At 72.2% G+C, this 57,248-nt stretch carries 53 protein-coding genes (1 of these 53 running past the window's edge); 30 read left to right on the forward strand and 23 right to left on the reverse strand.

Features of this window, described 5'->3' with window-relative positions; all coding sequences use genetic code 11:
• Positions 1–113 precede the first annotated feature (113 nt).
• The 6 genes from AB0J67_RS10830 to AB0J67_RS10855 form a co-directional block, all read right to left on the reverse strand.
• A complete protein-coding gene (locus AB0J67_RS10830; protein ID WP_363479436.1) occupies positions 114–1,592 on the reverse strand; it encodes an SPFH domain-containing protein in 1,479 nt (492 codons plus the stop codon).
• A gap of 21 nt (positions 1,593–1,613) precedes the next feature.
• A complete protein-coding gene (locus AB0J67_RS10835; protein ID WP_363479439.1) occupies positions 1,614–2,117 on the reverse strand; it encodes an NfeD family protein in 504 nt (167 codons plus the stop codon).
• Positions 2,118–2,162: 45 nt separating this feature from the next.
• On the reverse strand, positions 2,163–2,660 hold the full coding sequence (locus AB0J67_RS10840) for a DUF6584 family protein (protein WP_363479442.1): 498 nt from the start codon (positions 2,658–2,660) through the stop codon (positions 2,163–2,165).
• A gap of 81 nt (positions 2,661–2,741) precedes the next feature.
• Entirely contained in the window at positions 2,742–3,212 is a 471-nt protein-coding gene (locus tag AB0J67_RS10845) for a DUF6584 family protein (protein WP_363479444.1), read from the reverse strand.
• A gap of 188 nt (positions 3,213–3,400) precedes the next feature.
• Positions 3,401–4,480: an inositol-3-phosphate synthase gene (locus AB0J67_RS10850; protein WP_363479447.1), complete on the reverse strand. Its 1,080-nt coding sequence runs from the start codon at positions 4,478–4,480 to the stop codon at positions 3,401–3,403.
• 58 nt (positions 4,481–4,538) lie between these two features.
• Positions 4,539–5,195 (reverse strand): PadR family transcriptional regulator, encoded by a 657-nt coding sequence (locus AB0J67_RS10855; protein ID WP_363479450.1) that lies wholly within the window; start codon positions 5,193–5,195, stop codon positions 4,539–4,541.
• A gap of 248 nt (positions 5,196–5,443) precedes the next feature.
• On the opposite strand from AB0J67_RS10855, the gene AB0J67_RS10860 reads away from it, so the two are divergent.
• The 3 genes from AB0J67_RS10860 (at position 5,444) to AB0J67_RS10870 (ending at position 10,526) form a co-directional block, all read left to right on the forward strand.
• Positions 5,444–5,923 (forward strand): DUF5318 family protein, encoded by a 480-nt coding sequence (locus AB0J67_RS10860; RefSeq protein ID WP_363479453.1) that lies wholly within the window; start codon positions 5,444–5,446, stop codon positions 5,921–5,923.
• A 3-nt stretch (positions 5,924–5,926) separates the two neighbouring features.
• Positions 5,927–8,881 carry a transglycosylase domain-containing protein gene (locus tag AB0J67_RS10865; RefSeq protein WP_363479456.1) on the forward strand — a complete coding sequence of 985 codons (2,955 nt, stop codon included), beginning with the start codon at positions 5,927–5,929 and terminating at the stop codon, positions 8,879–8,881.
• A 160-nt stretch (positions 8,882–9,041) separates the two neighbouring features.
• Positions 9,042–10,526 (forward strand): glycosyltransferase 87 family protein, encoded by a 1,485-nt coding sequence (locus tag AB0J67_RS10870; protein WP_363479459.1) that lies wholly within the window; start codon positions 9,042–9,044, stop codon positions 10,524–10,526.
• Here AB0J67_RS10870 and AB0J67_RS10875 read toward each other — a convergent pair.
• Positions 10,513–12,393, reverse strand: coding sequence for a hypothetical protein (locus AB0J67_RS10875; RefSeq protein ID WP_363479462.1), 1,881 nt, complete (start codon positions 12,391–12,393; stop codon positions 10,513–10,515). The genes AB0J67_RS10870 and AB0J67_RS10875 overlap by 14 nt on opposite strands.
• 10 nt (positions 12,394–12,403) lie before the next feature.
• Positions 12,404–13,189, reverse strand: coding sequence for a deoxyribonuclease IV (locus tag AB0J67_RS10880; protein WP_363479465.1), 786 nt, complete (start codon positions 13,187–13,189; stop codon positions 12,404–12,406).
• 183 nt (positions 13,190–13,372) lie between these two features.
• Between AB0J67_RS10880 and AB0J67_RS10885 the strand changes: the two genes are divergently transcribed.
• From AB0J67_RS10885 to rplI, 5 genes are all read left to right on the forward strand, one after another.
• Positions 13,373–14,191, forward strand: coding sequence for a hypothetical protein (locus tag AB0J67_RS10885; protein WP_363479468.1), 819 nt, complete (start codon positions 13,373–13,375; stop codon positions 14,189–14,191).
• Between the two features lie 329 nt (positions 14,192–14,520).
• Positions 14,521–14,811 (forward strand): 30S ribosomal protein S6, encoded by a 291-nt coding sequence (rpsF, locus tag AB0J67_RS10890; RefSeq protein ID WP_120317645.1) that lies wholly within the window; start codon positions 14,521–14,523, stop codon positions 14,809–14,811.
• A 100-nt stretch (positions 14,812–14,911) separates the two neighbouring features.
• Positions 14,912–15,439, forward strand: coding sequence for a single-stranded DNA-binding protein (locus AB0J67_RS10895; RefSeq protein ID WP_363479472.1), 528 nt, complete (start codon positions 14,912–14,914; stop codon positions 15,437–15,439).
• Between the two features lie 59 nt (positions 15,440–15,498).
• Complete coding sequence (gene rpsR, locus AB0J67_RS10900) at positions 15,499–15,738, forward strand: 30S ribosomal protein S18 (protein WP_120317647.1); 240 nt, start codon at positions 15,499–15,501, stop codon at positions 15,736–15,738.
• A 14-nt stretch (positions 15,739–15,752) separates the two neighbouring features.
• Positions 15,753–16,202 (forward strand): 50S ribosomal protein L9, encoded by a 450-nt coding sequence (gene rplI, locus AB0J67_RS10905; protein ID WP_363479476.1) that lies wholly within the window; start codon positions 15,753–15,755, stop codon positions 16,200–16,202.
• Between the two features lie 150 nt (positions 16,203–16,352).
• On the opposite strand, the gene AB0J67_RS10910 is transcribed toward rplI, so the two are convergent.
• Together AB0J67_RS10910 and AB0J67_RS10915 are read right to left on the reverse strand one after the other, a co-directional pair.
• On the reverse strand, positions 16,353–17,801 hold the full coding sequence (locus AB0J67_RS10910) for a von Willebrand factor type A domain-containing protein (protein ID WP_363479479.1): 1,449 nt from the start codon (positions 17,799–17,801) through the stop codon (positions 16,353–16,355).
• A gap of 166 nt (positions 17,802–17,967) precedes the next feature.
• A complete protein-coding gene (locus AB0J67_RS10915; protein ID WP_363479482.1) occupies positions 17,968–18,603 on the reverse strand; it encodes a hypothetical protein in 636 nt (211 codons plus the stop codon).
• A 391-nt stretch (positions 18,604–18,994) separates the two neighbouring features.
• On the opposite strand from AB0J67_RS10915, the gene dnaB reads away from it, so the two are divergent.
• The 4 genes from dnaB to crcB (AB0J67_RS10935) are packed head-to-tail and all read left to right on the forward strand — an operon-like array spanning position 18,995 to position 21,433.
• Positions 18,995–20,326 (forward strand): replicative DNA helicase, encoded by a 1,332-nt coding sequence (dnaB, locus tag AB0J67_RS10920; RefSeq protein WP_363479585.1) that lies wholly within the window; start codon positions 18,995–18,997, stop codon positions 20,324–20,326.
• A gap of 41 nt (positions 20,327–20,367) precedes the next feature.
• The gene (gene crcB / locus AB0J67_RS10925) at positions 20,368–20,760 is read left to right on the forward strand and encodes a fluoride efflux transporter CrcB (RefSeq protein ID WP_363479485.1); all 393 of its coding nucleotides are present in this window, start codon (positions 20,368–20,370) and stop codon (positions 20,758–20,760) included.
• Positions 20,742–21,065 (forward strand): DUF190 domain-containing protein, encoded by a 324-nt coding sequence (locus tag AB0J67_RS10930; protein ID WP_363479488.1) that lies wholly within the window; start codon positions 20,742–20,744, stop codon positions 21,063–21,065. Before crcB (AB0J67_RS10925) ends, AB0J67_RS10930 begins: the two co-directional genes overlap by 19 nt.
• Positions 21,062–21,433, forward strand: a complete 372-nt coding sequence (gene crcB, locus AB0J67_RS10935) for a fluoride efflux transporter CrcB (RefSeq protein WP_363479491.1) — start codon at positions 21,062–21,064, stop codon at positions 21,431–21,433. Before AB0J67_RS10930 ends, crcB (AB0J67_RS10935) begins: the two co-directional genes overlap by 4 nt.
• 28 nt (positions 21,434–21,461) lie before the next feature.
• Here the strand turns inward: crcB (AB0J67_RS10935) and AB0J67_RS10940 are convergent, their stop codons facing one another.
• Both AB0J67_RS10940 and AB0J67_RS10945 read right to left on the reverse strand, forming a co-directional pair.
• Entirely contained in the window at positions 21,462–22,847 is a 1,386-nt protein-coding gene (locus AB0J67_RS10940; RefSeq protein WP_363479588.1) for a glycosyltransferase 87 family protein, read from the reverse strand.
• A 92-nt stretch (positions 22,848–22,939) separates the two neighbouring features.
• On the reverse strand, positions 22,940–25,417 hold the full coding sequence (locus tag AB0J67_RS10945) for a bifunctional diguanylate cyclase/phosphodiesterase (RefSeq protein WP_363479494.1): 2,478 nt from the start codon (positions 25,415–25,417) through the stop codon (positions 22,940–22,942).
• A 373-nt stretch (positions 25,418–25,790) separates the two neighbouring features.
• On the opposite strand from AB0J67_RS10945, the gene moaCB reads away from it, so the two are divergent.
• The 3 genes from moaCB to AB0J67_RS10960 all read left to right on the forward strand — a co-directional run bounded on the left by moaCB (position 25,791) and on the right by AB0J67_RS10960 (position 28,565).
• Positions 25,791–26,789, forward strand: a complete 999-nt coding sequence (gene moaCB / locus AB0J67_RS10950) for a bifunctional molybdenum cofactor biosynthesis protein MoaC/MoaB (protein WP_363479591.1) — start codon at positions 25,791–25,793, stop codon at positions 26,787–26,789.
• A 157-nt stretch (positions 26,790–26,946) separates the two neighbouring features.
• Positions 26,947–28,146 (forward strand): molybdopterin molybdotransferase MoeA, encoded by a 1,200-nt coding sequence (locus AB0J67_RS10955; RefSeq protein WP_363479497.1) that lies wholly within the window; start codon positions 26,947–26,949, stop codon positions 28,144–28,146.
• The gene (locus AB0J67_RS10960; protein ID WP_363479500.1) at positions 28,143–28,565 is read left to right on the forward strand and encodes a molybdenum cofactor biosynthesis protein MoaE; all 423 of its coding nucleotides are present in this window, start codon (positions 28,143–28,145) and stop codon (positions 28,563–28,565) included. Before AB0J67_RS10955 ends, AB0J67_RS10960 begins: the two co-directional genes overlap by 4 nt.
• A gap of 107 nt (positions 28,566–28,672) precedes the next feature.
• Here the strand turns inward: AB0J67_RS10960 and AB0J67_RS10965 are convergent, their stop codons facing one another.
• The 3 genes from AB0J67_RS10965 to AB0J67_RS10975 all read right to left on the reverse strand — a co-directional run bounded on the left by AB0J67_RS10965 (position 28,673) and on the right by AB0J67_RS10975 (position 31,448).
• Entirely contained in the window at positions 28,673–30,106 is a 1,434-nt protein-coding gene (locus AB0J67_RS10965) for a glycosyltransferase 87 family protein (protein ID WP_363479503.1), read from the reverse strand.
• A 330-nt stretch (positions 30,107–30,436) separates the two neighbouring features.
• A complete protein-coding gene (locus AB0J67_RS10970; protein ID WP_363479506.1) occupies positions 30,437–30,958 on the reverse strand; it encodes a DoxX family membrane protein in 522 nt (173 codons plus the stop codon).
• Positions 30,959–30,968: 10 nt separating this feature from the next.
• Positions 30,969–31,448, reverse strand: a complete 480-nt coding sequence (locus tag AB0J67_RS10975; protein ID WP_363479509.1) for a hypothetical protein — start codon at positions 31,446–31,448, stop codon at positions 30,969–30,971.
• Positions 31,449–31,502: 54 nt separating this feature from the next.
• On the opposite strand from AB0J67_RS10975, the gene AB0J67_RS10980 reads away from it, so the two are divergent.
• The 9 genes from AB0J67_RS10980 (at position 31,503) to AB0J67_RS11020 (ending at position 40,853) form a co-directional block, all read left to right on the forward strand.
• Positions 31,503–32,264 carry a prepilin peptidase gene (locus AB0J67_RS10980; protein ID WP_363479512.1) on the forward strand — a complete coding sequence of 254 codons (762 nt, stop codon included), beginning with the start codon at positions 31,503–31,505 and terminating at the stop codon, positions 32,262–32,264.
• Between the two features lie 394 nt (positions 32,265–32,658).
• Entirely contained in the window at positions 32,659–32,865 is a 207-nt protein-coding gene (locus AB0J67_RS10985; RefSeq protein ID WP_363479515.1) for a Flp family type IVb pilin, read from the forward strand.
• Positions 32,866–32,891: 26 nt separating this feature from the next.
• On the forward strand, positions 32,892–33,296 hold the full coding sequence (locus AB0J67_RS10990) for a TadE/TadG family type IV pilus assembly protein (RefSeq protein ID WP_363479518.1): 405 nt from the start codon (positions 32,892–32,894) through the stop codon (positions 33,294–33,296).
• Positions 33,293–34,588 carry a pilus assembly protein TadG-related protein gene (locus AB0J67_RS10995; protein ID WP_363479594.1) on the forward strand — a complete coding sequence of 432 codons (1,296 nt, stop codon included), beginning with the start codon at positions 33,293–33,295 and terminating at the stop codon, positions 34,586–34,588. The genes AB0J67_RS10990 and AB0J67_RS10995 overlap by 4 nt, the downstream gene beginning before the upstream one ends.
• A gap of 24 nt (positions 34,589–34,612) precedes the next feature.
• Positions 34,613–35,356, forward strand: coding sequence for a Flp pilus assembly protein CpaB (cpaB, locus tag AB0J67_RS11000; protein WP_363479521.1), 744 nt, complete (start codon positions 34,613–34,615; stop codon positions 35,354–35,356).
• 7 nt (positions 35,357–35,363) lie between these two features.
• The gene (locus AB0J67_RS11005) at positions 35,364–36,587 is read left to right on the forward strand and encodes a P-loop NTPase (protein WP_363479524.1); all 1,224 of its coding nucleotides are present in this window, start codon (positions 35,364–35,366) and stop codon (positions 36,585–36,587) included.
• 4 nt (positions 36,588–36,591) lie between these two features.
• Complete coding sequence (locus AB0J67_RS11010) at positions 36,592–38,037, forward strand: CpaF family protein (RefSeq protein WP_363479527.1); 1,446 nt, start codon at positions 36,592–36,594, stop codon at positions 38,035–38,037.
• Positions 38,037–39,920 (forward strand): type II secretion system F family protein, encoded by a 1,884-nt coding sequence (locus AB0J67_RS11015; RefSeq protein WP_363479530.1) that lies wholly within the window; start codon positions 38,037–38,039, stop codon positions 39,918–39,920. The genes AB0J67_RS11010 and AB0J67_RS11015 overlap by 1 nt, the downstream gene beginning before the upstream one ends.
• A 3-nt stretch (positions 39,921–39,923) precedes the next feature.
• Positions 39,924–40,853 carry a type II secretion system F family protein gene (locus tag AB0J67_RS11020; RefSeq protein ID WP_363479533.1) on the forward strand — a complete coding sequence of 310 codons (930 nt, stop codon included), beginning with the start codon at positions 39,924–39,926 and terminating at the stop codon, positions 40,851–40,853.
• 3 nt (positions 40,854–40,856) lie between these two features.
• On the opposite strand, the gene AB0J67_RS11025 is transcribed toward AB0J67_RS11020, so the two are convergent.
• The 4 genes from AB0J67_RS11025 to AB0J67_RS11040 all read right to left on the reverse strand — a co-directional run bounded on the left by AB0J67_RS11025 (position 40,857) and on the right by AB0J67_RS11040 (position 46,398).
• Positions 40,857–41,471, reverse strand: coding sequence for a response regulator transcription factor (locus AB0J67_RS11025; RefSeq protein WP_363479536.1), 615 nt, complete (start codon positions 41,469–41,471; stop codon positions 40,857–40,859).
• Between the two features lie 108 nt (positions 41,472–41,579).
• Positions 41,580–44,612, reverse strand: a complete 3,033-nt coding sequence (locus AB0J67_RS11030) for a UvrD-helicase domain-containing protein (RefSeq protein WP_363479539.1) — start codon at positions 44,610–44,612, stop codon at positions 41,580–41,582.
• Between the two features lie 65 nt (positions 44,613–44,677).
• Positions 44,678–46,144 (reverse strand): metallophosphoesterase, encoded by a 1,467-nt coding sequence (locus AB0J67_RS11035; protein WP_363479542.1) that lies wholly within the window; start codon positions 46,142–46,144, stop codon positions 44,678–44,680.
• An 11-nt stretch (positions 46,145–46,155) separates the two neighbouring features.
• Positions 46,156–46,398: a MoaD/ThiS family protein gene (locus tag AB0J67_RS11040; protein WP_363479545.1), complete on the reverse strand. Its 243-nt coding sequence runs from the start codon at positions 46,396–46,398 to the stop codon at positions 46,156–46,158.
• 130 nt (positions 46,399–46,528) lie between these two features.
• On the opposite strand from AB0J67_RS11040, the gene AB0J67_RS11045 reads away from it, so the two are divergent.
• A complete protein-coding gene (locus AB0J67_RS11045) occupies positions 46,529–47,521 on the forward strand; it encodes a Fic family protein (protein WP_363479548.1) in 993 nt (330 codons plus the stop codon).
• Between the two features lie 2 nt (positions 47,522–47,523).
• Here AB0J67_RS11045 and moaA read toward each other — a convergent pair whose 3' ends face one another.
• On the reverse strand, positions 47,524–48,528 hold the full coding sequence (gene moaA / locus AB0J67_RS11050) for a GTP 3',8-cyclase MoaA (RefSeq protein ID WP_363479551.1): 1,005 nt from the start codon (positions 48,526–48,528) through the stop codon (positions 47,524–47,526).
• Between the two features lie 64 nt (positions 48,529–48,592).
• On the opposite strand from moaA, the gene AB0J67_RS11055 reads away from it, so the two are divergent.
• On the forward strand, positions 48,593–50,005 hold the full coding sequence (locus AB0J67_RS11055) for a 3' terminal RNA ribose 2'-O-methyltransferase Hen1 (RefSeq protein WP_363479554.1): 1,413 nt from the start codon (positions 48,593–48,595) through the stop codon (positions 50,003–50,005).
• A gap of 116 nt (positions 50,006–50,121) precedes the next feature.
• Entirely contained in the window at positions 50,122–52,644 is a 2,523-nt protein-coding gene (locus AB0J67_RS11060) for a polynucleotide kinase-phosphatase (protein ID WP_363479597.1), read from the forward strand.
• A 101-nt stretch (positions 52,645–52,745) separates the two neighbouring features.
• On the opposite strand, the gene AB0J67_RS11065 is transcribed toward AB0J67_RS11060, so the two are convergent.
• Both AB0J67_RS11065 and AB0J67_RS11070 read right to left on the reverse strand, forming a co-directional pair.
• Positions 52,746–53,639, reverse strand: coding sequence for a fructosamine kinase family protein (locus AB0J67_RS11065; RefSeq protein ID WP_363479557.1), 894 nt, complete (start codon positions 53,637–53,639; stop codon positions 52,746–52,748).
• Positions 53,640–53,723: 84 nt separating this feature from the next.
• Positions 53,724–54,698, reverse strand: coding sequence for a DUF4192 domain-containing protein (locus AB0J67_RS11070; protein WP_363479560.1), 975 nt, complete (start codon positions 54,696–54,698; stop codon positions 53,724–53,726).
• A 113-nt stretch (positions 54,699–54,811) separates the two neighbouring features.
• Between AB0J67_RS11070 and AB0J67_RS11075 the strand changes: the two genes are divergently transcribed.
• From AB0J67_RS11075 to AB0J67_RS11085, 3 genes are all read left to right on the forward strand, one after another.
• Positions 54,812–55,570, forward strand: coding sequence for an NTP transferase domain-containing protein (locus tag AB0J67_RS11075; protein ID WP_363479600.1), 759 nt, complete (start codon positions 54,812–54,814; stop codon positions 55,568–55,570).
• Positions 55,567–55,812: a DUF6457 domain-containing protein gene (locus AB0J67_RS11080; RefSeq protein WP_363479562.1), complete on the forward strand. Its 246-nt coding sequence runs from the start codon at positions 55,567–55,569 to the stop codon at positions 55,810–55,812. The genes AB0J67_RS11075 and AB0J67_RS11080 overlap by 4 nt, the downstream gene beginning before the upstream one ends.
• Positions 55,813–55,987: 175 nt before the next feature.
• A complete protein-coding gene (locus AB0J67_RS11085; protein ID WP_363479565.1) occupies positions 55,988–57,019 on the forward strand; it encodes a hypothetical protein in 1,032 nt (343 codons plus the stop codon).
• A 68-nt stretch (positions 57,020–57,087) separates the two neighbouring features.
• Here AB0J67_RS11085 and AB0J67_RS11090 read toward each other — a convergent pair whose 3' ends face one another.
• On the reverse strand, positions 57,088–57,248 hold the 3' end of the coding sequence (locus tag AB0J67_RS11090) for a beta-propeller domain-containing protein (RefSeq protein WP_363479568.1). Its footprint extends 1,666 nt past the window's final position; 161 of the gene's 1,827 nt are visible here — the last part of the coding sequence; its start codon lies beyond the right edge, outside the window — the gene reads right to left on this strand; its stop codon occupies positions 57,088–57,090.

Below are 57,248 nucleotides of genomic sequence, written 5' to 3' on the forward strand. Positions count from 1 at the left end.
GGCTGGTGGCGCGGGCGGCGGCGGCGCGGAAGGCGGCCGCGGCGGCGGGGTGGTCGCCGGCCTGTTCGAGCAGGTGGGCACCGGTGTCCGGTGGGAACGTCCGCAGCGGCGGTTCACTCCTTCGGAGCGGAGGCTCCGGTCACCCGCGCCAGCAGCGCGGGCAGGTCGATGCCGGTCAGGTCGTTGCCGAGCTGCAGGCCCTGGGCCACGTTGCTGGCCACGCTCTTGGTCAGCGAGCTGGCGCCGTCCGTCGAGATCACCGTCATCTTGTCGATCGCGCCCAGCGGCGCGGACGCCGCCGCGACGACCTGCGGCAGCATCTTGACCAGCAGGTCGAGCACGGCCGCCTCGCCGTACTGGGCGAACGCCTCGGCCTTGAGGCGCATCGCCTCGGCCTCGGACTGGCCCCGGGCCAGGATCGCGGCCGCCTCGGCGGTGCCTTCGCGCTCGACCGCGTCCGCGATCGCGGTACGCCGCCGCTGCTCGGCCTCACCCTCCTTGGCACCCTCGATCGCGTTGGCCTCGGCCAGCGCGGCCCGGCGGGCCCGCTCGCCCTCACCGGTCAGCCGGGACTGCTCGGCGTTGGCCTGCGCGGCGGCGATGGTGGCCTGGCGGGCCGCGTCGGCGGCGAGCACCCGGGCGTTGCGGTCGGCCTCGGCCTCCTGCTCGACCTTGTACCGTGCCGCGTCGGCGGGCTTACGCACCTCGGTGTCGAGCTGGCGCTGCTTGAGCTCGGCGTTCTGCTCGGCGACCTTGCGCTGCTCGGCGATGATCACCTGCTGGCGCTCGGCCTCGGCCAGCGGGCCGGCCGCGGCGGACACGGCCTTGGCGGCGTCGATCTCGGCCTGGATGGCGGCCTGCTTGAGGGCCAGGTTCCGCTGGGCCTCGGCGATCGACTCCTCGGCCTTGAGCCGGGCCTGCTCGGCCTGCTGGCGGGCCAGCGCCTCGGCGATGGCGGCGTCCTTGAGCACCCGGGCGGCCTCGGGCCGGCCGAGGTCCTGCAGGTACGACCCTTCGGCGAGGATGTCCTGCAGCTGGAACGTGTCGAGCACCAGACCCTGGTTGGTCATGGAGTGCTCCGCCTCCTCCGCGACGGCGGAGGCGAACGCGGCACGGTCCCGGATGATCTCCTCGATGGTGAGCCGGCCGACGATGGAGCGCAGCGCACCGGCCAGCACCTCGCGGGTGAACTCCTCGATCTCGGCCTGCTGGTGCAGGAAGCGCTGGGCGGAGGCGCGGATGGCGTCCTCGGTGCCGCCCACCTTCACGATCGCGACACCCTGCAGGTTGGCGCGGATGCCCTGCTTGCTCACCGCGCCGGTGATCTCGACGTGGATGCGGCGGCTGGACAGGTCGAGGACCTGCAGCTTCTGGACGACGGGCAGCACGAACACGGACGCGCCCATGACGACCTTCTGGCCCGACAGGTCGGTGGACCGCACCCCGTCGGCGTTCTCGATCGAGCGGCCCTTGCGGCCGGTGACGATGAACGCCTCGTTGGGCCCGGCCACCTTGATCCGGGACAGCACGAACAGGACGAGCAGGAGCGCGAGGAGTGCGCCGCCGGCGATCGCAATGGTGAGGGCTGTCATTGCCTTCCTTCTTCCGGGGAGCTACTGCTCCGGGACTTCCTGGACGATCACGCTGGTGTCGCTGACCGCGGAGACCACGGCGACCTTGGTGCCCAGCGGCACGGGGCGCTCGGCGCGGGCGGACAGCTTGACCGGCTGCCCGCCGATGCGCACGCGGACCTCGCCGAAGCCGCCGGCCGGGATCGGGGTGACCACCACTCCCCTGGTGCCGACCAGGTCGGCGCGGGTCGGGGTGGCGTCGGTGCGCATGTTGGACATCCGGTCGACGAGCAGCCCGGACAGCAGCGCGAGGGGTATGGCGGTGATCACGCCGAGGGCCAGCACCGCGGCCAGCCCGACGTCGTCGCCGAAGAGCTCGTTGATGATGGCGGCGCTGAAGCCGAAGCCGCCGAGCAGGCCCGCCACGATCTCCGTGGAGACGAAGCCGTCGCCGAGGTCGAGCAGGTCGCCGCCGAGCACGGCGATGGCCGCGATGACGATGCCCAGTGCTCCGATGATCAGAAAGATCAGTGTCGCCGTACCCACGCCGCGAAAGGTAGCGACCTCGGGCAACAGCGGGCCGTCACGGCCTCATTCGACGACCCAGCCGAGCACCTTGAGCGCGCCGACGCCGGCGAAGAACAGCGCGACGCCGAGCACCAGGATCGTGAACAGACAGGGCAGGGCGACGCCGCGCTTGCGGCTGGGTGCCCGGTACGACCCGGACCAGGCCGTCGGGGGGCCGGAGCGCTCGGCCTCGTCGGCGAGCAGCACCAGCCGCTGCGCCGCGGTCTCGGAGAGGTGGACCGTGTCGCCCTGGAAGTGCAGCAGCCGCAGCCGCTGCCAGGGGTCCGGATTGGCCTTGGCGAACGCGGTGAGCTCCGCCTCGCGTACGTCATCGGTGAGGAAGCCCCACCGGCCCGCCTCGACCGGGTTGCCGGTCTGCCGGTAGATGGAGGAGAGCAGCTCGCGGATCTCGATGTCGTCCGGGAGGGCGGCCAGCAGCGTACGCAGGCGCTGCACCGCCATGTGGGTATGCCCGGCCGCGAGATCGGCGCGCACCCGGGCGAGTACGTCCGCCTTTGCCACGCACTGATCCTTATGGAGGAGTGGTCACCACGCCAGTGGCATTTATAACGGCCGGGTCACAGATCACCTGTCGTATCGGCGTCAGAAGATCCACTCAGCGACCGTGCGCACGCCGATGACGGCGAGTGCGGCGAGCACGCCGAGCACCGCGACGGCCGCCGCGGTCTGCAGTCGCCGGGATCGGCGGGCTGCCTGGGAGGCCGGTGCCTGCGCCGCCGTGGCGAGGGCGAGCAGCGGCGCGAGCCGCTCCCGGGATGCGTCGGTGGGGGCGGGGACGCCGACCGGCCAGCGGAGGGCTTCCAGGCGGCGGTGCGGGGGGAAGCTGGTCTCGAACGCGGCGAGCTCGTCGGGCTCGGCGGCCTCGTCCAGGTAGGACCAGCGGCCGGCTTCGACGGCGTTGCCGGTGGCCCGGTAGATCACGGCAAGCCTGCGCCGTAGATCCAGGTCGGTGGGGTGTGCGGCGACCAGGCTGTGCATACGCTGGATCGCCGGGTAGGTATGGCCACGGGACAGGTCCGTGGTCACCCGATCCATCAAATCAGACTTGGCCATGAGCCAACTATGCATAACTGTGCGCCAGTGGTCCATACACCGAGCGTGCCTTAAAGCTGCGCGTCAACGCCCTATTAGTACAGACGATGGCCTATCTACCGCGTGACGTACGTCGATTTCCGCAGTAGACAGGCCATCGATCAGTGAATGAGTTAGCCCGCTCACATTTTTCAGGCGGGCGCTCGAAATCAACGATTTACAGAGCCCTTGATGAAGTTCTCCACGGCCTCGTGGGCGTCGTGGTCGCTGTACTGCACCGGCGGCGACTTCATGAAGTAGCTCGAAGCGGACAGGATCGGGCCACCGATCTTGCGGTCCAGCGCGATCTTCGCGGCGCGCACCGCGTCGATGATCACACCGGCCGAGTTCGGGGAGTCCCACACCTCGAGCTTGAGCTCGGCGTTCAGCGGGGTGTCGCCGAACGAGCGGCCCTCCAGGCGGATGTAGGCCCACTTGCGGTCGTCGAGCCACGGCACGTGGTCCGACGGGCCGATGTGCACATCACCCTTGGTCATCTCGTGCGGGATCTGGGACGTCACCGACTGGGTCTTGGAGATCTTCTTCGAGACCAGCCGCTTGCGCTCCAGCATGTTCATGAAGTCCATGTTGCCGCCGAAGTTCAGCTGGTACGTGCGCAGCAGCTCGACGCCCCGGTCCTCGAACAGCTTCGCCAGTGCGCGGTGCACGATGGTGGCACCGACCTGGCTCTTGATGTCGTCGCCCACGATGGGCAGGCCCGCGTCCTCGAACTTCTTGGCCCACACCGGGTCAGAGGCGATGAAGACGGGCAGGGCGTTCACGAAGGCGCACCCGGCGTCGATCGCGGCCTGGGCGTAGAACTTGTCCGCCTCCTCCGAGCCGACCGGCAGGTACGCGACCACCACGTCGACCTTGGCGTCCTTGAGGACCTTGACCACGTCGGCCGGGGCGTCGTCGGACTCCTCGACCATCTCGCGGTAGTACTGGCCCAGGCCGTCCAGGGTCGGGCCACGGTGCACCGTGACGCCGGTCGGCGGCACGTCGCACAGCTTGATGGTGTTGTTCTCGCTGGCCACGATGGCCTCGGCGAGGTCCCGGCCTACCTTCTTGGCGTCGACGTCGAACGCGGCGACGAACTCGACGTCGCGGACGTGATACCCGCCGAAGTCGACGTGCATCAGGCCGGGGACACGCTCGGACGGGTCGGCGTCGCGGTAGTACTCCACGCCCTGGATCAGGGACGAGGCGCAGTTACCGACACCGACGATCGCAACGCGGACGGAGCCCATAGCTCCTGCCTCCTTCTTCATCTTCAGGCGTCCGGCCGGTCGGCCGGGGTCGCCCAACTCACTCGGCGGAGTCGTCAGGGCCCGGTCGGGCCGTGAGCGGTGGTGTGGAATCCGTGGCGCGCGGCGACGGAGGGCGCAGTTCGCCCTCGGCACCGCGCGGTGGTGGTGTGCGGCCGGAGCGCTCGTTGGCGATGAGCTCCTCCAGCCAACGGACCTCGCGGTCCGCGGCATCCAGGCCGTGTCGCTGCAGCTCCAGGGTGTACGCGTCGAGCCGCTCCGCGGCGCGCTGCAGCACCTCCCGGAAGCCCTCCCGGCGCTCCTCCACCTTGCGGCGGCGGCCCTCCAGGATGCGCAGGCGGATGTCGACGTCGATGCGGGAGAAGAAGGCGAAGTGCACGCCGAACGCGGCGTCCTCGTACGCCTCCGGCCCCACCTGCGCCAGCAGGTCCTGGAACCGCTCCTTGCCCTCGGCCGTGATCTTGTAGACCACCCTGCCCCGGCGACTGGTCAACGGCGGCACGTCGGCGTCGTCGGCCGGGGTCTCCCCGGCCTCGGTGATCCAGCCGGCCGTTTGCAGGCGCCGCAGTGTGGGGTAGAGAGAGCCGTAGCTGATCGCCGCGCGGATCGCGCCCAGCTTGGTGCTGAGTTGCTTGCGCAGCTCATACCCATGCATCGGGGATTCATGCAGCAGGCCGAGGATGGCCAGGTCGAGCACGTCGGCCACCCCCTTCGTTCGGTCTCGCTGTACGTCTGGCGGTCCGTGTCGGGCCGGTCGGGAGCCGCTCCGCTCCCCCGATGTATCGGCCCGATACATCGTTACGTTAGAACGCGGGGACACGTCGAGGCAATACAGCGGTGCGTACGGTCACGCCCGTACGTGATCTTTGAGCGCTAGGCTCATGCCCTGGTCACGCTGTGTGACGGCGGTCGCGGCTGGCCGAAGTAGGAGTTACCCTGCTTTTCATGCGCGCGCAGCAACGGATCACCGTGCCCTCAAACGGGGGGCGACCGGCGGGTAACACCCGCCGGGACGGGTTCGTTGACTACTCACTCCAGCGGCGGGCGCTGCTGCGAGACGTTTACGCGGGAAGGGTCGGCACGTCAGAGGTGTGCGACGCCTCTCCCTACCTGAAGAGCGCGGCCCGGTTCCACGGTGAGGCCACCGAGAAACGGTGCCCCATCTGCCGCCGCGAGTACGTGATGAACGTGCACTACATCTACGGCGATCAGCTCAAGCAGTCCGCCGGGCAGGCACGCTCGCGTGCCGAGCTCGCGGTGCTGGCCGATACGCTCGGTGAGTTTCAGGTTTACGTAGTCGAGGTCTGCCGCGGCTGCGATTGGAACCATCTGGTGGAGCAGTACCTTCTGGGACGCGCGCACCGGACGGCCCCCCAGCCGTCCTCCACTGCCGCCACCGCCACATCCCCGACCGGAACGGTGTGACAGATGACTTCGTACGGCGACCCTCACGCCGGCAACGGGTATGACGACGAGTATCACCGTCAGTCATACCAGCCCCCGGTGCAGAACTCGGGCCGCGCCTCGGTGCCATCCCCCGATGACTACGGCTACGACTACTCGTCGAGCGCCCAGTCCGACCACGGGCAGCAGTACCCCAACGGTGGCCAGGCCGGCAGCGGCGGCGGCTACGGCGACCAGGGTGGTTACGGCGGCCAGGGCGGCTACGGCGGCCAGAGCAGCGGCTACGGTGCCCAGGGCGGTTACGGCGGCGGCTACGGCGACCAGGGCTACGGCCAGGCGCCCGTGAGCCCGCCGGTCAGCCCCGCCGCGGGCCGCGCGGCGGTGGGCGCGGCAGCGGTGGGTGCGGCATCGGTGGGTGCGCCGGCCGGGCGCGCGGCCGTGGGCGCGGCGTCCGTGGGCGCGGCCGGGCGGGCGACCGTCGGCGGCGCCGCGGGCCGCGCGACCGTGGGCGGCCCGGCCGGCCGCGCCGTGGTGCGCCCGCCGGGCACCGACCTCGACGGCGACCCCGACGGCGACGGGCGCCCCGGCAAGGCCGGCGCGGGCAAGTCCGGCGCCGGCAAGAAGAACAACAAGAAGAAGGTCCGCAGCATCGTGCTGGCCTCGATCGCCGTCACCGTGCTGCTCGCCGGTGGCGGCCTGATCGGCGGCACCTACTTCTACGACACGGTGCCCGAGCCGAGCGACTTCAGCCAGAACGAGAACACGTTCGTCTACTCCGCCGACGGCAAGGAGATCGCCAAGCTCGGCGGCGAGAACCGCGAGATCGTGCCGATGGCCACCCTCTCCGACGAGGTGAAGGTCGCGCTGATCGCGGGCGAGGACAAGAACTTCTTCGAGCACGACGGCATCGACCTGTGGGGCATCGCCCGTGCCGCCTGGAACAACCTGACCGGCGGCGAGACCCAGGGCGCCTCGACGATCACCCAGCAGTACGCGCGTAACGCCGCCAAGGACCTCGAGGTGACCTACGCCCGCAAGCTGCGCGAGGCGGTCATGGCGCGGCGGCTGGAGCAGGACCACAGCAAGGACGAGATCCTCGGCTTCTACGTCAACACGGTGTGGTTCGGCCGGGGCTCCAACGGCGTCGGCGCGGCGGCGAAGGCCTACTTCGGCAAGCCGGCCGACAAGCTGACGGTCGAGGAGGCCGCGGTGCTGGGCGCGGTGCTCAAGCAGCCCGAGCCGAACGAGGCCGACGGCACCAAGGGCTTCGACCCGCACTTCAACCCGGACGCCAACAAAGAGCGCTGGAACTACGTCCTGAACAACATGGTCGAGATGGGCCGGCTGGACAAGACCAAGCGCGACGCCATGCAGTACCCGGCGGTCAAGAAGTACTCGGCGAAGTCCGGCGAGACCGGCGTCCAGGGCACCGGCACCGGTTTCGTGATCCAGAAGTACGTCGAGAAGGAGATGGCGGCCTGGGGCATCACGGACTGGCGCAACAAGGGCTACCGGATCACCACGTCGATCGACACCCGGGCGCAGAAGGCCCTGGAGGCGCAGCTCTTCCGCACGTTCGAGTGGGCGGAGGTCTGCACCGGCGAGGGCGAGAAGAAGAAGTGTGAGAACAACGTCGTCAAGGCGATCGACGTCAAGTACAACGGCAAGGACACCCTGCTCAAGGGGTACCCGAAGAACGTGACCGCCGCGGGTGTGGCGATCGACCCGAAGACCGGCCGGGTGATCGCCTACTACGGCGGCGCCGACGGCACGGGCATCGACTACGCGGGCAAGATCAATGAGGGCACCGAGTGGGAGGACGGCGGTCACCCCGCGGCCTCTTCGTTCAAGATCTACACGCTGGCCGCGGCGATCGAGAACGGGATCTCCATCAAGTCCAAGTGGGACCCGACGCCGCTGACCGCGAAGAACTGCAAGAAGTACGACACGTGCGGCCTGGCGCCGGTGCAGAACTCGGGTCGTGACCCGGGCGACCTCAAGTGCGGCACCAACTGCACGCTGGAGGAGGTCACCCGGCTCTCGCTGAACGTCCCGTTCTTCAAGATCGCGAAGAAGCTCGGTGCGGACAAGGTCCTCGAGATGGCCAGGGCCGCCGGCGTCCGCACCATGTGGTCGACGGATGACGGCAAGGCCCGCGACCTCACCAAGCCCGGCGTCATCAAGGGCAAGCGCGACCCGTTCGACTACCAGGTCGCCTTCGGGCAGTACCCGATCACCGTGCTGGACCACGCCTCGGGCATGGCGACCTTCGCCAACCACGGCGTCTACAACAAGCCGCACTTCGTGATCAAGGTGGAGCGGAAGAACAAGGACACCGGTAAGTACGAGATCGTGCCCGGCACCGGCGAGAAGCGCGAGCCCAAGCGGACGATCCGGCAGGAGGTGGCCGACGAGGTCACCGGCGTGCTCAAGCAGATGCCGCGCAGCTACGGTCACGCGCTGGACGACGGCCGCGAGGCGGCTGCCAAGACCGGCACCTGGGAGAGCCTCGTCAAGAAGGGCGCCAACTCCAACGTCTGGACGGTCGGCTACACCCCTCAGATCGCGGCGGCCATCTGGGTCGGCAACGTGAAGAACGCCTCGGACCCGATCTACAAGCCGGGTAAGGGCAAGGTGAACATCACCAGTTCCGGGCTGCCCGGTGACATCTGGGAACGGTTCATGAACACGGCCCACTCCAGCATGAAGCTCAAGAAGGAGCAGCTCGCCGACGGCACCGGTGGCAACATCGGCGACGAGGCGGCGGGTGACGGCGTCGAGCCGACCCCGTCGTTCGACCCGGCGGTCTGCATCTTCAACCCGAACCAGCCGGGCTGCCCGGGATACGACCCGAACAACCCCGGCCCGGGCAACCCCGGCAACCCGGGCGATCCGGGTAACAACAATCCGACCCCGACCCCGACCCCGAGCCGATCATGCGGCTTCGGCACAGGGAAGCCGTGCGGCGGCGGCAACTAGCCGACCGGTGACAGCGGTGCAGAAGGGCCTCCCCACCGGGGAGGCCCTTCTTCGCGCCGGGGCCGGTCCGCCGCTGCTGGGGGCGGACGGGCCGCCCGCTGCACGGACTACTGGCGGGTGCTGCTGCGTTACCCGGTTTTCTGAGGCAGGATGTCGTGCTATGAGTGATGTTCGTGAGCACGTGGTGTCGCCTGCCCGCGAGGACGGGTTCGTCCGCGGGCTGAGCGAGGCGATCGGCGGACCCCTGGGCGAGCACGCGGTGCCGGAGACGCCTTCGCGGGGCGGGCGCTTCTGGACGGCCGCCCGGATCGTGCTCGCGCTCACCTGCCTGATGCTGGCGCTGCACTGGGTGCAGAAGTCGCCCTGCCGGGACGGCGCCTGGGCGGACTACAAGCAGTACACCCACTTCTGCTACACCGACGTGCTCGCGCTGTACTACGCCGAGCACCTCAACGAGGGCGCGGTGCCCTACGTCGACTACCCGGTGGAGTACCCGGTGCTGACCGGCGCGTTCATGGGCGCGCTGGGCCTGCCGGTGCACGCGCTCGGGGAGAAGAACCCGGCGATCAACCAGGCGCAGTACTTCTACGACGCGAACGCGTTCGTGCTGAGCCTGTTCGCCCTGGCCACCGTCGCGATGATCATCTCGATGCGCCGGCGCAGACCCTGGGACGCGGCGCTGTTCGCCCTGTCCCCCGTGCTGCTGGTGACCGCGACGGTCAACTGGGACCTGCTGGCCATCGTGCTGGCGGTGGCCGGGCTGTGGCTGTGGGGCAGGCGCTATCCGGTGGCCGCGGGCGCGCTGCTGGGCCTGGGCATGGCGGCCAAACTCTGGCCGGGCTTCCTGTTCCTGCCGATCCTGATCCTCGGCCTGCGCTCGCGGAAGTACGGCCCGATGCTCACCTCCATCGCGGCGGGCGCGGTCGCCTGGCTGGTGGTCAACGTGCCGGTCATGTTGATCAACTTCCAGAACTGGCGGCGCTTCCTCGACCTCAACTCCGAGCGCATCATCGACTGGGGCACCTCCTGGTACGTCGCGCGGCACTTCGACCCGTTCGGGCTGCAGCTGTGGAACGACGTCCCGACGGTCACCAACCTGTCGCTGGGGATCTTCGCGCTCTGCTGCATCGGCCTGGTGGTCTTCAGCCTGTGGGTGAAGACCCCGCCGCGGGTGGCGCAGCTCGCCTTCCTGGTCGTGGCCGTCTTCCTGATCACCAACAAGGTGTGGTCGCAGCAGTTCACGCTGTGGCTGCTGCCGCTGCTGGTGCTGGCCCGGCCGAAGTGGCGCGCGTTCCTGGTCTGGCAGATCGCCGAGGTCTGCTACTTCGTCGCGTTCTACGGCGAGCTGATGGGCGCGTCGGGCAAGTCGGTGTTCCCCGAGGGCGTGTTCGTGTTCGCCTCGCTGCTGCGGCTCGGCACCGTCATCGCGCTGGTGGTGCTGGTCATCCGGGACATCCTGCGGCCGGAGGGCGACGTGGTGCGCCAGGCGTACCCGGAGTTCGGCGACCCCGACGGCGGCGTGTTCAACCGGGTGCTCCCGGACGGCCCGCTGCCCGTACACAAGACGGACGGCCCGCTCCCGGAGGGGAACGGGCCGTCCGCGGAGCTCTCCGAGGATCGTCCGCCGGCGGTCAGCTCAGTGTGAAGACGACGGCGTCCTGGGTCTCGTTGCGCTGGAGGCCCAGGCCGTCGCCCGGCGTCGTGAGCGCCGCCTCGTACGGCGTGCCCTTCACCTCTTCGCGCAGCACCAGCACGGTCTTCACGCCCAGCTCGCGCAGCCGGGCCACGCTCGCCTGATCCGGGAACGCCTTACACAGCTCCCGGATCTCGCCGAGCGTGGCCGGCGTGAAGCCGCTGTTGCCGTTGACGATCGGCGTCATCCGGTCCGTCGACCAGACCATGACCTTCATGTCCATCAGCGGGTCGCTCGGCAGCACCAGCAGCGGGCCCTGGGCCGTGGCCATCGAGGCGGGCTGCAGCGGCACCACCGGGTGCTCGGTCACGTTGAGGCCCTCGGCCAGCACCAGCGCGACCGGCAGGATGGTGGCCAGCCGCAGCAGCGGGTGCGGCCGCGACGGCACCCGGTCCACCGAGACCGTGCGCGCCTGCTCCACGAACGCGGTGATCGCGCCCGCGGCCAGGATCGCCAGCAGCAGCGTGGTCCAGATGATGAGCCGGCCCGGGGTCCGGATGCCGCTCCAGCCCGGCAGGATGTCGTAGAGCGTCATGTAGCCGGGGCGGCCGCCGAAGAACTTGGTGCCCATCGCGAGGATGATGGTCAGCACCACGCCGCCGAACAGCAGCCAGCGCTGGCGCAGCTTCCACACCGACATGACCAGGCCGGCGAAGGCCAGGCCGTAGAGCACGAACCCGGGCAGCAGGCTGCCCTCCCCCGCCGCCCAGCCCAGCGACTCGCGCGCACCGGTGTGCGCCTCGCCCCACGGCATCGACTGCGCCGGGGCGGTGAAGAAGCCCAGCAGGGTCGGCGAGTACCAGCCCACCTCGACGTCCGAGCGCTCCGCGTACGGGTGCAGCTCGATCACCTTGAAGTAGGCGAGCGCCAGCAGGCCGCCGGTCGCCGCGAAGATCAGGCCGCCGACCGCGTCGAAGGAGAACAGGCGCCAGCCGAACGGCTTCGGCTGGTCCTTCCAGATCCACTTCCGGTGCACCAGGTACGACACGGCGCACACGAGCACGATCGCGGCCAGCACGTACGCGAACGGCAGGCCGATGCCGAAGCCGAGGCTGATCTGCCACGCCGCGACGATCCAGCCGGCCAGCGCCCAGCCGGGCTTGCGCAGCTCGGGGCGGTAGCCGTGGCGCAGCGAGTACCCGTGGCCGCGGGCGAGCATGGCCAGCGCGAGCGCGATGCCGCCGACCGACATCACGTGCATGTGCCCGGCCTGCGCCAGCCGCCACGGCGCGTACGCGAACGCGGCTCCGGCCACGGCCGCGCCGGTCTTGCCCGAGCCGAGCTGGCGCACCAGCACGTACGCGCCGAAGAAGGCGAGCGCGTGCAGCAGCACGTACATGATGTTGTACCGGATCAGCGCCGCCTCCAGGCCGGTGCCGAACAGGCCGGCCGGGGCGTACCCGAGCAGGGTGTCGGAGAAGGCGAAGCTGTACTTCTCCGGGTAGAAGCTGTTCGAGTGCCACAGTTGCGACCAGTCGGTCTTCAGCACGTGGCCGGACCACGCCATCTGCCACGCCTGCAGCGTCGGGTCGCCGGTGTCCTGCGGGATCGTGTAACCCGGGTAGCGCAGGGTGGGCCAGGTCATCACCACCGCCAGCACGAGCGACGCGTACGCCGCCAGCGCCCACTCGTGCACCAGCGCGCGCCGGGTGCCGCGCAGCACCCGGCGGACGCCGGTCGGGTTCTCCTCCGGCGCCGGGCTGAACCGGGCGAAGGCGTCCTCCTCCACCGGCTCCGGCTCGGGCGCGGCGTGGCGGGGGGCGGCCGGTTCCTTGACTGTGGTCGGCTCCTTGGCGGGCGCGGCGTCGGTCCCGTTCACAGGTTCCCCTCTACTGGTGTGCGCGCAGGTACGCGATGTCGGCTGACTGCCCCTCGGTGCCGCCTGGCGTCTCCACCACGGCCGGCGCGCCGGCGGCCCGTACGACAGCGGCCACCAGCTCGGGGTCGATCATCCCGGGCTCAACACTCTTGACCGTCAGATTGTCGTGCCGATCGCGCCCGGAGTCGAATCCATCTCGCGATCCGTTCGCGTGCACGAGATCGATGCGGCCGGTGATGGCCTTCACCCGGTCCACGATGTCGAGCAGCTCCTCGCCGCCGGCGTGGGCGTGGCAGGTGTCGAGGCAGAAGCCCACCCCGAAGTCGCCGACCGCGTCCCAGAGCCGGGCCAGCTCGTCGAAGCGGCGCGCGCAGGCGCTGTCACCGCCCGCGGTGTTCTCGATGAGCACCTGCACGGGCAGGCCGCCGGCGTCCTGAGCCTGCTGGAGCGCCTTGCGCCAGTTCTCGATGCCGACCGCGACGTCCTCGCCCTTGTTGACGTGGCCGCCGTGCACGATGAGGCCCGCCGCGCCCACCGTGGCCGCCGCCGCGGCGTGCTGGCCGAGCAGCTTGCGGCTGGGGATGCGGATCCGGTTGTTGGTCGAGGCGAGATTGATCACGTACGGCGCGTGGATGAAGATCTGCACCGGGCTGTCGCGCAGCACGTCCGCGTCCGGGCGCGCCTCGGGCGCCTTCCACCCCTGCGGATCGGCGAGGAAGAACTGGACGACGTCGGCGTTTCGTGCCGTCGCCTCGGCTAGTGGATCTTCATAATCGACGTGGGCCCCGATAAGCATTCGACCAGTATTACCGCTCCGCGCCGGGACTGCCCCGCCCCGCTGCCGCAACCGGAGCGAAGTTCTTGCGTTGATTCCAGTGCCGCACCGTGCTTCCCCAGCCGGGGACCTGCGGGCGTGCCTCCTCGCCCCCCGCGAGGCGACCGGATTCCGGGGCGCACGCCCCAGGGGGAGACAGTGCTTATGTCGTACGCCATCCGACGGCGCGCCGCTGCCTTCGCGGCGGCCGGCCTGCTCGCGGGCCTGCCGCTGCTGGGCGCGCACCCGGCCACGGCCGCGGAGCCCGAGGCCGCGCCCGGCGTCAGCTTCAGCGGTGGTGGCCTGGGCCTGCTGCTCTGCGGCTCGAAGCCGGCCACACCGAAGATCACCGTTGCCGCCGAGTCGAAGGTCAAGCTCACCAACGGCCTCGGCCAGGGCGCGACGCTGCAGATCGACGGCAAGGACAGCGCGTCGGTCTCCGACGGCCAGACCGTGGAGGTCCAGTTCCACCGCGGGCCGGTCAAGGTCGCGATGGTGCCGGAGTGCCTGCTGAACCTCAACCCGACCTTCGAGCCGCTGACCGTCGAGGTCGTCAGCAAGGCGACGTCGGCCCCGGGCAACCCGGGCGGCGGCCAGTCGCCGAGCTCCTCGCCGAGCAAGAAGCCGTCGAGCAAGCCCAGCCCGAAGGCGTCGGCGCAGCCCAACCGCGACCCGCAGCCCGGCCGCACCCCGAACGGGCCGGAGGCGTCCACGGACGCGGAGCTGCCCGCGTCGCCGGACGGTCCGCTGTTCACCGAGCCGACCGGCAGCGGTGACGAGCTGCCCGACGCGGAGGAGTCGCCCTCGGTGTCGCTGGTCGGCCCCGGTGGCGAGAAGATGGACCCGAAGGCCAGCACCTCGTCTCCGGACAAGGGGCCAATCGGACTTCTGGCAATTATCGCCACAGTGTGTGTCGTTGGCGTGTCAGCCGGGGCAATCCGCGCTATTATCGCTCAGCGGGCAACTCGGGCAGAGTTCGCGTAAACTACATAGTCTCCGCGGGGCGTTTCTCTCCAACATCGTCGGTGTGGTCGTTCCTCCCCAGGTCCCACCCAGCAGTCGGACAGAGCGCCCCGCGGTCATCTCGCAGACAGGGCCACCGGAAACGGTGGCCCTGTCTCGTTGTCCGGATGCCGACTGTGGGCGGGCACACCACGCCGCCGGGGACCGCGACGCGGGCGCCGGACGCGGGAGCAGGTAACATGACCAGGTTCCGTGTGCCGCGGGCCTATCCCGCGGCATTCGCACGGAACGACGCAGACCTCCTGCTACGGACAGTCCGTAGCCGTCAGCCCATAGGAGGTGAGTACGTCTTGCGTCACTACGAAGTCATGGTGATCCTCGACCCCAGTCTCGAGGAGCGCACCGTCGCCCCGTCGCTGGACACGTACCTCAACGTGATCCGTACGTCGGGTGGCTCGGTCGAGAAGCTCGATGTGTGGGGCCGTCGTCGGCTCTCCTTCGAGATCAACAAGAAGGCCGAGGGCATCTACGCCGTCATCGACCTGCAGGCCACGCCTGCGGCCGTTGCCGAGCTGGACCGTCAGCTGCGACTCAACGAGTCCGTGCTGCGCACCAAGGTCATCCGTCCGGAAGTCCGCTGACCTTTCAGCGGTAACCGCGACGCCCGGACCGCTTCACGTGTGCTGTCGCATCCCTGTGGGAACCTTTGCGGCAGAACATATGTGAACCGAGGAGAAGGTCATGGCTGGAGAAACCACCATCACGGTCATCGGGAACCTGACCGGTGACCCGGAGCTGCGCTTCACCCCGTCGGGTGCGGCCGTGGCGAAGTTCAGCGTCGCTTCGACGCCACGCACCCTCGACCGCGCGACCAACGAGTGGAAGGACGGCGAGACGCTGTTCCTGAACTGCTCGGTGTGGCGCCAGGCGGCCGAGAACGTGGCCGAGTCGCTGACCCGGGGCACCCGCGTCATCGTCTCGGGCCGGCTGCGCCAGCGGTCGTACGAGACGCGCGAGGGTGAGAAGCGCACCGTTTACGAGCTCGAGGTCGACGAGATCGGCCCGTCGCTGCGTAACGCCACGGCGAAGGTGCAGCGGATGACCCGTTCCGGTGGCGGTGGTGGCGGCGGCTTCGGCGCCGGCTCCGGTTCCGGCGGCGGTGGTGGCAACTCGGGCGGCGGCGGCGGTTTCGCCGACAACGACCCGTGGGCCACGGCTGCTCCGGCAGGCGGTTCGGGTGGCAACTACGACGACGAGCCACCGTTCTGACGGGTGTTCGCGGCCGCGAGGCCGTCCCGTCAGAGGACACAAAACTGAGGTAGAGGATCATGGCGAAGGCTGCGGCCCTGCGCAAGCCCAAGAAGAAGGTGAACCCGCTCGACAAGGAGGGGATCACCTACATCGACTACAAGGACACCGCGCTGCTGCGCAAGTTCATCTCCGACCGCGGCAAGATCCGCGCTCGGCGGGTGACCGGCGTGACCACGCAGCAGCAGCGGCAGATCGCGCGCGCCGTCAAGAACGCGCGTGAGATGGCGCTCCTGCCGTACACCACCACCGGTCGCTGAGAGGAGGACACCCCATGAAGATCATTCTGACGCACGAGGTGTCCGGCCTCGGTGGGCCTGGTGACATCGTCGAGGTGAAGGACGGCTTCGGCCGTAACTACCTGCTGCCCCAGGGTTTCGCGATCCTGTGGACCAAGGGTGCCGAGAAGCAGGTCGCCTCGATCAAGCGGGCCCGCGCGGCCCGTGACGTCCGGGACCTGGGTCACGCCAACGAGATCAAGACGCAGCTCGAGGGCCTGAAGGTCACCCTGTCGGCGCGTGCCGGCCAGGGCGGTCGCCTGTTCGGTTCCGTCACGGCCAACGAGGTCGCCGACGCGGTCAAGGCCGCCGGCGGTCCGGTGCTCGACAAGCGCAAGATCGAGCTCCCGGCCCACATCAAGTCGACCGGTGGTTACACGGTGCAGATCAAGCTGCACTCCGACGTGACCGCCAAGTTCAACCTGAACGTGGTCGCCGCGAAGTAACGCCACGGCGAAGGCCCCCGACCTCAGGTCGGGGGCCTTCGCCATACCCACCGGGCGATCTTGCGTGGACTGTGGGGACGACACGCCCGAAGCGGGCATATCCCTAACAGTTCGCGCAAGATCGACGCGATCTTGGCGGCCCGCTGCGGGTCAGGCGAGGCGGGCGGCGCGGTGGATCAGGTCGGCGAGGTCGTCGGACTGACGTTCGTCGAGGCGGGTCGCGGCGTCGTCGGCGATCTTGGCGAGGTCGTCGAGGTTCACCTGGCGGGCGTCCTCGCCGCGGCGCAGTGCGACGGCGAGGAACGCGGCCGCGTAGCAGATCCGCAGGCGCGGGTCGGCGGTGGCGAAGTCGCCGGACAGGTCGGTGGTGGCGACCGACTCGTACGTCTCGGACGGCTGCCGCGTCTTCGGGTCCAGCCAGCGCACGCGCACCTCGGCCACCCGGCCGGTCGCCTCCGGGGCGAGCCGCACCAGGTAGAGCGCGGTCACCGAGTGGCCGGGGCCGATCTCGCCGCCGTCGACCCGGTCGTCGCGGAAGTCGTCGTCGGCGACCTTGCGGTTCTCGTACCCGATGAGCTGGTACGACTCGACGGTCTTGGTGTCGAACTGCACCTGTGCCTTGGCGTCCATGGCGCGCAGGGACAGCGTGGCGGGCAGGCGCCGCACGAAGATGTCGCGGGCCTGGCTGCGCTCCGACACGTACACCACGAACCCGTCGCCGCGGTCGGCGAGCCGTTCCATCAGCGCGTCGCCGTAGTCGCTGCCCACGCCGACACCCAGCAGCGCGATCTCCTTGTCCGCCTCCTCGCGGACCTGGCGCAGCATGCGGTCGGCGTCGGTGGTGCCGGTGTTGGCCAGCCCGTCGGAGAGCAGGATGACCCGGTTGCTGGAGCCGCGGCGGAACCCGTCACGCGCCGTCCGGTACCCGGTGATCAGGCCGTCGCCCAGGTTGGTGCTGCCACCGGCGCGCAGCGAGTCGATCGCCTCGCGCAGCGCCTGCTTCTCCGACACCCGGGTCATCTCGCGGACCACCCGGGCCCGGTCGTTGAAGGTCACGATCGCCACCGCGTCGGTCGGCCGGAGCTGGTCGACGAGGTAGTGCAGCGCGTCCTGGACCAGGCCGAGGCGGTCGGGGGCGTCCATCGAGCCGGACACGTCGATGACGAAGGTGAGCGCGGCGTCGCGGCGCTGCTCGTTCTCCTCGCCGCGGGTCTGCAGGCCGACGCGCAGCAGGCGGGTGTCGCGCGACGCCTCGTGCGAGGCGGGCAGGCGGGCGCCGTCGACGTGCACGGCGAAGCCGTCGCCGCGCGGCTGCGGGTAGTGCTGGTCGAAGGAGTTCACGAACTCCTCCGGCCGGACGGTGTCCGGCTCCGGCCAGCGCCCGTCGGCGAGGCGGCCGGCCGCGTAGCCGTACGACGCGGTGTCGACGTCGAGGGCGAAGGTGGACAGGTCGTCGCGCTCGGGCCGCTGCGGCCCGGCCTCGTTCTGGGTGACGCCGTCGCCGCGCGCGGGCGCATCGGACCGGCCGCTGTCCCCGGCGCTGCAGGCGGTGAGGACGAGCACGACGCTGAGCGCGACCGCGGGAATGCTGAGTCTCATCGGACCTCCCGTGAAGCCGTACCCGCCGGTTTGTCCGCCGGGCACGGGGCTGGTCTTCATGGGACGCAACTTGATGATCGTTTACCGCTTCCGTGGCACACCTGAGACGCAAGCGGAATCGGCCGTGACCAATTCGTGCATCAGTCGTGATGTAGACAATCCGCCGTCAGATGATGCTGAGCAGGACCGTGGTGCCGCCACCTGCCACGACGGCCGCGCAGAAGCCGATGGTGGCGGCGCGCCAGGTGTCGCTGGCCCAGCGCAGCACCGCGGCCATGCCCAGGGCTCCGGCCAGGGCCAGCGCCCAGCGCGGCGAGCTGGCGATGAGGTCGGCCAGCGCCTCCGAGCGCGGGGAGTCGCAGCCGCCGAGCCCGGCGGCGACGCAGGCCGCGTCGGGCTCGCCGGACAGCAGCAGCGCCCGGACGATGAGGATCAGCAGCGGCACGCCGTAGAAGCCTGCCGCCCAGAGCAGCGCGGCCCAGTAGTCGCGGTCGGCGTGGGACGGCTCGTCGTGGTAGCGGACCGGCAGGCCGGCGGGGACCTCCTGCGGGTGGTGCTCGACGAGGTTGTCCGGCCAGCGGTCGTCGTACGTGTCGTAGCTGTCGCTGGTGACGTATGTGTGGAAGCCGGGGTCGGCGGGCGGTCCGTAGTCGTCGGGCGCGCCGTAGCGGTCGGCGGCGTTGCGCTGGCGGGGCACGGCGGGATCGGACGGGTGCGGCCAGCCGCCCGCCCGGGTGTTGGGCGTGGTGTGCTGCTGCGTTCCCCAGCCGTCACCCTGCGACGGCCAATCCGGATATCCCACGGTCGGAGCGTGGCGGAGACCGATATCCCAGGCAATCCCCCGAACCGGCGAGAATAGGCAGGTGACGATCTTATGACCTACGCCACGCCGTCCAAAAATCTTGAGAAGAATCTTGTATGCACACCCTGTGTGTCGAGAAGTAGCAGGTCAGCGAGTTATCCACAGCCTGTGGGGACCGGTTTTCCACACCCTGTGCACAGGGTCCCCCACAGGCTGTGCCGGGTTGTCCACAGGTTGCCCCCAACCCTGTCCACGCGGGTGTTTGTGCAGCGTTCACCCCGCGCCTAGGGTCAATCGAATCGGATCGTGAGGGGGTGGCGCCGTGACGTCAGTCGGTGACGGCGTACGGGGACAGTTCACCGCTGTCCAGGCAGCCCCGGCCGCCGAGCAGGTGCCCTTCGAGAAGACCCCGCCGCAGGACGTCGCGGCCGAGCAGTGCGTGCTCGGCGGCATGATGCTGTCGAAGGACGCGATCGCGGACGTGGTCGAGATCCTGCGCGCCAACGACTTCTACAAGCCCGCCCACTCCACCGTCTTCGAGGCGATCCTCGACCTCTACGGCCGCGGCGAGCCCGCCGACGCCATCACCGTGGCGGCCACCCTGGAGAGCGGCGGCGACCTGGGCCGCATCGGCGGCGCGCCGTACCTGCACACCCTCATCTCGGCGGTGCCCACCGCCGCCAACGCGTCCTACTACGCCCGCATCGTCGGCGAGCGCGCGGTGCTGCGCCGCCTGGTCGAGGCCGGCACGAAGATCGTGCAGCTGGGGTATGGCTCCGCGGCCGGCTCCGGCCGGGACGTCGACGACGTGGTGGACATGGCCCAGCAGGCCATCTATGACGTGACCGAGCGCCGGGCCAGCGAGGACTTCGCGATCCTCGCCGACATGATCCAGCCGACGCTGGACGAGATCGAGGCGGTCGGCGCCGCCGACGGCAGCATGCGCGGCGTGCCGACCGGTTTCAGCGACCTCGACCGCCTGCTCAGCGGCCTCCAGCCGGGGCAGCTCATCATCGTTGCCGGAAGACCTGGTCTCGGCAAGTCCACGGCCAGCATGGACTTTGCCCGCCACGCCGCGGTGCGGGCCAACATGGCCAGCGCGATCTTCTCGCTGGAAATGTCGAAGACCGAGATCGTGATGCGCCTGCTGTCCGCGGAGGCGCGGGTGCCGCTGCACGTGCTGCGCTCCGGCCAGCTGTCCGACGACGACTGGACCAAGCTCGCCCGGTGCATGGGCGAGATCTCCGAGGCGCCGGTGTTCGTCGACGACACGCCCAACATGAACCTGATGGAGATCCGGGCCAAGGCGCGCCGGCTCAAGCAGCGGCACGACCTGAAGCTGATCGTGGTCGACTACCTCCAGCTGATGAGCTCGCCGAAGAAGACCGAGAGCCGCCAGCAGGAGGTCTCCGAGCTGTCCCGTGGCCTGAAGCTGCTGGCCAAGGAGGTCGAGTGCCCGGTGATCGCGGTCAGCCAGCTGAACCGTGGCCCCGAGCAGCGCACCGACAAGCGCCCGCAGCTGTCCGACCTGCGTGAGTCCGGCTCGATCGAGCAGGACGCCGACGTCGTGATCCTGCTGCACCGCGACGACTACTACGACAAGGAGTCGCCGCGCGCGGGCGAGGCGGACTTCATCGTCGCCAAGCACCGTAACGGCCCCACCGACACCATCACCGTGGCCGCGCAGCTGCACTTCTCGCGCTTCGTCGACATGGCCCTGTGACGGCCGCACCCGGCATCCCGGCGGCCCGATAGGTTCGACGCGTGCGCAGTCAGTGGGACGTGCTCGCGGCGGTATCCGCCGGCGGGGTGCTGGGCGCGCTGGCCCGCTACGCCGTCGGGCTGGCGGTGCCGCCCTCCCCCACCGGGTTCCCGTGGGGGATCTTCGGCGTCAACGTGTCCGGCTGCCTGCTCATCGGAGTGCTGATGGTGCTGGTCACCGAGGTGTGGCCGGGGCACCGGCTGCTGCGGCCGTTCCTCGGCACCGGCGTGCTGGGCGGCTATACCACCTTTTCCACCTATACCGTCGACATCGTACGGTTGATCGAGTCCGGCGCGGGCGCGGTCGCGGCGGCGTACCTGGTGGGCACGCTGCTGATCGCGCTGCCGGCGGTGTACGGCGGGACGGTGGTGACCCGGTGGCTGGTACGGCGGTGAGCGGGCTGCGGCTGACGGTCGTGGTCGGCGAGGACGACCGGTGGCGGCACCGGCCGATGTACACCGAGATCGTGCACCGGGCGCACGCGGCCGGGCTGGCCGGGGCGACGGTGCTGCGCGGCGTCGAGGGGTTCGGCACCCATTCGCGCGTCCATACCGACCGGCTGCTGTCGCTGGCCGAGGAGCTGCCGATGGTGGTCGTCATCGTGGACGCCGAGGAGCGCGTCCGCCGCTTCCTGCCCCAGCTCACCGAGCTGCGCCTGGAAGGGCTGGTCATGCTGGACCCGGTCGAGGTCATCCGGTGACGGTGCTGCTCGTGGCGCTCGGCGCGGCCGTCGGGGCGCCGCTGCGCTACCTCGTCGACCGGGCGGTGCAGGCGCGACACGACTCGGTGTTCCCGTGGGGCACGCTGACCGTGAACGTGGCGGGCTCGTTCATCCTGGGCCTGCTGGCCGGGGGCGCGGCCGCCGGAGCCGTACCGGGGTCGCTGACGGCGGCGCTGGGCACCGGGTTCTGCGGAGCGCTGACGACGTACTCCACCTTCGGCTACGAGACCCTGCGCCTGGCCGAGACCGGCGCCACCCGCCTCGCCCTGCTCAATGTGACGATCAGCGTCGCGTTCGGCCTGCTCGCCGCTGCCGCCGGCTACCTGCTCGCCACTGCGCTCTGGTGACCAGCCGCCCTGACCCCGACCGGTGGACTCAGCCTCGGTGATCACGGTCTCGGGGTGGTGACACGCCGTCGACCACGTCCACAAGTTCATGATCAACCCGGGTGGGGGCGCGGAGGGGGAGGGACCACAGCGCGAGGGCGGCGGGGTAGAGGAGGTAGCCGAAGCGGGTGGACGGCATCAGGATGATGGCGGCCAGCAGGCCGGTGGCGGTGATCAGGGCGGCGGTGCCGGCGTCGCGGGGTGGGCGGCGCAGCAGCCAGAGGCCGATGGCCAGGCCCGCGAGCAGGAGCAGGACCAGCGCGACGGTACGCCCACCCGGCACGTGCCGCGCGATCAGCCAGCCCAGCAGCGGTGACGCCGCGGGGCTGGTGACCAGGCCGTGCCCGGTCGGGAAGCGGACCACGTTCTCGACGAACGCGGCGGGCTCGACCAGCAGCGCCGGGACCAGGGCCAGCACCGGCAGCCCGGCGGCGCCCGCGGCGTACCGGCCGGTCGACCGGCGCACCACCGCGTAGGCGCCGAGCACCAGGGCGACCGGCCAGGCCAGCAGCTTCATCGCGGCGGCGGCGCCCATGGCGAGCCCGGACCAGCCGAACCGGCCGCGCGCGGCGCACGCGAAGGCCAGCAGGCAGAGCGCGAGCACGGGCAGGTCGTCGCCGCCGGTCGCGATGGTCAGCGCGCACAGCGGGAGCACCGAGGCGGCCTGCGCGGCGCGTACCAGCAGCGCGTCCTGTGCCGGGGTGCCGTCGCGCAGCAGCCTGGCCGCCAGCAGCACGGCGAGCGCGGTCACCAGGGCGAACCACACCCGCGCGTCGGTCCACCAGGCGACGCCGAACACCGCCCGGGGCAGCCCGAACACCGCCATGCCCGGCTGGTACGGCGTGTACCCCAGCAGTGGCTCCGGCAGCGCCGCGATGCCGTCGCGCCCGAGGTACGGCGTACCCGAATCGAGCAGGCGCCGTGCCGACTCCTCGACGACGAGCACCTCCTCCTGCGCCCGCCCGGCGGCCCCGCCGGCCCGCTGCACGGCCTGCACGATCAGCGGCACCACCGCCACGGCGACCCACGCCCCCACCGTCACCCAAGCCCGCGCGCCCACTCCCTCCGGCCCGCCCGCGCGGTCCGCGCCGTCCGTGATCGTCCGACTTGCCTGGCAAACGGGCGTATCTTGGGCGCTCTTCCGCCCATCTGCCGGGCAAGTCGGGTGATCTTCGGCGGGGCGGGACGCGGGGCGGTGGCGGAGGGCGAGTTGGGTGAGGACGGCCAAGGTGGCGGCGGCGTAGCCCCAGGCGGCGAGCGCGCCCCAGGCGCGGTGCGAGGTGAGCGTGGAGCCGGTCGCGGTGGACCAGGCGAACAGCGCGGACAGCGCGTACAGGCAGAGGTCGGCGGCGAGCCCGCCGGCGGCGCGGTCGATCCGGCGCCAGAGCCGCCCGGCCGCGCCCGCGCTCGGCTCGTCGCGGTCGGTCACGTCCGGGGACACGGCGGTGGTGTGCTCGCTGGGCTGGCTCACGCCGAGGAGTCTGACACCCGGCCCGCCCCGGCGGCACCGGTGGCCCCGGACGGGCGGGCGCCGCGGCCCGGGGTGCGCTTGGCGGGCATCCGCACCACGGCCTTCGGGTCGTGCAGCGGCTCGGCGAGCCGGGTCGGCCCGTCGGCGGCGGTGACCAGCTCCAGGATCTCGGCGATCGGCATCGGCTTGGCGAACAGGTGGCCCTGCCCGGCGGTGCAGCCCAGGTCCCACAGCATCTGCCGCTGGCTGTCGCGCTCGACGCCCTCGGCGACCACCAGCAGGTCGAGGTGGCGGCCGAGCTCGACGGTCGACCGGACCACGGCGGCGGAGCTGGGCGTGCTCTCCATCTGCATCACGAACGAGCGGTCGATCTTCAGCTCGGTGGCGGGCACCCGGGGCAGCACCGAGAGCGACGAATACCCGGTGCCGAAGTCGTCCAGCGCGATGGCGCAGCCCAGCTCCATCAGCTCGGCGAGCACCTTGTCCACGATGTCCAGCTGACTGACGTTGTGCGACTCGGTCAGCTCCAGCACCAGCGCGTCGCCGGGCAGGCCGTGGTCGTCCAGGCGGCGGGTGACCAGGGCGGGCAGCCGCCGGTCGAGCAGGCTGCGCGGGGAGATGTTGACCGCGACGGGCCACCGGCAGCCGAGCTCGCGCCAGCGGGCGGCACCGGCCAGCGCCTGGTCGAGCACCGCGTCGGTGAACGCGGTGAGCAGCCCGGAGCGCTCGATCGGCTCCAGGAAGCTGCGCGGGTCGACCATGCCCTTGTCCGGGTGCTGCCAGCGGGCCAGCGCCTCGGCGCTGATCGCCTCGCCGCTGGCCAGGTCGACGATCGGCTGGAACTGGAGGATGAACTCCTTCTCCGCCACCGCGCGGGGCAGCATGCCGCCGACCACGAGCCGGCCGCGGTCGGCGGTGTCGTCCTCGCGGGCGTACACGGCCACCGTCCGTCCGGTGCGCTTGGCCTGGTACATCGCGATGTCGGCGCGGCGCAGCAGCTCCACGAAGCCGCCCCGGGCGGGCGCGGCCGCCACGCCCGCGCTCGCGCCCACGACCAGCGGCATGCCGTCGACGTCCACCGGCTCGTGCAGCGTGGCCAGCAGGTTCTCGGCGCGGTGCAGGGCCAGCGCCGGGGCGGGCAGCCCGCGGTAGAGCACCGCGAACTCGTCGCCGCCGAGCCGGGTGACCAGGGCTTCGGGGCCCGCGGCGGCGGACAGTCGGCGGGCCACGGTGACCAGCACCTGGTCGCCGGCGGTGTGGCCGAGCGCGTCGTTGACGTCCTTGAAGTGGTTGAGGTCGAGCACCAGCAGCGCGGTCACCCCGCGGCGGCCGTGCCGCCGGTCGAGCGCGTCCTCCACCTCCAGCTGCAGGCGGCGCCGGTTCGGCAGGCCGGTGAGCAGGTCGTGGGTGGCGTCGTGCTGGTGCTGCCCGGCGAGCTGCTCCAGCTGGGCGTACGACGTCGCGTTGCGGATCGCGGTGCACAGCGCCCCGGCGAACGCCCGCAGCGTGAACTGCTCCCGCTCGGACAGCGCGACCGGCACGTGGAAGCAGAGCCGCAGCTCGCCGACGCGCTCGCCGTCGTGCTCGCCGATCAGCGGCACGATGGCGGTGGTGTTCGGGTCGACCGGGGCGTGGTCGGGCGCGCCGTGGTACGTGATGTCGCCGTGGGTGCCGCGTACGAGCTGCTGCGCGCCTTCCATGAACACGGTGATCTCGACCTGGTCGGCGGAGAACAGCCGGGCGCCGTTGTGGACGGCGGTGTGCAGCACCGTCTCCATCTGCACGACGTTCATGGCGTCGGTGGCTTCGGCGAGCTGCTGCCAGGCCAGCCGCTCGGCGCGCGCCCGCAGCCGGCCGCGGTAGGTGAGGTGCAGGCTGAACACGATCGCGGGGACCGCGATCAGCAGCCCTGGCTGCTCGGTGAGCACGGCCAGGGCCAGCACCGCGACGGCGAAGCGGACGACGGCCGAGCCGAGCCGCAGGTCGAGGTGCGCCAGGAAGCGGTCCCGCACGCTGGTGCGGGTGGCCACCGCGATGACCGGGATCGCGATGACCTCGTCGGCCAGCACGACGACCGTGAAGGCGACGGCCAGGATGCCCAGGTGGCCGAGCGGGTCGTCGGCCACCGAGGGGTACGCGTACAGCACGAGCGCGGCGAGCCCGCAGGTGACGGTCTCCTTCGCCACCGCGAAGACGAGCTTGATCGGCGGCAGCCGCTTGACGCTCTTGGCGGCGGCCGTGCCGGCGGCGGCGCACAGCACGGCCCACGGGGCGGGCAGCAGCACCGCTGCGGTGAGCAGCGCGGCATCCGCCCAGTGCACGATGTGTTGGTTGGACCGGATCCGGATGTTCACCGACACCAGCGAGGTCAGCGTGACCAGGAGGGCGAGCGCGCTGGCCCGCAGCACCAGGTCGACGGTGATCGGCTGGGTGAACAGGAATCCGGCAGCGGCCAGCAGCATGGCTGAGGCCACCGACGCAACCAGACCGACGAGCAGCCGGAGCCGGCTCTCGGTCTGTTGCGGAGTGGTGTTCTCGGCCGCCACGTCGGACCTCTTCCGTGTAGACGGATGGTCGTGCGTGCCGACAGCCTAAGCGATTCTCAGCCCCATTCGTTGGTGCGCATGTCGCTCTCCTCCGCAGAACCGTCGATGCTTGCCAAGTCCTGATGCAGAGCGTAACTTCGTCCCGGTCGATATCTAGTAGTAGGTTCATATTTCAAACAAGCATGGCGATTTATCACCATTAGTGGTGGATCGCCTACGCACTGTGTTCGCCTCCCATCGTCTCGCGCGAAGCAACTAGGCTCATGTCGTGACAGAAGGAACAGCTTCCAGCTCACCTCAGCTGACTCATGTGGACGCCCGCGGCGAAGCCCGGATGGTCGACGTCGCCGGCAAGGAGATCACTCTGCGTGTCGCCGTGGCAGCGGGGCGCGTGGTCACCACGCGTGAGGTCCTGGACCTGCTGCGGGGCGAGGGAATGCCGAAGGGCGACGCGCTCGGCGTGGCGCGGCTGGCCGGCATCATGGCCGCCAAGCGCACCCCGGAGCTGATCCCGCTGTGCCACCCCATCGCCATCCATGGCGTCACCGTCGACCTGACCGTCACCGCCGACGGCGTGGAGATCGCGGCCACCGTGCGCACCGCGGACCGCACCGGGGTCGAGATGGAGGCGCTGACCTGCGTCGCGGCCGCCGGGCTCGCGCTCATCGACATGATCAAGGCGGTGGATCCCGCCGCGTCCATCTCCGACGTCCGGGTGCTGCGCAAGGAGGGCGGCAAGACCGGCCTCTGGGAGCGCGGAGCCATGCCCGCCATTTCCCAGAACCGTGCGCAGGCAAACACCGGCGCGCCGAAGGTCGCCGTCATCGTCGCGTCGACCCGCGCCGCCACCGGGGTGTACGCCGACACCGGCGGCCCGCTGCTCGCCGACGGCCTGCGGTCGTTCGGCTGCGAGGTCGCCGACGTCGTGGTCGTGCCCGACGGCGAGCCGGTCCGCCGGGCGCTGCGCGACGCGCTCGCCGAGCGCCCCGACGCGATCGTCACCACCGGCGGCACCGGCATCAGCCCGACCGACCGCACCCCCGACGTGACCCGGTCGCTGCTCGACTACGAGGTGCCCGGCCTCGCCGACGCGGTGCGCACGGCCGGCACCACTCCCCTGGCCGCGCTGTCCCGCGGCGTCGCGGGCGTCGCCGGGCGCACCCTCGTCGTCAACCTGCCCGGCTCGACCGGCGGGGTCCGCGACGGCCTGGCCGTGCTGGCGAAGGTCCTGCCGCACGCGGTGGACCAGCTACGCGGCGGGGACCATCCGGCGTCATCCGGAGGAAACACCCACGACTAGGGTCGAACCATGAGCGAGCGCAGCGAGCGAATCATGTGGTTCGGTTCGGCTCATGCCGCCGACGAGCGCAGCGAGGAGAAGGCATGAGCGAGCGCAGCGAGCGAATCATGTGGTTCGGTGGGGCTCGGGCGGGCGACGGGCTTAGCGAGGAGCGCGCATGAGCGAGCGCATGAGCGGACCTGAGGACTGGGCCTCGGCCCGGCGGACCGTGCACGCCGCGGGCTGGCGGGCGCAGCTGCCGCCGGTGGCCGTCCCGCTGGCCGAGGCGGACGGGCTGACCCTGGCCGCGCCGCTGGCGCCCGGCACGGACCTGCCCGCGTTCCCCACGGCGAGCGTGGACGGCTGGGCGCTGCGCGGCCGGGGCCCGTGGCGGGTCACCGGCCGGGTGCTCGCGGGCAGCGTCCCCCCGCCGCTGACCGGGGACGGCACGGCGGTGGAGATCGCGACCGGGGCGATGGTGCCCGAGGGCACCGAGGCGATCCTGCGCGTCGAGCACTCCACGCGCAGCGGCGACCTCGTCGACGGCACCCCGAAGAGCGAGCGCGAGTGGCGGGTGCCGGGCGAGGAGGCCCGTGCCGGCGAGCCGCTGCTGCCCGCCGGCACGCCGGTGACCCCGGGCGTGATCGGCCTCGCCGCCTCGTGCGGGCACGACACGCTGCAGGTCCGGCCCGCGCCCCGCGCCGCGATGCTGATCTTCGGCGACGAGCTGCTGACCGCCGGCCCGCCTGCGGACGGCCGCATCCGCGACTCGCTCGGCCCGTCCATCCCGGCGTACCTCCGCCGGTTGGGCGTGACCTGCGAGCAGCCGGCCGGGCCGATCAAGGACACGCTGGACGCGCACGTCGAGGCGCTGCGCGCCGCGCTGGACAGCGGCGCCGACCTGGTCTGCACCACCGGCGGCACCATGCACGGGCCGGTCGACCACCTGCACCCGGCGCTGGCCGAGCTCGGCGCGACGTACGTCGTCAACACCGTGGCCGTGCGCCCCGGGTTCCCGATGCTGGTCGCGGCGGTGCCGTACGGCGGGCGTACCCGCTTCGTGGCCGGGCTGCCCGGCAACCCGCAGTCGGCCGTCGTCGCGCTGGTGTCGCTGGTGGTCCCGCTGCTGGCCGGGCTGACCGGCCGCCCCGAGCCGGCGCTGCCGCCGGTCACGCTGGGCGAGCCGGTGCCGGGCCGGGGCGACTACACCCACCTGGCGCTGGTGCGGGTCGACCCGGTCGACGGCCTGGCCCGGCCCGTCTCGCACGTGGGCTCGGCGATGCTGCGCGGCCTGGCCGGCGCGCACGGGTTCGCGGTCATACCGCCGGGCGCCACCGGGCGCACCGGTGACACGGTCGAGCTGGTGGAGGTGCCGTGAACCGCGTCGTGCTGACCGAGGTGACCACCGCGCCGCTGGATGTGGCGGCGCACGAGACGGCCGTGGCCGACCCGCGGGCGGGTGCGGTGGTGAGCTTCGCCGGGGTGGTCCGCGACCACGACCACGGCCGCTCCGTGTCCACGCTGACCTACGAGTCCCACCCGAGCGCGGCCGAGGTGCTGCGGGAGGTGGCCGAGGAGCTCGCGGCCGATCCCGACGTGTACGCCATCGCGGTGTCGCACCGGTACGGCCCGCTGGCCATCGGGGACGTGGCGCTGGCCGCCGCGGTCTCCACCGCGCACCGCGCGGCCGCCTTCACGGTCTGCGCCCGCCTGGTCGACCTCGTCAAGCAGCGCCTGCCGATCTGGAAGCACCAGGTCTTCACCGACGGCACCGACGAGTGGGTCAACTGCCCCTGACGCGGGTGCCGCCGCCCGACGGCAACGGCCGCAGAAACAGGGAAACTGCTGCATCGGTGGCCCCGATGGCAGCAGTTTCCCGGAAAGTGCGGGCGGACCCGCGGCGGTCAGTGGTCGGCGTTGGCGGAGACGGTGACGGGGGCCGGGGTCTCCCGGCGGGGGGCCGGGGCGCCGGTGCGGGCCTGCGGGAAGCGGGCCGCGGGCAGGCTGCCGAACGCCGGCTCCGCGCCGGGGCGCGACGGCAGCGCCGCGACCAGCGCGATCAGGGCGATCGCCAGCGAGTTCTCGGCGAGCATCCCGAACAGTCCGTCGGCGTAGTGCGACACCCCGGGGAGCTGGTGCTCGTACGGCCAGATCGGGGAGATCAGGAACAGCAGGTAGAGGGCCACGGCGGCACCGGTGTGCCGGGCGCCCACCAGCGCCGGGAACCAGATCGGCTCGCGCAGTCCGGGCGTGGACCGGCCCCGCGCCGCCAGGCCGCGACCGGCCGCGCGGCGGCGCAGCGCCTGGTCGGCCAGGGCGATCACGGCGGGCACGACCCAGACCAGGTGGTGCGTCCAGGAGATCGGGCTGACCACGTTGGTGGTGAGGCCCACCAGCGTGAACGCGATCAGCTCGTCGCCCTCGGCGTGCGCCGCGGCCGCGCGGGACAGCCCGACCGCGAGCAGCACCAGCGTGAACGCGATCCACAGCAGGCTGGGCGCGGTGGTGGTGTCGTAGAGCCGGGACAGCAGGCCCGCCAGCGACTGGTTCGGGGTCATGTCGGCGGCGCCGACCCGCTCGGTCTGCCAGAGCACGCTGCCGAAGTACGCCGTGGACTCGTGCGGCACGATCAGGTACGCCGCGGCGGTCGCCGCGAGCGTCGCGCCGGCCGCCGTGAGCGCGGCCCGCCACTGGCGGCTGACCAGGAAGTACACGATGAACAGCGCGGGCGTCAGCTTGATCGCGGTGGCGATGCCGATGCCGACGCCGGCCCAGCGCCAGCCGCGGCGCAGCGCCACCATGTCCGCCATGATCAGTGCGAACAGGAGCAGGTTGACCTGCCCGAAGCCGAGCGTCTCGCGCACCGGCTCGATCGCGGCGAACATGGGCAGCGCGACGGCGACGGTCATCCAGCGCGGCCAGCCGCAGCGGTCGGCCACCGGCACCAGCAGCGCGGTCAGCACGAAGCCCAGCGCGCCGAGGCCGAAGAGCAGGTTGAACAGGCCTGCGGCGGAAGGGGTCAGCGCGGCCATGGGCAGCATCAGCAGCGCGGCGAACGGCGGGTACGTGAAGCCGAGCGTCGTGTCAGGTGCGATGTACTCGTACAGCTCGCCGCCGCCGCTCCACCACACCACCGCGCCGTGATAGATCTTCATGTCGAAGAAGTCGTACCACCGTCCGAAATTCTGCTCGGTCACCCAGGCGGCGTAGCAGACGGCGGCGACGATGCCGACCCGGACGAGCGTGCGACGATCCCCGTTGAGGGATCTCAGTTCACGGATGACGCGGTGGAGGCTCTGCGACAGGCGGGGCAGACGGCGCACGCCGAGTGCCGGCATGGCGTCGCCACCTCCTTCAAGGTTCCGGGTTTCGGTATCCCGTTCGTGTCTGCTCAGCAGCCTAGAACGGCGCACCACTCCAGTACCTCCCGTGTTACCCGACCGTGTCCGATCCCACACGCCTTTGCGACATTTCTAGCTGGTTAACGCACCCTGCGAAGATAGGGTGATTGGCGTCACACCAGCCGGGCAGGCTGGGCAAACACCACTCGCCGTATGTCGCAACTGCACTGAGCGGAGCGAAGAAACGGGCCGATGGCGGGCTCCATCCGGACGTACCCGGTATCGGCGTCCGTATGCGCGGCGCGGCGGACCGGACGGTGAAGCCGGTCAACCCAGATGGAGCTGTGTCGAAGCCTTCTTCTGGGCGTTGCGAATGGACTTGTGGGCGGACTTCTGCGCGTCGTGGACGGCCTTGTGCGCGCGCCAGCCGAGGCTCGGCGACCCGGCGGTGTCGGCGGCGGCCAGCAGCAGCCCGGCCAGCAGGCCGAGGTTCTTGGCGAAGTGGACCAGCTCGTCGTTGCGGGCCGCCGGGTTCTCGACCTTCCAGAACGGGTGGCCCACGATCGTGGCGGGGATGAGCGTCCCGGCCAGCAACGCGGCGGCGGGGCGGGGCGCGGTGCCGGTGGCCAGCATGGCGCCGGCGATCACCTGCACGCCCGCGTTCACCCGGACCAGCGTCTTCGGCTCGGTGGGCAGCCGCGAGTCGACCGCCTCCAGCAGCGGCGCGACCTGCTCCGCGAGGGGCTCGGCCTCGGCCGCGTACCGGTCGGGTTTCATCAGCGCCTTGGCCCCGGCGGCGACGAACAGCCCGCCGAGCAGGGCGCGAGCGACCCCTCGTACTGGTCTCATACCACCATTATCAAGGACGTTCCCCCATGCAAAGGACGAAATCCAAACCCGTCAGCTCGCTGTCGTAGAAGTAGTGGTAGCGGTAGCCCGCCACGCCGGCGCACTCGCCGGTGTCGTTGGTCGCGTCGAACCGGGCCAGCACCTCCAGCACGCCCGGCGCGCACTCGGTCAGCACCAGGTCGGGGTCCTCCTCGGTGCCGTGGTTGGCCACGCAGTCGCCGGGCTGCGCGAAGCGCGCCGTGCGCGGCGGGCCGGAAGGCGACGCCGTGGTCACCGGGATCGGCGCGGCCTGTTCGGCGAACGGGTTGGGGACCAGCTTCAGGGCGATGAGCACGCCCGTGAAGATCACTAGTGAGGCGGCGAGCAGGCCGATGCCGATGACGGCGGGTCCGCGCCCGCCCATCCGAGGCCGGGGTGGGGCCTGCACGATGGGCAGCAGCTCGGTCATCTGCTCCATGGGGTCGTTCGGGTGGCGGTCGGGCGTGTGCAAAACCGTGCTCCGCGGGGACGAGATCGGGGTGCCAGCCAAGGTACCGTGCGCGCCATGTCGCTCGACTCCTCCGTCACGATGTTGTCACCCGCCGTGGGTGCCGTCTTCGGCGCGCTGACCCCGCTGGTGGCGTACCGCATGTCCGTGCCGTGGGGGGAGCCCGCCCGCGCCGGCTGCGCGGCCTGCGAGGCTCCGCTGCCCGCCGGGCCCTCCGGCTGGCTGAGGCTGTCCGCCCGCTGCGCCTCCTGCCGGGTGCGCTTCGGGCCGAGTCCATTGTGGACCGTATCAGCCGGTGCGGTGTCCGCGGGGCTCACCGCGGCCGCGCTGGCCGGGCGGGGCTGGGTGCTGGTCGCGGGCCTGCTGCTGAGCGTGGCCGGGGTGCTGCTCGCCGCGATCGACCTCGCGGTGCAGCGGCTGCCCGACCCCATCGTGTGGCGCCTGGCCGTGGCCGTGGCCGTGCTGCTGGCGCTCGCGGCCGTGACCGGCGGCGCCTGGCCGGCGTACGGCCGCGCCCTGGCCGGCGGCGCGGCGCTGCTGGCCGTGTTCGGGCTGATGTCGCTGCTGACCGGCGGGCAGATCGGCCTCGGCGACGCGAAGACCGCCGGGGTGCTGGGCATGCTGCTCGGCTGGTTCGGCTGGCCGGTGGTGGTGCTCGGCGGCCTGCTCGCCGTGCTGCTGAACGGCGTCGTCGCGGTGGTGCTGCTGGCGCGACGCCGGGTCGGCTGGCGGGGCTCGCTGCCGATGGGTCCGTCGTTGCTGGCCGGTGCGCTGCTCGCACTGGTCCTGGTGTTCCTCGTGCTGCCCGCCCAGGGGTGACCGGAGGTCGCCCGGCCGGGTGAGCCGCACCGACACTGTCGGTTACGCGACAGCGGGCGGCCGGGGAGGGCCGGCATGCCGGCCGCAGGCAGCTGACCTTGGCAGGGCTGCCCGATTCGCCCCCTGGAGAAGCTCTATGGCATCGGCTGAACGTGCGATCCGCGTCACGGTGGGTACGTCGCGCGCCGGTGGAGGTGCGACTCCACGATCACGTTGAGTGTTCAACTGATCGCCTCCGCGGCCCGGCTTGATCGCATCCTCACCGTGCCGTGACAACGGAGTGACGGGGTGTTGCCGACTGGGCACGCTGCCATCTGGCGGCCGCCTGGTCGTCACAAGCCGTTGGACCGGCCGCGTGGGTGCGGTTCGGCCGTCGCTGGGGGTGCTTTCGCACATGCTCAAGCTCATCACCAAGACCCAGGCCGCCTGGGCGTCCCGTGACCGTGGTGCCACCGCCGTCGAGTACGGCCTGATGGTCGCCCTGATCGCCGCCGCCATCGTGGTGCTGGTCGGCGCCTTCGGCACCGAGCTCGCCGACCTCTTCGGCGACACCTGCAACACGATCGACACCGACGGCTCGAGCGGCGTCGCGGGCTGCTGATCGCCGACTTCGGAGGAGCAGCAGCAGTGCGTACACAGGCCGACAAAGGCGCCGCGGCAGTGGAACTGGCGATGGTCCTGCCGGTGCTGCTGCTCCTCGTCTTCGGCATCATCGATTTCGGGCGGATGCTGAACGCGCAGATCTCCGTCACGGAGGCGGCGCGCGAGGGAGCCCGCGCGGCGGTCGTCGACAGCACGAGCTCGACCGCCGCCCAGGACCGCATCGACCTGATCAACAGCGACTACGAGGTGGTCGCCGCGGAGAGCACCACGTGCGCCTCGACCTCGGCACCGGGCGACAACGCGCTGGTCGTCGTCGAGTACGACTTCACCTGGGTGACGCCGATGGGCGCGCTCGCCGCGTTCTTCGGCGGCGGCCCGTTCGGCACGGTCACCATCGAGGGCAAGGGAGTCATGCCGTGCCGCGCATGAAGCTCGCCGGATCCCGCCGCGACGCCGGCGGCGCCTCCGTGATCGTCGGCATCCTGCTGGCTGGCGGGGTGCTGCTGGGCATGACGGCGATCGTCGTCGACATCGGGCAGCTCTACGCCGAGCGCGAGGAGCTGCAGTCCGGCGCCGACGCCGCCGCGATGGCCATCGCGCTGGACTGCGGCCTCGGCCGTGGCACCGAATGCGCGGCCGCGCAGGACACGGCCGCCGTGTATGCCAAGGGCAACGCCAGTGACGGTGCCGCTTCGGTGCTGCACGTCTGCGGCACGGACGCCACCCTGGCGGCCCCCTGCACGTACACCCCCCGCAGCAACCTCACCGACTGCATCGGCACCGTCGACTCGGCGGCCGCTTACAAGTACGTCGAGGTGCACACGCGGACCCAGCTGCCCGACGGCGGCTTCGTCCTCCCGCCCACCTTCGCCCAGGCACTCGCCGGCGGCGGGCCCGACGCCACCATCGGCGCGTGCGCCCGGGTCGGCTGGGGCGCGCCGAGCACCGGCCTGGCGCTGACCTTCTGCCTGGACGAGTGGAACACCGCGACCGGAAACGGGGCGCGGTTGGCCCCCGCTCCGCCGGAGGTTCCGGACGTCTCCTTCGAGGTCGTGCTCACCACCCGTACTCCGGGTGGTGGCGGTCCCGGTGGTGGCGGCGGCCCTGGTGGCGGTGGCGGCCCTGGTGGTGGCGGCGGTCCCGGTGGTGGCGGCGGCCCTGGTGGCGGTGGCGGTCCCGGTGGCGGTGGCGGTCCCGGCGGTGGCGGCGGCCCCGGTGGCGGAGCGACCGAGCCATGTGAGGTCAACGGGTCCGGCGCCGACCTGCCGGGCGGCTTCGGGTGGACCGACATCGTCCCCGGATCGGCGTGCCTGACCCAGTTCTTCGAGGTCGTGCTGTACAGCGTGGAGCCCGGCGCGAACGTCGAGTCGGAGTGCGAGGCCGCACTGCTGGACCTCGTCGAGTCGGGCGAGCCCATCGCGGTGCCGATCTACGACCCGGACAGCCCCACCGGCGGTGGCACCGGCGGCACCTACGAGCTTGAGGGCTTCGCCGCCTTCGTCCTCACCGGCTGGGCCAACCTGCCGCTCGGCGCGGGCGAGAACGACCACGACTCCGAGCTGTCCGATCGCGAGGCGGACCCGCTCTGCCGTGCCGCGGTCAGCGGCCCGTCGTCCGGCGGCCAGTGCATCTTCGGCTACTTCACCCATGCCCTCGTATCAGGCGGCGACTTCGGTACGACGCCGAGCTTCGGCGCGACCCTCGTCAAGACCATCGGCTGACTCCCGTACCAGAAGGAACCTCTCATGACCCGGCGCATTCTCGGCGTGGTGCTCGCCATCGTCCTGGCCGTGCTCGGCACGGCGGCGGTGCTGCTCTACGTGAACCAGACCCGTAACTCGGTGGCCGAGGGACAGACCGCGGTGACCGTGCTCGTCGCCAAGGCCCGCATCCCGGCCGGCACCAGCGGCACCTCGCTGCGGGCCCGGCAGCTGTTCGAGCCGGTGGTGATGCCGGCGGCGGCGCTGCCGGCGGACAGCCTCACCGACGTCCCGGCCGAGCTCGACGAGCTGGTGCTCACGCACGACGTCCAGCCGCGGCAACTGCTGCTCAAGGGCATGTTCGGCGCCGCGACCAAGCTGTCCGGCGGGGTTGCCGTGCCGGAGAAGATGATGGCCGTCAGCGTGAAGACGGCCGTCGAGGAGGAGGTCGGCGGGTTCGTCCGGCCGGGCTCCCAGATCGCGGTCTTCACGACGCTGAAGAGCCAGACCGCCGGAGCGCAGGGGTCGGTGACCAAGCTGCTGCTGCCGCGGGTCGAGGTCCTCGCCGTCGGCGCGTACGGGCAGGACGGTGTGACCTCGGCCCAGCGGGAGACCGCCGAGGCCAAGGGCGGCACGGTCACGCTGCTGGTGACCCTCGCGGTCACCCAGGCCGACGCGGAGCGCCTGGTGCACGCGGTCCGCACCGGACGGCTCTACCTCGCGCTGCTCACCGACTCCTCCGAGGTGCGGCCGGGCACCGGCGTGGACGACCGGGCGCTGCTGCGCTGAAACCGCGATGACGATCATTTATGAGAGCGAGCACCGCCTCGCCCGGCACCTGAGCACCCTGCTGGGCGAGGCGGTGGTGGTGCCCACCGCGGAGGCACTGGTCGAGCAGATCAACGCGGACCGCGACGAGCAGCTTGTCGTCTTCGGGCCGAACGTGCCGCTGCACGACGCGCTCGTCTTCGCCGAGCAGTGCCGCCTGCGCCGCCCTCACCTCGGGGTGCTGCTGCTGAGGTCCGACCTCGATGTCAACGTACTGGCCGACGCGCTGAAAGCGGGTGTACGAGAAGTGGTCGACCCATCGGATCATGCGGCGGTGCTGGCGGCCGCCGGGCGCTCCCACGACCTGTCCCGGCAGCTGCTCGGCGCGGCGAACAGCCGCGCCACCGGCCGTGCCGCCGTGCCGTCCGCGCCGGTCTCCGCCGCGCCGGACGACCTGGTGGAGGGCCAGGTGATCACCGTGTTCGCCGCGAAGGGCGGCTGCGGCAAGAGCACCATCGCCACCAACCTGGCGATCACGCTCGCCCAGGGCGACAAGGCGAGCGGCCGGCGCCGGGTCTGCCTGATCGATCTGGACCTCGCCTTCGGCGACGTCGCGATCATGATGCAGCTGGCGCCGCACCGGACCATCGCCGACGCGATCCCGGTCGCCGACCGCCTCGACGAGACCGGCCTGCGCACCCTGTTCACCAGGTACGAGTCCGGCGGCGCGGCCGTGGACGTGCTGCTGGCCCCGGTGCAGCCCGCCATCGCCGAGGAGGTGACGCGCGACCTCATCACCGAGATCATCCACATGGCCCGGGGCATGTACGACTTCGTCGTCATCGACACCGCGAGCGCGTTCACCGAGCAGATGCTGGCGGCACTCGACGCCACCCACCACTACGTGCTGGTCGGCACGCCGGAGCTGCCGTCGCTGAAGAACCTGCGGGTGACGCTGGACATGTTCGAGCTGCTCGACTACCGGCGCGAGGCCCGCACGATCGTGCTGAACCGGGCCGACTCCAAGGTCGGGCTCTCCATGACCGAGGTCGAGAAGGTGATCCGGGTCCCCATCGCCGGGTTCATCCCGAGCAGCCGGGACGTGCCCATCTCGGCGAACCGCGGCCAGCCGCTGTGCGCCGCACAGCCGCAGCACCCGGTCAGTTCGGCCATCCGCGACCTGGCCGTCAAGCGGTTCCTCGGCACCGCCACCCCCGCAAAGCGCGGGATCTTCGCGCGGAAGAAGGGCTAGACCCATGTCTCTGCAGGACCGTCTCGGCATCCGGGCGACCGCCGCCCCCCACCAGGGTGTGCTCAGCGAGCGCATCGCGAGCGTCAACGAGGCTTCCGGCGCCGGCAACCACGCCGCGCCCGTCTCGGCGGTGCCGGTCAGCGCCATCCAGTTCGGCCGGCGCAACACGCGCCGGGCGTACGACCCGCTGGCCCAGGTGCGCAAGCGTGCCCACCAGGCCCTGCTGGACCTGCTCGGGCCGCAGCTCTACGACACCGTCGCCAACGACGAGGAGCTGGAGCGGCGGGTCCGCGACGCGCTGCCCGAGGTGCTGGCGAAGGAGGAGGCCAACCTCACCGCGGGCGACCGCGCGACGGCGTACCGGCAGATCCTCGACGAGATCCTGGGGCACGGGCCGATCGAGCCGCTGCTGCGCGACCCGGAGATCACCGAGATCATGGTCAACGCGTGGGACCGGATCTACGTCGAGCGGTTCGGGCACATCCACGCCGTGGACGCGGCGTTCATGGACGAGACGCACCTGCGCCGCGTCATCGACAAGATCGTCTCTCGGATCGGCCGGCGGGTCGACGAGTCGTCGCCGATGGTGGACGCGCGCCTGCCCGACGGCAGCCGGGTCAACGCCGTGGTGCCGCCGATCGCGCTGGACGGCGCCGCGCTGACGATCCGCAAGTTCGCCGCCGACCCGTACACGGTCGAGGATCTGATCACGTTCGGCACCATGACCGAGCGCGTCGCCGACCTGCTGCGCGCCTGCGTGCAGGGCCGCCTGGACATCCTCATCTCCGGCGGCACCGGCACCGGCAAGACCACGCTGCTCAACGTCGTCTCCTCGTTCCTGCCCTCCGACGAGCGCATCATCACCATCGAGGACTCCGCCGAGCTCCGGCTGGCCCAGGAGCACGTGCTGCGGCTGGAGTACCGGCCGCCGAACGTCGAGGGCCGCGGCGAGGTGACCATCCGCGACCTGGTCCGCAACGCGCTGCGCATGCGCCCCGACCGCATCGTCGTCGGCGAGGTCCGCGACGGTGCGGCGCTCGACATGCTCCAGGCGATGAACACCGGCCACGACGGTTCGCTGACCACGGTGCACGCCAACTCCCCGCGCGACTCGGCGGCCCGGCTGGAGACGATGGTGCTGATGGCCGGCATGGACCTGCCGGTCCGGGCCATCCGCGAGCAGATCGCCAGCGCGGTCGACATCGTCGTCCAGCTCGCCCGCCTGCGGGACGGCACGCGCCGCATCACCCACATCACCGAGGTCACCGGGATGGAGGGCGACGTCATCACCATGCAGGACCTGTTCACCTTCGACTTCCGGGCCGGGCAGGACCAGTACGGCCGCCACCAGGGCGCGCTGACCAGCACCGGGCTGCGCCCGCGCTTCCTCGACCAGCTCGCCGACCACGGCATCACGGTGTCGCCCGAGCTGTTCGGCAGGGGGTTCTGATGCGCCGCCACGTGCCGGCCGCCGTGGCGGCCGCCCTGCTCACGGCCGCCCTGGCGGGCCCCGCCGCCGCGGCCGAGCCGTCGTTGAGCGTGTCCGGCCTGCGGCAGGAACCCGGCCTGGTCGAGTTCTACGTGACCGCCGAGGACCTCACCGCCGACGCCGCGGCGCAGCTCGCGGTCGCCGCGGACGGGCGTGACCTGCCGACGGCGGTCGAGCGGCTGTCCGCCGTGGCGAACTCGGCGCCGCGCCGTGCCGTGGTCCTGGTGCTCGACACGTCCGGCTCGATGGCCGGCGGCCCGCTGACCGCGGCCAGGACCGCCGCGCAGCGCTACGTCGAGTCCGTGCCCGCCGACGTGGAGATCGGCGTCGTGCGCGCGGGCGCCCCGGCGGCCGTCGTGGTCGCCCCGACCCGGGACCGGTCCGAGGTGACCGGGGCCGTGAACGGCCTGGCCGCCAAGGGCGAGACCGCGCTCTACGACGGGGTCGCGCTGGCCGGTGGCCTGATGGGCAAGGGGGCCTGGGGGCAGCGGCGCATTGTGGCCCTGTCCGACGGCGCCGACACCGCCTCGAAGGCGAGCCTCGCCGACGCGCGGCAGGCCGCCGGGAAGATCCCGGTCGACACGATCGCGTTCCGGACGAGCGACGGCAGCGGCGAGGAGCTGGCCGGGCTGGCGACCGGCACGGGCGGCCAGGCGTACACCGCCGCCGACGCCGCCGCGCTCAGCCGGGCCTTCACCGCCGCATCCGGCTCGTTCACGGCGCAGCTGCTGGTGCGGGTGACGGTGCCCGCGGAGCTGTCGGGCCAGCAGGTCCGGCTCGCGATCTCCGCCGGCGCCGCCCGCACCGAGGTGCCGGTGACGCTGGCCGTCGACACCGGGGCCACCGTGCCGCTCACCGGCACGCCCGGCGGGCTTCCCGGAACGACCTGGCTGCTGGTGGTGGGTGGGCTGGTCTTCGCCGGGCTGCTCGCGGCCGGGCTGCTGCTGATGTCGCCCGTGCTGTCGGCCTCCGACCGCCGCAAGCGGCTGGCGCAGGTCGACCAGTTCGTCGCGAAGCGGCGCGGACCGGCGCCGGTCGAGGGCGGGCAGGTCGCCGCGGCCGCGCTGGCCCTGTCCGAGCAGGTGGTCAGGACGACCAACGTCGAGGGGCGGCTCGCCGCCCAGCTCGACCGGGCCGGGATGCGGATGCGCCCGCACGAGTGGCTGCTGCTGCGGGCGCTGGCCTGCCTGACCCTCGGACTGCTGCTGGGCGTGGCGCTGAGCCCGCTCGCCGGCCTGCTGCTCGGGCCGGTGCTGGGCTGGCTGCTCACCTGGCTGTACCTCTACAACCGCACGACCAAGCGGGTGAACGCGTTCCGCGAGCTGCTGCCCGATGCGCTGCAGCTCATCGTCGGATCCCTGCGGTCGGGCTTCTCACTGGCGCAGGCGGTCGACGCGATGGCCCGCGAGCTGCCGGAACCGATCTCGGCCGAGTTCGGCCGGGCGCTGGGCGAGACGCGGCTCGGGATGGACCTCGAGGACGCGCTCGACCGGCTGGCGACCCGGATGCGCAGCAAGGATCTGGCCTGGACGGTCGTCGCCGTCCGCGTGCAGCGGGAGGTCGGCGGCAACCTCGCCGAGGTGCTCGCCACGACGATCGAGTCCATGCGCGAGCGCGAGACGCTCTACCGCGAGGTGCGCTCGCTGTCCGCGGAGGGCAGGCTCAGCGCCTGGGTGCTCCTGGCGATGCCGATCGGCGTCGGCGCCTTCATGGCCTTCTTCCGCACCGCGTACGTCGAGCCGCTCTACACCAAGCCCGTCGGCCTCGTCATGACCGCCGTCGCCGTGCTGCTGGTGCTCGGCGGCGGGTTCTGGATGTCGCGACTGATCAAGATCGAGGTGTGACCGATGAGTTCGCAGATGGTCCTGTACGTCGGGGTGGGCGGCGTCTTCGTGTCGATCGTGCTCGCCGTGGCCACCCTGATGTCGACCGGCTCCGGACGGTCGGGCGTGGCCAGGGCGCTGGAGACGATCGACACGGTGTACGCCCCCGGCAGCGCCGCGCTCGCCGACGAGAAGCTGGGCGACCGGCTGCGCCCGGCCGCCCGGGAGATCTCCGCCCTCGGCCGCGTGCTCACCCCGCAGGGGGCGGCCGACCGGCTGCAGCGCTGGCTGGACTACGCGGGCAACCCGGCCGCCTGGCCGCCCGCGCGGGTCATGGAGACGCAGGGTCTCGGGCTGCTGGTGGTCGCGTTCCTGGGCGGCGCGCTCGGCTTCGTGTTCGGGTTCGGGGTCCCCGCGATCGTCGCCTCGGTGGCGGCGGGCGCCGTGCTCGGCTTCTGGGCGCCGTTCCTGGTCGTGTACGACCTCGGAGAACGCCGCCAGCAGCAGCTGCGCCGCGAGCTGCCGGACGCGCTGGACCTGCTGACCCTGTCGGTCGAGGCCGGACTCGGGTTCGACGCCGCGGTGGCGCAGGTCGCCGCCGCCATGCCGGGCGCGCTGGCCCGCGAGTTCGCCCGCATGCTGCACGAGATGCAGATGGGCCAGCGCCGCGCGGAGGCGCTGCGGGCGCTGGCCGACCGGACCAAGGTGACCGAGCTGAAGACGATCGCGCTGGCGCTGGTGCAGGCCGGTGAGCTCGGCATCCCGATCGCCGGCGTGCTGCGGGAGCAGGCGCGCCAGATGCGGGTGAAGCGGCGTCAGCGGGCTGAGGAGACGGCACGGAAGCTGCCCGTGAAGATCATCTTTCCGCTGATCCTGTGCCTGTTCCCGGCCCTGTTCGTCGTCATCATCGGGCCGGGCGCCATCAACATCATGGAGTCGTTCAGCGGGCGGTGATCCTCAGATCAGGTACAACCGGGCCGCGGCCTGCAGGGCCTGGGTCCGGTTGTGCACGCCCAGCTTGTCGTAGAGCCGGGCGACGTACGTGCGCACGGTCGACTCGGTCAGCCGCATGCGCGTCGCGATCGCGGCCAGGCTGCCGCCGTCGTGCAGCTGCCGCAGGATCTGCTCCTCGCGCGGGCTCAGCGTGGTGGACCGGGTCCGCCGCCGGGCCATCGCCTCGGCCAGGTTCGGCGCCGTGAACGAGGCCGGCGCCACCGCCGCGTGCCGGACCGCCGACAGCAGCAGCTCGACCGGGGCCGTGCGCGGCAGGTACGCCGAGAGCCCGGCCTGCAGCGCCTGCAGGAGCAGGCCGTCCTCGGCGGGACCGGTCAGCACCAGGCCCAGCTGCGGACGCTGCGCGCGCAGCTCGGCCGCGAGCTGGAGGCCGCCCTGCCCCGGGATGGACGCGTCGATGGTGACCACGTCCGGATCCAGGTCGCTGATCAGGCCGAGGGTCTCCTCGCCGGTCGAGGCCTGGCCGACCAGGTCGATGTCAGGATGGGACGCACATGCGGCGCTGTACCCGAGGCGCACCAGCGTGACGGGGTCGACCGCGACAAGCTTGACCGACAAGGGGGACTCCTCCGACGCTGCGGACACTCTCGTCCTACACAGCGCCGCGGCCCCGCCCGGTGTCACTGTCACGTCACCGAAGTCAGCCGTTCGGGTCCCCCGATGCCGTCAGATGAGGCGTAACTGCTGGTCACGGGGCCGGCGGGGAGACTGGTCGCCGAGCTGCTCCAGCAGCCCCGCGTCGACCGGCTGCAGGAAAGGCGTCGGGCGGCAGTCCCGCTCGCTGCCGTAGCGCACCCGCCGGGCGGCGTGGCTCAGGTAGAGCCGCCGCTGCGCCCGGGTGAGCCCGACGAAGAACAGCCGCCGCTCCTCGGCGACCTCCGCCTCGGTCGGCGCGGAGCCGGGCAGCCGCAGCGGCAGCAGCCCGTCCTCGCAACCGGCCAGGAAGACCACCGGGAACTCCAGGCCCTTCGCCGCGTGCAGCGTGAGCAGGGTGACCGCCTCGGCCCGCGGGTCGAGCGCGTCCACCTCCGCCCCGGTGGCCACCTCGCCCAGAAAACGCTGCAGGTCCTGGCCGCAGCGCAAAGCCAGCGGGGTGAGCAGGTCGACCGCGGCCCATACGTCGTCCGGCTCGGGCGAGCCGCCGCCCAGGGCCGGCCGCTCGATGAGCACCTTCGCGGTCAGCTTCAGCCGCGCCGCGACCGAGCCGGTCAGCCCGGTGGCCAGGCGCAGCTCGGCGAGCAGCGTGTTCACCCCGGCCCGGCCGCGCAGCCGGTCATGCGAGCGCTTCTGCACCGGCACCCCGGCCCGCGACAGCGCGTCCACGATCGCCGCGGCCTGCGCGTCGGTGCGGTAGAGCACGGCGATGTCGTTGAAGGACACCGTCGTGCCGGTCATCCCGCGTACGTCGGCGCGGGTCCGGTGGGACACGCCGCCGACCAGCTCGTCCACCTTGCGGGCGATGAACGCCGCCTCCTCGGCGGGGCTGCCCGCCGGGTAGACGCCGATCAGCGGCGCCTCCGGGTCGACCTTCGCCGGGTCCAGGCGGCGGCCGGGCACCAGCGAGCTGGGCGCGATGGCCTGCACGGCGGCGGCCAGGATCGGCGCCGACGAGCGGTAGTTGCGGGTCAGCCGCACCACCCGGGCGTCCACGAAGTCGCGGGAGAACTGCAGGAAGAAGGAGACGTCCGCGCCCCGGAACGAGTAGATCGCCTGGTCGGGGTCGCCGATCGCGCACAGGTTGCCGTCGCTGGGCACGAGCAGCCGCAGCAGCGCGTACTGGTCGGGGTCGACGTCCTGGTACTCGTCGACGAACACCCACGGCCAGCGCGAGCGCAGCTTGTCCTGCAGCGACGGCTGTGCCTTGAGCAGCGCCACCAGCCGCGGGATCAGCTCGTCCAGGGTGACGTTCGCACCGTCCGGCTCGTCCACCACCGCCAGGTCGGGCTCCTGCTCGCGCAGCAGCGACAGCGCCAGCGAGTGGAACGTGGACACCGTGACGTCCTCGGCGACCGGGCCGAGCAGGCCGCCCAGCCGGTGCCGCAGCTCCTCGGCGGCCCGCCGGGTGAACGTGATCGCCAGGCAGTCCTCGGGGTAGACGTTCATTTCGGCGCACAGGTACGCCAGGCGGTGGGTCAGGGTCCGGGTCTTGCCGGTGCCCGGACCGGCCACGATCAGCAGCGGGCCGCCCGGCGCGGACGCGGCGACCCGCTGCATCGCGTCGAGGCGGTCCAGCAGGCCGGTGCCGACCTCCTCCATCCCGGCCAGCATCGGCTCGAACGGCTCGTGCGGCGAGGGCGGGGGCGGCAGCGGCGGCGCGGAGACCGGCTGGGTACGGCGTACCGCGGGCTTGCTCGGCGCGGCCTTGGCCGGGCGGGGCCGGCGCGGCGCCGGAACAGGGGCGGGCAGGTCGAACAGGGTGTCCGCGGCGGTCTGCGGGCGCAGCTCGTCCGGCTCGAACAGCCGGATCACGCCGTACTCGCCGTCGTAGCCGGGCACCCGGTGGACCCGGCCGGCGCGCAGCCGGCGCAGCGCCTCGCCGACCAGCTCGCCGCCGGCCACGGTCACCTCGTCCAGCGGCACGTCCATGAGGATGTCCAGCTCCGAACCCAGGGCCGCGACCAGGGTGTTCACCTTGCCCTCGACGGTGCGGGTCTTCGGCCCGACGCCCTCCAGCTCACCGATGATCTCCGCGAGCTGCACCAGGTGGGTGACCGGCCGGGCGTTCGGCGCGGGCGCGCCCTCGGGCCGGTCGGCCAGCGCCTCCACCCGCGCGAGCACGCCGATGGTCAGCGGCCGGTGGCACACCGGGCAGACGCCGCCGGTCGCGCGCGACTGCGCCGGGGTCCAGTTCACGCCGCAGTCGCGGTGCCCGTCGCCGTGGTACTTGCCCTCCTCCGGGAAGAACTCCAGCGTCCCGGCGAGGCCCGGCGCACCGGCCAGCGCGGCCTTCAGCGCGAAGTAGTCCAGGGCGCAGTCGAACCGGGTCGCCTCCCGGGCCAGGGCCTGCGGCGAGTGCGCGTCGGAGTTCGAGACCAGGGTGTACGCGTCCAGGCTGGACACCCGGTGGTTCATCGCCGGGTCGCTGGACAGGCCGGTCTCCACCGCGGTGATGTGCCCGGCCAGGTCGGCGTAGCAGTCGGCGATCGCGTCGAAGCCCGACTTGCTGCCCAGCGCGGAGAACCACGGCGTCCAGATGTGCGCGGGCACCAGGTACGCGTCCGGGCTGGCCTCCAGCGTGATCTCCAGCAGGTCGCGCGAGTCCAGGCCGAGGATCGGGCGGCCGTCACTGGCCAGGTTGCCGACCCGGCCCAGCCGCTCGCGGAAGCGCTGCGCGGCGTCCAGGTCCGGCAGGTAGATCAGGTGGTGGACCTTGCGGGTGCGGTCGCCCCGCTTGTAGATCGTGGAGATCTCCGCGCTGAGCATGAACCGGGCGGGCTCCCCCGCCGCCAGCCGTGCGGGCAGCCGCTGCGCCACCTCGCGCTCGGCCTCCGGGGACAGCCGGTAGAGGCCCGGCTCGGCCTCGCGGAGCTGCTCGCGCAGGTGCTCGTACCAGGCGGGATGGGTCACGTCGCCGGTGCCGAGCAGTGCCACGCCCTTGCGCCGCGCCCACCACGCCAGCGTGGGCAGTTCGAGGTCCTTGCTGCACGCACGCGAGTACCGCGAGTGGATATGCAGATCAGCAGTCCAGACGGGGGGCACGTCGCATCCTGACACGCGCGACGGGTCCAGCGGGAACCGCCACGCGCGTCAGTGAGAGTTGTTACCTACCTCGCGCGCAGTTCGACCAATGTGATATCCGGCGGGGCGCCGACACGCACCGGCGGGCCCCAGAAGCCGGCGCCGTTGGTGACGTACACCTGCGTGCCGTCCACCTCGCCGAGCCCGGAGATCACCGGCTGCTGGAGCCCGGCGATCAGGTTGAACGGCACCATCTGCCCGCCGTGGGTGTGCCCGGACAGCTGCAGGTCCACGCCGTGCTTCGCCGCCTCGTACGCCTGGATCGGCTGGTGGGCCAGCAGCACCACCGGCTTGGCCGGGTCCCGGTCGCCGAGCGCCTTGCCGAAGTCCGGCCCGCCCTCGCCCAGGTCGCCGCCGCTGAGGTCGTTGACGCCGGCCAGGGTCAGCCCGCGGATCTCCAGCCGCTCGTTCTGCAGCGGCCGCATGCCCAGCCGGTCCACCTCGACCAGCCACTCCTCGGCGCCGGAGAAGTACTCGTGGTTGCCGGTGACGAAGTAGGCCCCGTCGCGGGAGGTCAGCTCGCGCAGCGGCGCGGCCTCGTCGCCCAGCTCGGTGACGCTGCCGTCGACCATGTCGCCGACGACGGCGATCATGTCCGCGCTCATGCCGTTGATCGAGCGCACGATGCGGCGGCTGTGCTCGACGCCGGTCAGCGGGCCGAGGTGGATGTCGCTGACCAGGGCGATCTTGTAGCCGTCCATGCTGCGGGGCAGCTTCGCCAGCGGGATCTGCACCCGCTTGAGCACCGGGTCGCCGAGCGCCGTCTTGACGCCGTACGCGGTGACGCCGGTCGCGGTCAGCCCCGCGAAGATCGCCGCACTGCGCGCCAGCAGCAGCCGCCGTGACGGGTCCACCGGCCCGTCCGCCTTCTCCCGGGCCGCGGTGGCGTCCGCTGCCGCACTCGATCCACCGACCTGCCCGGCGAGCGGGCCCTTGCCGGGCTGGCCCGCGCCCGTCCGCCCGGCCGGTCCGGTGATCTCGGCCGGAGGCGTGGTGCCCGCCAGACCCGGTTCCGCCAGGGCGGTCTCGACCCTCGTGGCGCCCGCGGTGGCGCTGCCCGCCACGAGCGGGCCGCCTGCGGCAGCCCCTCCTGCGGCGGTGCCGGCCTCGACGGCTCCGGCGGTTGCGGTCCCGGTCGCGGCCGGTGTGCCCGTGCTCGTGGCGGCACGATCGGGCGCGGGGCGGCGGGCCCAGACGCGGTTGGCGAGCCAGCGCGGGATCTCCAGCACCAGCAGCGTGACCAGCAGGTAGAACAGCACCGCGAGCCACATGTAGCCGACCAGCGGGATGATCCACGAGGCCTTCGCCCCGACGGCGCGCGGCACGATGAACGCGGCCAGCAGCGCCACCGCCAGCGCGAGGATCGCGGCGGTGCCGATCCGGCGGCCGCGCCGGGTCGTGGTGGTGTCCTTGACCAGCCGCTTCCACAGGTACCAGTGGATCGGGCCGACGACGATCAGCACGATGCTGAAGAACATCAGCGCTTGCAGCACGGGGTTTCCTCTCACCCGCCGGCGAAGGGCGGGAGCACGTCCACGGTCGCGCCGGACGGGATCGGCGCGCGGCGGTCGTGCCACGCTAGCCCGTCAACCAGAAAGCTGGCTGAAAGCAGCACCCGGCCCAGCGCGTGCCCGTGCGCCGCGCTGAGCTCCTTGACCAGCTGGGTGAGGTCCTGCCCTGCGGGCAACCGCTCCTCCGACACCCCGGCGGCCGCTCGTGCGCCGGCGAAATAACGCACCGTGATCAATTTTCCGACACCTCGCCCGTAGATCCGCCGAGGCTATCAGTTGATAAGTTCATTTCGCTCTCGATTCGGTGTATCAAATCGACGTCTGGTGGACACGGTGGTAGGACGAGGTCGGCCCAGCCGGGCCAGCGTGTACACGCGCCTGGAGTGGGCGCTCTCGGAACTCCACTCAAGGTTAGGCGGCCTGCCCAGTCCGCTGGAGGCTCGTGCCATCTGGGACGACATCTGGCACCTGGAGGCGCATCACTCGACCGCGCTGGAGGGCAACACGCTGGTCCTACGCGAGGTCCAGGCGCTGCTCGACCAGGGCCGGGCGGTCGGCGCGAAGCAGCTGAGCGAGTACACGGAGGTGCAGGGTTACGCCGACGCCGCTCGCTGGGTGTATCAGCAGGCACTCGATCCAGACACGTGGCATGACGGCGAGCTGCTGAACCTGCGGGAGGTGCGGCACGTGCATCACATGGCCATGACGCCGGTCTGGGACGTGTCGCCACATCCGCACGCCACGGATCGGGAGGCGCCGGGCAACTTCCGGGAGCACGACATTCATCCGTTTCCCGGCGGCATGACCCCGCCGACGTGGCCACTGGTGCCGCCACAGCTGGAGCAGTGGATTCATGACGTCAATCTCAGCGCCGACGTGCTGAAGGGGGACGCCGCACCGACGGCTCCGGTGCCCGAGGTTCTGGCCCGGCTGCACAACGGGTTCGAGCGCATCCATCCCTTCCTCGACGGCAACGGCCGAACCGGCAGGCTCCTGCTCAACCTCATCCTCGTCAGGCTCGGCTATCCGCCCGTCATCATCTTCAAGCGCCAGCGCGAGGCGTACCTGGCCGCCATGCGCCGGGCGGATCTCGGCGAGTACGGCGCTCTGGGCGAACTCGTCGCCCGGGCGATGTACGACAACCTCGTCAGGTTCATCGTCCCGAACGTGGCGGGACCGGCACGCCTGGTTCCCCTGGCCTCACTGGTGGACCGGGAGTTCAGCCTGGCGGCATTGCGGCAGGCGGCACAACGCGGCCGCCTCGAGGCCGTTCAGGGACCCGACGGGACGTGGCTCAGCTCGCGCAAGGCCGTCGACGCGTACCGCGCTGGCAGGCACACTCGTCGCCGTTCGGTCTGACGTCATCCCCCGATGGCGGACATGGGGCGGGTGGGCTGCAGGAACCTCGGGTTGTCGATGCCGTGGCCCGGCATCTTCCCCCACATGGCCTCCCGCCAGCGCTGCGCGATCTCCTCGTCCTCGGCGCCGCCCCGCAGCAGCCCGCGCAGGTCGGTCTCGCCCCGCGCGAACAGGCAGTTGCGCACCTGCCCGTCGGCGGTCAGCCGGGTCCGGTCGCAGTCGCCGCAGAACGGCCGGGTCACCGACGCGATCACGCCGACCTTCGCCGGGCCGCCGTCGACCAGCCAGGTCTCGGCGGGAGCGCCGCCGCGCGCGGCCGGGTCAGGGGAGAGGTCGAACTCGGCCGCGAGCGACGAGAGGATCTCCTCCGCGGTGACCATCTTGTCGCGGCTCCACCCGTGCTGGGCGTCGAGCGGCATCTGCTCGATGAAGCGCAGCTCGTACCCGTGCTTCAGGGCGAACCGCAGCAGCGCCGGGGCCTCGTCGTCGTTCACGCCGCGCAGCAGCACCGCGTTGAGCTTGACCGGGGTCAGCCCGGCCGCGGCCGCGCCCTCCAGGCCCTCGATGACGTCGGTGAACCGGCGGCGCAGCGCGATCGCGGCGAACCGGTCCGGGTCGATGGTGTCCAGCGAGACGTTCACCCGGTCCAGGCCGGCGTCGCGCAGCGGCACGGCCAGCCGGGCCAGCCCGATGCCGTTCGTGGTGATCGACAGCTTCGGCCGGGGCGACAGGGCCGCCGAGCCCGCGACGATCCCGACGATGCCGGGGCGCAGCAGCGGCTCGCCGCCGGTGAAGCGCACCTCCTCGACGCCGAGCCGGGTCACCGCGATGGTGATCAGCCGCAGCACCTCATCGTCGGTGAGGATCTCCGCCTTCGGCAGCCAGGGCAGGCCTTCGGGGGGCATACAGTACGAACAGCGCAGGTTGCAGCGATCCGTCAGCGAGACCCGCAGATCGACGGCGCGACGGCCGTACCGGTCGATCAGCCCAGGATGCGCGGAGGTCACTCCACGAACCTACCGCGCCGGAAACGGAATGCGTGGTCCGTGGCCACCTGGCAGGATCGCGGCCGTGCTGCTGACCCTCTCGACCACGCACTCCCCCGCCACCGACCTGGGCTTCCTGCTCGTCAAGCACCCGGACCGGGTGCACACCTTCGACCTGAGCAGCGGCACGGCCACCGTGCTCTACCCGGAGGCCACCGAGCAGCGCTGCACGGCCGCGCTTCTGGTCGAGATCGACCCGCAGCGGCTCGCCGACACGCGGGCCGACGGTCAGCAGCTCAACCAGTACGTCAACGACCGCCCGTATGCCGCCTCCAGCCTGCTCGCCGCGGCGCTGAACCGGGTGTTCCGCACCGCCGCCCGCGGGGTGTCCAAGGACCGGCCGGAGCTGGCCGCCGCGGCGATCCCGCTGGAGATCAGGGTGCCGTCGCTGCGCGCCAAGGGCGGGCTGGCGCTGGCCGAGCGCCTGTTCACGCCGCTGGGCTGGACCGTGCGCGGCACCGTGCTGCCGCTGGACCCGGCGCACCCGGAGTGGGGCGACAGCCGCTACGTCGACCTGACGCTCGCGGGCGAGCTGCGCGTGGCCGACGCGCTGAACCACCTCTACGTGCTGCTGCCGGTGCTCGACGACGCCAAGCACTACTGGGTCGCGCCCGACGAGATCGAGAAGCTGCTGCGGGCCGGTGAGGGCTGGCTGGCCGGGCACCCGGAGCGCCCGCTGATCATCCGGCGCTACCTGGCGCACAGCCGGGCGCTGGCGGCGAAGGCGGACGCGGCGCTCGCCCCGCTGGAGGAGGTGCCCGCCGACGACTCCGTCGCCGAGGGGCCCGTGGTGGAGAAGACCAAGCCGCTGAACGTACGCCGCCGCGCGGCCGTGCTCGCCGCGCTGGCCGACACCGGGGCGACCCGGGTGCTGGATCTCGGCTGCGGCGGGGGTGCCCTGCTGGGCGACCTGATCCGGGAGAAGCGCTACACCGAGATCGTCGGCGCGGACGTGTCGCCGAAGGTGCTGGAGATCGCCGAGCGCCGGCTGCGGCTCAAGCGCCTGCCCGACCGCCAGCGCACCCGGATCAGGCTGATCCAGTCGGCGCTGACCTACGTCGACGAGCGGCTGCGCGGGTACGACGCCGCGGTGCTGATGGAGGTCATCGAGCACCTCGACCCGCCCCGGCTGCCCGCGCTGTGCGCCGCGGTGTTCGGCGACGCCAAGCCCGGCGCGGTCGTGGTGACCACGCCGAACGTCGAGTACAACGTCCGCTACGAGGGCCTGGCCGAGGGCGGGCACCGCCACGACGACCACCGCTTCGAGTGGACCCGCGCCGAGTTCACCGCCTGGTGCGACCAGGTCGCCGCCGAGTACGGCTACACCTACGCGCTGCGCGACGTCGGTGACGCCGACCCGGACGTCGGCCCGCCGACCCAGCTCGCCCTGTTCACGAAGACCGACCCGCAGACCGCCACCGAGGAGGTGCCCGCATGACCGAGCGTGAGGAACCGACCGCCGCCGAGCAGGCGGAGCCCACCGCCGCCGCCGAGCGGCACGGGCCGACCCCGGACCTGGCCGTGGCGGCCGCCCGGCCGACCTCCGGCAGCACCGTGGTGACCCTGCCCGAGCTGTCGCTCGTGGTGCTCGTGGGCATCTCCGGGTCGGGCAAGTCCACCTTCGCCCGGCGGCACTTCCTGCCCACCCAGGTGCTGTCCAGCGACGCCTTCCGGGGCCTGCTCGCCGACGACGAGAACGACCAGTCCGCGACGAAGGACGCCTTCGAGGTGCTGCACCTGGTCGCGGGCAAGCGGCTGGCGGCGGGGCGGCTCACCGTGGTCGACGCGACCAACGTGCAGCAGCACGCCCGCGCCGCGCTGGTCGAGGTGGCCAAGGCGCACGACGTGCTGCCGGTGGCGATCGTGGTGGACACCCCGGAGCCGATCTGCTGGGAGCGCACGCAGGCCCGGCCGGACCGCACGTTCGGCCGCGAGGTGCTGCGGCGCCAGCACCGTGACCTGCGGCACTCGCTGAGCCGGCTGGCCCGGGAGGGCTTCCGCAAGGTGTTCGTGGTCAAGGACCCCGACGCGGTCGAGCTGCGGTACGAGAAGCTGTTCAACGACCGCACCGAGCTGACCGGACCGTTCGACCTGGTCGGTGACGTGCACGGCTGCCGGGCCGAGCTGGAGCAGCTGCTCGCCGCGCTGGGCTGGGAGCTGACCCGCGACGACTCGGGACGGGCGGTGGACGCGAGCCACCCCGCGGGGCGCACCGCGGTGTTCGTCGGCGACCTGGTGGACCGCGGTCCGGACTCCCCCGGCGTGCTGCGCCTGGTGATGAACATGATCGCGGGCGGCCGGGCGCTGTGCGTGTCCGGCAACCACGAGCACAAGCTGCTGCGCCATCTGCGCGGGCGGCAGGTCAAGCTCACCCACGGCCTGGCCGAGACCGTGGCGCAGCTCGAAACCGACCCGGTCGACGGCCTGGCGCCGTTCCTGGACGGGCTGATCAGCCACTACGTGCTGGACGGCGGCCGGCTGGTCGTCGCGCACGCGGGCCTCAAGGAGGCCTACCACGGGCGTGCCTCGGGCCGGGTGCGCTCCTTCGCGATGTACGGCGACACCACGGGCGAGACCGACGAGTTCGGCCTGCCCGTGCGCTACCCGTGGGCGCAGGAGTACCGGGGGCGCGCGATGGTCGTCTACGGGCACACGCCCACCGTCGTGCCGGAGTGGGTCAACAACACCATCTGCCTGGACACCGGCTGCGTGTTCGGCGGCAAGCTCACCGCGCTGCGCTACCCCGAGCGCGAGCTGGTCGAGGTCGCCGCGGCCGCGCAGTACTACGCGCCCGCCCGGCCGCTGCAGGCCGCACCGGCGCCCGACCGCGCGGCGGGTGCGCTGCGCCTGTCCGAGGTCACCGGGCGGCGGCATGTGCAGACGCCGTACGGCACCGTCACCGTGCCCGCCGAGCACTCCGCGGCGGCACTGGAGGTGATGAGCCGGTTCGCGGTGGACCCGCGCTGGCTGCTGTGGCTGCCGCCGACCATGGCGCCGTCGTCGACGTCCGCCGTGGACGGCTTCCTGGAGCACCCCGCCGAGGCGCTGGCCGACCTGCGCGCCGCCGGGGTGGACCGGGTGGTCTGCGAGGAGAAGCACATGGGCTCCCGCGCGGTGGTGCTGGTCTGCAAGGACGCGGCGGTCGCCGCCAAGCGCTTCGTCGACGACGGCGCCACCGGCGTGATCTACACGCGTACCGGGCGGCCGTTCTTCGCGCCGGAACGCACCGAGCAGCTGCTGGCGAAGGTGCGCGAAGCGGTCGACGCGGCCGGGCTGTGGGAGGAGCTGGGCACCGACTGGCTGCTGCTCGACTGCGAGCTGCTGCCCTGGTCGGCCAAGGCGCAGACGCTCATCCACCAGTACGCCGCCGTCGGCACGGCCGGCCGCGCCGCGCTGCCCGCCGCGCTCGACGTGCTCGACGCGGCCGCCGCCCGCGGGCTGGATGTCGTGGCACAGCGCGACCGGCTGGCCGGATCCCTGCGCGACGTGCACGCCTTCACCGACGCCTACCGCCGGTACGTCGCCCCGACCGACGGGATCGCCGGCATCACGCTGGCGCCGTTCGCGGTGCTGGCGGCCGAGGGGAGGTCGTTCACCGACGCCGACCACGGCTGGCACCTGTCCGTCGCGGACCGGCTGGTCGCGGCCGATCCGGTGACCTTCACCCCGACCCGCCGCCTGGTCCTCGACCTGACCGCCGACGCCTTCGACGCCGCGGTCGCGCAGGCGACGGACTGGTGGCTCGCGCTCACCGGCTCCGGCGGCGAGGGCATGGTCGTGAAGCCGTACGCGGGCCTGTCCGTACGCGGCGCGAAGGGCCTGGTGCAGCCCGGCGTGAAGTGCCGGGGCCGGGAGTACCTGCGCATCATCTACGGCCCCTCCTACACCGAGCCGGACCAGCTCGCCCGGCTGCGCCAGCGCAGGCTCGGCCGCAAGCGCGCCCTGGCCCTGCGCGAGCACGGCCTCGGTCTGGCCGCCCTGGACACCGTCGGCCGCGACGGCCCGCTCTGGCGCGTCCACGAACTCGTCTTCGCCATCCTCGCCAGCGAGTCCGAACCCACCGACCCCCGCCTCTAGGAGTCCTTGGCTGCAGTTTCAGGGAAACCGCAGCCAAGGCCCCGGCCGAACCGACACTTTCCCCGAAACTGCGGCCTGCCGTGGCGACGCGCGGCGAGGGGTCAGGGGAGGAGGGCGAGGCAGGCGGTGGTGGTGTCGCGGACGCCGGGGGCGAAGGCGGGGCCGAAGAGGGCCGTGTGGAGCAGGTACATGGAGAGCTGGTGCAGGGGCGTGCGCTCGTGCCAGCCGTCGGCGGGCGGCCATGCCTCGGCGTACGCGGCCAGGATCCGGTCCAGGTGCGGCGCGCCGCCCCACAGGCGCAGGTAGGCCAGGTCCGTCTCGCGGTGGCCGCCGTGCGCCGCCGGGTCGACGAGCCAGCAGCGCCCGTCCGCGCCCCAGAGCAGGTTGCCCGTCCACAGGTCGCCGTGGATGCGCGCGGGCGGCTCGTCGCCGCCCAGCCGGTCCAGGCCCGCGATCACCCGTTCCACCCGCGTGACGTCGGCCGGCTCCAGCGCGCCCCGGTCCACCGAGAGCTTCAGGTACGCGCCCAGCCGGCGCTCGGCGTACCACACGTGCCACGGCCCCTGGCCGGGCGTGTTGTCCATGGGTGCGGAGCCGTGGAACCCGGGCCACGGCGCGCCGAACGCGGGCGCCCCGGCCCGGTGCAGCCCGGCCAGCGCCCGCCCGAACTCCTCGGCGGCGCGCGCCGTCGGCTGCCCGTGCTCGATCCAGGCCATGCCGAGCAGGTCGGGCGTGTCGACGAGCACCTCCGGCACGGCGACCGTGCCGGTCTCGGCGAGCCAGCGCAGCCCGTGCGCCTCGGCGGCGAAGAACCCGTCCGGGGCCTGCCCGCCGGCTTCCGGCCACGTCTTGGTGAAGATCGACTCACCGTCGTCGAAGGTGAGCCTGCTGGTGTGGCAGATCGACCCGCCGTCCACCGGCGTCTCCCGGATCCGCTGGTGGTGCAGGAACGTCGGCAGCAGGTGCGGGTGCGTACGCAGGTAGGCCAGATCCACGGTTCCCATTCTGGGCCGCGCCCGGCCGCGTGGTTAAGAAGGGCACCTTCTACAACGCATAGCGTTAAGAAGGTGCCCTTCCTTTCAGGGGACGGGCCAGGGGTGGATGCTGCTGGGTGGGACGGCGCGGTCGAGGGCGTCGGTCAGCAGGTGGGCCAGGGAGTACGCCGGGTCGGCGTGCAGGGCGCGGTCCAGGGCCGCGGTAGCCAGCACGCCGTTGCCGCCGCGCCAGGCGCACCAGGCCAGCAGGGTGGCGGGCGGGGCGACCAGCGCGGGCTCGGCGCGGCGGGTCAGGTCCAGCCAGAGGTCGAGCTGCCAGCCCTCGGCGTCGGTGCGCTGCCAGGCGTGGTCGCGGCAGCGCAGGTCGTGCAGCAGCACGGTGAGCCAGGCCGCCTCGTCGTCGTCGAGCCGCCCGCCCGCCTCGGCACCGTGCAGCGCGGCCTCGACCGCGGTCTCCCCCGCCGTCACGAGCGCCCGGTCGCCGCCGTCGGCCAGCAGCGCCTCGAGGCGGTCCTCGGCCCGGTCCACGGCCTGGGCCATGGCGACCGCGGCGAGCCCGCCGACCGGCTGGACCCGGCGTTCGACGGTGGCCCGGTCGGGGAGGGCGACGAGTCCCTCGTACGTCGCGATGGCCGCGGCGGCCGTGGTGCTCGGGTCGAACGGGGCGCCCTCCGGCGGCGTGCAGCGATCGCACTGCAGGCAGTGGTACCGGTCGCCGGCCTGCAGCAGCACCTCCCGGACGTGGTAGCCGCGGCCGTCGAGCGCGTCGGCCGCGTGCCGGGCGGCGTCGGCCGCCCCGGTGTCGGGGCCGTAGCCGACGACCACGACCGAGCCGACCGCGGCGCGTCCCCGGCCCGCGGCGGCGAGCACCTGCGCGAAGCGGCGTACCGTCTCGGTACGGGGCGCGGCAAGGTCGGCGCGGGCCGCGACGGCGATGCGGTTGCCGCGCAGACCCATCACGACAGTGCTGTCGGCCGGATGGAAACCGAGCAGGTAGGGCACGTATCCGAGCAGGTCGGCGCGCTCGGTGAGGGTGTAGGCCGGGGTGTCGGTGGTCATGCGGGCAGCCTCGCCGCCGAGGCCGCCCGGCGACAGCCATGATCATCAACCTGTGGACGACACGCCGGTCTGTCCACAGGACCGGGGGAGGTGCGATGCCCGCGTACGCCGCGTTGGTGCTGGCCGGAGGGGCCGGCCGCCGGATGGGCGGTGCCGCCAAGCCGCTGCTGCCCGTCGGCGGGGTGCCGATGCTGCGGCGCGTGCTGGACGCCGTCGCCGACGCCCGCCCGCTGATCGTGGTGGGGCCGCCGGAGCTGGCCGGTGAGCTGCCCGAAGGCGCCGTGCTGACCCGCGAGGACCCACCGGGCGGCGGCCCGGTCGCGGCGGTCGCCGCCGGAGCCGCGTCCCTGCCACCGGACGGCCTGGTCCTGCTCGTCGCTTCGGACCTGCCCTTCCTGACCCCGGCCGCCGTCGCCGCCCTCGCCGCCGGACTCAGCGGGCCTGCCGCCGAGGGCCATGCCGTCGAGGGCCATGCCGTCGAGCGCCATGCCGTCGAGGGCCATGCCAACGAGGGACGTGCCACCGGGAGCGACCGCCCCGCCGACGGGCCGGACGTGGCACTGTTCGTCGACGACGACGGGCGGGCGCAGCACCTGTGCGCGATGTGGCGCATCGGCGCGCTGCGGGCGGCGCTGCCCGAGCGGCCGCACGGCGCGTCCATGCGGGCCGTGCTGGACGGCGTGGACGTGGCGCGAGTCCGGTGGACCGGTGCCGGCCCACCGCCATGGTATGACTGCGACACCCCCGACGAGCTGCGGCGGGCCGAGTCCGTCGACGGGGCGCCGCCTGGCCCCGGCGGTGCGGAGCCCGCCCGCACAGACCGGACACCGCCGAGCCGCGGCGGTGCGCGACCAACCGAGGAGCTGTCGTGACCGTGGACCTGCATGACTTCACCGAGGCGGCCTGCGCCGAGCTCGGCGTGCCGCGCGCCGACGTGGACGTCACGATGATCCTGGACCTGGCCCGTGACGTCGCGCACAACACGGTGCGGCCGGGGGCGCCGGTCGGTGCGTACCTGCTGGGTCTGGCGGTCGGCCGGGGCGGCGAGCCGCGGGAGCTGGCGGCCCGCCTGAGCGCGCTGGCGCAGCGCCTCGGCCAGGAACAGGCCTCCTGACCGACCACGGCAGCTCTCCCTGGCGATCGACGGATATCACGCCGATCGCCGGGTTCCGCGGTCAAAAGGCCGACTACGCGAACAGGTTTCCGATCGGTAGTGTCTCGGTGACAGAGAAACATGGTTTGTCCGTCGGCACCCCGGGATAAGCCAGGCTCGACGAGGAGGCGTGCCGATGTCGGAACTGTCCAACCCCGGCCTTGCGGAGGCCGAGCTGCTCGACGAGCCGACCACCGCCGATCTGCGGGCCAAGGTCGCCGAGGCGTGGCGCGAGTTCGCCCGCGCCCTCGCCGGCGTGCTGCCCGTGCTGCCCGCAGGCAGCGAGCTGGAGCTCGCGCTGGACCCGACGGCGTCGGGCACCGGTTCGGCCGTGTACGGCGTGAGCGTGGAGCACCTGGAGGACGGCACGCTGCAGGCGCGGGCGGTCAGCAACGCGAACCTGCCCGAGGGCTTCCGGCTGGAGCGGCCCGCGATCGCCGCGATGGTCGCGCTGGGCTGGTCGCCGCCCGGCGTGGTGGCCGGCTCCCGGGAGAACTTCGGCATGACCGGCCAGCCCGAGGCGCTGGCCGGCATCATCACCCGCACCCTGCGCGACGTGTACGGCGCACCCCACCCGGCGTTCCTGGTCTACGAGGCGCACGACCGCGAGGAGGAGCCCGTCGCCATCGACCCGCTGGGCACCGCGCGGCACGAGTCCACCGTGGACGCGTTCCTACCGTCCATCGACGCCCTGGACGCGAGCGGGCTGGACCTGGCCGACCGGGTGCGCATCGTGGTGTCCGCGATGCTGAAGACCGACCCGGAGGCGCTGCAGGTCGACGGCGACGGTGACATCGGCATCCGGGCCGGTTCGGCGATGGTGTTCGTCCGCGTACGCGAGAACCCGCCGCTGATCGACGTGTTCTCGCCGGTGCTGACCGACATCGAGCCGAGCGAGAAGCTGTTCGTGAAGCTGTCCGAGCTGACCAACCGCATGCCGATCGGCCGCCTCTACTGCACCGCGGGCACCGTCTGGGCGTCGATCCCGGTGTTCGGCCGCGACTTCCAGGCCAGCCATCTGGCGCTGGCGATCCAGGTCATGACGGGCCTGGCCGACGAGCTGGACGACCGGCTGCACGGCGAGTTCGGCGGCAAGCGCTTCTTCGGCGAGGGCGACAAGCCCGCCGGCAACCCCTCTTCGGAGACCCGCATCGGGCAGTACCTGTAGCCCACTGCGAGCGAAGCTCCGTTCCCGCGGCACCGGCCGCCGGAACGGAGCTTCGTTCATGCCGTCCGTCAGAGCAGGACGCGCGCCAGCGCGGGGCCGGGAGCCGCCAGCGGGGTCGCCACCGCGACGGTGTCGCCGACGATCCACAGGGTGTCCCCGACGACCAGCGAGCGGCGTGGGTAGGCCGGCTCGCCCCCGGTCACCTCGCCGATCTTCTCCAGCCGGTCGG

It is taken from the genome of Catellatospora sp. NPDC049609 (genome assembly GCF_040675365.1).
Taxonomy (GTDB): Bacteria; Actinomycetota; Actinomycetes; order Mycobacteriales; family Micromonosporaceae; genus Catellatospora.

What these genes read in the sequence shown, in the direction of transcription:
- AB0J67_RS10965 (WP_363479503.1), bottom strand. Translation starts at nt 30,106, where the DNA reads ATGCCGGCACTCGGCGTGCGCCGTCTGCCCCGCCTGTCGCAGAGCCTC.
- AB0J67_RS10880 (WP_363479465.1), bottom strand. Translation starts at nt 13,189, where the DNA reads ATGCTTATCGGGGCCCACGTCGATTATGAAGATCCACTAGCCGAGGCG.
- AB0J67_RS11085 (WP_363479565.1), top strand. Translation starts at nt 55,988, where the DNA reads ATGTCGGAACTGTCCAACCCCGGCCTTGCGGAGGCCGAGCTGCTCGAC.
- AB0J67_RS10980 (WP_363479512.1), top strand. Translation starts at nt 31,503, where the DNA reads ATGTCGCTCGACTCCTCCGTCACGATGTTGTCACCCGCCGTGGGTGCC.
- AB0J67_RS10830 (WP_363479436.1), bottom strand. Translation starts at nt 1,592, where the DNA reads ATGACAGCCCTCACCATTGCGATCGCCGGCGGCGCACTCCTCGCGCTC.
- AB0J67_RS11010 (WP_363479527.1), top strand. Translation starts at nt 36,592, where the DNA reads ATGTCTCTGCAGGACCGTCTCGGCATCCGGGCGACCGCCGCCCCCCAC.
- cpaB (WP_363479521.1), top strand. Translation starts at nt 34,613, where the DNA reads ATGACCCGGCGCATTCTCGGCGTGGTGCTCGCCATCGTCCTGGCCGTG.
- AB0J67_RS11070 (WP_363479560.1), bottom strand. Translation starts at nt 54,698, where the DNA reads ATGACCACCGACACCCCGGCCTACACCCTCACCGAGCGCGCCGACCTG.
- AB0J67_RS10985 (WP_363479515.1), top strand. Translation starts at nt 32,659, where the DNA reads ATGCTCAAGCTCATCACCAAGACCCAGGCCGCCTGGGCGTCCCGTGAC.
- AB0J67_RS10850 (WP_363479447.1), bottom strand. Translation starts at nt 4,480, where the DNA reads ATGGGCTCCGTCCGCGTTGCGATCGTCGGTGTCGGTAACTGCGCCTCG.
- AB0J67_RS10865 (WP_363479456.1), top strand. Translation starts at nt 5,927, where the DNA reads ATGACTTCGTACGGCGACCCTCACGCCGGCAACGGGTATGACGACGAG.
- AB0J67_RS10860 (WP_363479453.1), top strand. Translation starts at nt 5,444, where the DNA reads ATGCGCGCGCAGCAACGGATCACCGTGCCCTCAAACGGGGGGCGACCG.
- AB0J67_RS11005 (WP_363479524.1), top strand. Translation starts at nt 35,364, where the DNA reads ATGACGATCATTTATGAGAGCGAGCACCGCCTCGCCCGGCACCTGAGC.
- AB0J67_RS11020 (WP_363479533.1), top strand. Translation starts at nt 39,924, where the DNA reads ATGAGTTCGCAGATGGTCCTGTACGTCGGGGTGGGCGGCGTCTTCGTG.
- AB0J67_RS10895 (WP_363479472.1), top strand. Translation starts at nt 14,912, where the DNA reads ATGGCTGGAGAAACCACCATCACGGTCATCGGGAACCTGACCGGTGAC.
- AB0J67_RS10910 (WP_363479479.1), bottom strand. Translation starts at nt 17,801, where the DNA reads ATGAGACTCAGCATTCCCGCGGTCGCGCTCAGCGTCGTGCTCGTCCTC.
- AB0J67_RS10870 (WP_363479459.1), top strand. Translation starts at nt 9,042, where the DNA reads ATGAGTGATGTTCGTGAGCACGTGGTGTCGCCTGCCCGCGAGGACGGG.
- AB0J67_RS10845 (WP_363479444.1), bottom strand. Translation starts at nt 3,212, where the DNA reads ATGGCCAAGTCTGATTTGATGGATCGGGTGACCACGGACCTGTCCCGT.
- rplI (WP_363479476.1), top strand. Translation starts at nt 15,753, where the DNA reads ATGAAGATCATTCTGACGCACGAGGTGTCCGGCCTCGGTGGGCCTGGT.
- AB0J67_RS10955 (WP_363479497.1), top strand. Translation starts at nt 26,947, where the DNA reads ATGAGCGAGCGCATGAGCGGACCTGAGGACTGGGCCTCGGCCCGGCGG.
- AB0J67_RS11015 (WP_363479530.1), top strand. Translation starts at nt 38,037, where the DNA reads ATGCGCCGCCACGTGCCGGCCGCCGTGGCGGCCGCCCTGCTCACGGCC.
- AB0J67_RS10885 (WP_363479468.1), top strand. Translation starts at nt 13,373, where the DNA reads ATGTCGTACGCCATCCGACGGCGCGCCGCTGCCTTCGCGGCGGCCGGC.
- rpsR (WP_120317647.1), top strand. Translation starts at nt 15,499, where the DNA reads ATGGCGAAGGCTGCGGCCCTGCGCAAGCCCAAGAAGAAGGTGAACCCG.
- AB0J67_RS10995 (WP_363479594.1), top strand. Translation starts at nt 33,293, where the DNA reads ATGAAGCTCGCCGGATCCCGCCGCGACGCCGGCGGCGCCTCCGTGATC.
- AB0J67_RS10970 (WP_363479506.1), bottom strand. Translation starts at nt 30,958, where the DNA reads ATGAGACCAGTACGAGGGGTCGCTCGCGCCCTGCTCGGCGGGCTGTTC.